Consider the following 56,759-nt stretch of genomic DNA (forward strand, 5'->3'; position numbering starts at 1 on the left):
TTTCATCTCATAACCCCAGTGCGCGACTCAACGAACCGTCTGCCAATGTCGAGCCGGCGACGGCCTGGCGTAGCGAGTCGACGACATCATCGGGCAGGGGAATTCCCTCACGTAGATACCGCTGGCGCTTGGCGAGGCCGGATTGACCGGGCAAGCGCACCGCGACCTCGGGGTCGGCGCGCTCGGCATCGAGGCAGCGCCGGGTGAGGAAGTCGGTTTCCTCGACGAAGGCATCGGTGCCGCCGAAACGTGCCGGATCGATGACCATCACCGTGGCCGAGGCGCCCCATTGGGTCGGGGCGTCCTTGCGACCGAAACCGCCGAGCGCCGAGGTCAGTGCTTCGACCATCAGCCCCAGGGCGAATCCCTTATGACCGAAGGCCTGCCCCCCGAGTGGCAGAATGCTGCCGGGCGGTGTGGTGAAGAAGTCCTCGGGGTCGTCGCTGACCGTTCCCCGGTTGGTGAGGATGGCCGGATGCGCGAGCTTGCCACCTGCGGCGCGTGTCTTGTTGACGGTGCCGTTGGTGATGCTCGACATGCTGACATCGATCAGCATGGGGTTGTCGCGACCCGGGATGCCGATCGCCAGTGGGTTCGGCGTGTACACGGGCGTTACGCCGCCATAGGGCGCGACCGACGCCACTGTGGGGTCCGAGCTGAGCACGATGGGCACCAGGTTGCGCTCGACGAGGGGGCGCAAATAGGCCGCCAGGCAGGCGATGTGATGGGAGCGCTTGAGCGTGACGATGCCGATACCGAATCCTTCGGCCGCTTGTCGTGCATGTTCCAACGCGCGCCTGACCAGGTACGGCCCCAACACATAATGCCCATCGATCGCGGCGGCCACGGGGCTGCTTTCCGTCATCTCGAGCGTGTCGGGGTCGCCGCTCGCCTTGCCGGCCTTGAGGTCCTTGAGATAGCCATGCGCGAGTTTGATGCCATGCGTGTGGTGGCCGAGGAGATCGCCCTCGACCAGCACGTCGGCGGTGGTGTCGGCGACCTCTCGATGTGCGCCGGCCTCCTCGAAGAGGGCCGTCAAGAGCTCATGAAGTTGTGCAGGTGAGTAGGTGGTCATGGCGTCCTCGGGGATTGGGGAGCGCCGCGATAACGGCGATAGAGGCGAATGAACAGCGGCACGAACCAGATCAGGATGACCATGGCACCCAGGCCTGCGCTGATCGGGCGTGAGAAGAAGCTGAGCAGGTCGCCGTTGCTCTTGAGCATCGAGCTCATGAAGTTGTTCTCCAGCGTGCCGCCGAGTACCAGCCCCAGAATGGCCGGGGCCATGGGGAAGTCGTTGCGCGCCAGGATGAACGCGACCGAGCCGGTGATCAGCATGATCCAGACATCGGTAATCGTATTATTGATGGCAAAGGCACCCACGATGCAGAAGCACAGGATGATCGGCATCAATATCTTGCGCGGTGTCAGGATGAAGACCTTGGCCGAGCGAATGGCGATATAGCCGATGGGCAGCATGATCAAGTTGGCGATGAAGAACACGATGAATAGGGCATAGATGAGGCCGCCACCGTCCATGAAGATGGTGGGCCCGGGGTTCATGCCTTTCATGTACAGCACGCCGATGACGATGGCGGTGATCGAGTCGCCGGGAATGCCGAAGACCAGTGCGGGCACCCAGGCGCCGCTGATGCCGGAATTGTTGGCCGAGCTGGCGTCGACGATGCCCTCGATGTGGCCGGTGCCATAGGCGTCCCTGTCTTTCGACCGGCTTTTGCCCATGGCGTAGGAAATCCAGGCCGCGATATCGGCGCCAGCGCCGGGCAGCGCGCCGATCAGAGTACCGGTCGAGCTCCCGCGTAGCAGGTTGCGCCAGTAGCGCTTGAGGTGCTTGGGAACGCTGCTGAAGACCTCGTCCTTGTGCACGGCGGGGACGTTGCGGCCCTCGTTGCGCGAGCCGTAGAACATCATTAGCTCGTTGAGCGCGAACATGCCGATCATCACGGGGATGAAATTGACGCCGGCCATCAAATCCGGAATGCCGAATGTGAAACGCGGGGCGCCGCTCATCATGTCGAGACCGACGGTGGAAAGCAGCAAGCCTACCAGCAAGGAAAGGAAGGCCTTGGTCTTGGACCCGATAGAAATGAAGATCGAGCAGCTCAGGCCCAGCAAGGCCAGCCAGAAATACTCGAATGAGCTGAACTTGAGTGCGACCTCGGCGAGCGAAGGCGAGACGAAGACCAGCACCAGCGTGCCGAACAATCCGCCGAACATCGAGCACACCAGGTTGGTACCCAGCGTTTCGCGCGCGCGCCCTTGTCGTGCCAGTTGATGCGATTCGCCGACATAGGCGGCCGACGCGGGGGTACCGGGAATGTTGAGATAGGTACCGGGAATGTCGCCGGCAAAAATGGCCATCGCCGACGTGGTGACGATCGCCGCGATGGCGGGCGTCGGGTCCATGTAAAAGGTGATGGGCACCAGCAGCGCGACGGCCATGGTGGCGGTCAGCCCGGGCACTGCGCCCACGAATACGCCGAAAATGGCCGCGCCGATGATTACCAGCAACGTCTGGAAATTGAAGACCAGCGCCAGGCCTTGCAGAAATGCATCCATGGCTTACCCCCAGATGCTCATGAGGCCCTCGGGGAGGGGAATGAGCAGGTAACGAGAGAACAGAAGATCGACGATCAGCGCCGCGACGAGGGAAACGCCAAGTGCCAGCAGAGGCGGTGTGCGCCGTGCCAGCATCAATACGAACATGACCAGGGCGAGGCTGAGCAGGGCGCCCAGCCACTCGCTGGTGAGAATATAGAAAACGATGGCGAGACCCGGCAGGATGGAAAGCAGCGTATTGCGCAACTGCTCACGGTCCATATGCCAGGTCATACCGTGCCCGATGCCCTTGAGTGCCCCGACATGACTGATTGCGAGTATCAGACCGCCAATCATGAACCCTCCCCCGATGAGGGAGGGAAACAGTGAAGGCCCATACTGCAGGCTCGGCATGGTGGGGAACTGCTGGGCCACGAGATAGACGATAGCGCCCGCTGCCATGAACGCGAGGCCGAGGAGGAAGTCTTTCATCGTGGCCTCCCGGCTATTTGGCCAAACCGACTTGTTCGACGATCTTGCCGAAGCGTTCGTCCATGTCCGCCATCAGCTGGCCGAACTCCTCGGCGTTGCGCCATTCGGTACCGAAGCCTTGCTTGGCCATGAACCCTTGGTAGGTATCGCTGTTGTAGGCGGCTTCCAGCGCGTCTTCCAGCGTCGAGACGATTTCGGGATCCATGCCTTTGGGGCCTGCGATACCGCGCCATTCACCGATTTGGTAGTCGCTGCCGATAGCTTCCTGAACCGTGGGGACGTCGGGGAAACTATCCAGGCGTTCGGGTGCCATGATCCCCAGGCTGTTGGCACGTCCGGCTTCTATCATCGAACGGCCTTCGGGCACTGAGCTGGGCACGATGTCGATGCCGCCGGCGGCGAGTTCGGTCATGGCGGGCGCCGCGCCTTGGCTGGGAATCCAGGTGACGCGGTCGGGTTCCATGCCTTGGTCCATCAAGAAGCCGGCGAATGCCAGGTGCCAGACGCCCCCTTGGCCGGTACCGGAGGCGGTGTAAGTGCCCTTGGGTTGTTCGCCTACGGTTTTAACCAGGTCTTCGAGGTCATCGAAGGGACCGTCGGCGGCGACCTGAACGCCTGCGTAGTCGTAGTTGATCTGGGCAATCGGTGTGTAATCCCGATAAGTCAGATCGGTGAGGCCTTGCCAATGCATCATGTTGATCTCGCCCGTGACCAGTCCGAGCGTGTAACCGTCGGGATTGGCGCGGGCGATGGCGCTGTGGCCTACCACGCCGCTCCCGCCGGTGCGGTTGACGACGTTGACCGTCGCGCCGAGTTCTTCTTCCAGCGCCTTGCCGATGGTGCGCGCGGTGGCATCGGTACCGCCGCCGGCGGCCCACGGTACGATGATAGTGATGGGTTTTTCGGGGTAGTCGGCGAGAGCCGGTCCGGCGATGGCGGTGAGCAGGACGGCGATGCTGGCGAGTCCGGCTTTATTGTGCAGTTTGAGCATGATCGATCCTTGTTATTGGCGTGTCATGAAGTGTTGTCGTGCACGGGATGCGTCTTTCAAGTTAGTTCTTAATGTACATTGTACGCAATATTCATTTATCTAGACTTTGGTCTATCGAGTAGGTTGAATCTCCTCTTTTTTCAGTTAGTTAAATTTCTTTAAAAGTAATCTTCATAGCGCCTCCAAGAGCATGCGCTGAAAATCGTCGTGCGTCGGGGCACGCGGGTTGGTGGCAGTGGAATGGTCTTCCAGCGCCCATTGGGCAACCGGTGCCAGACGTTCGCGTGTGACGCCCAGATCGCTCAACCGCATGGGCAAGCCCAGGTCGATGTTGAGCTGGGTGAAGGCCTCGACGACATCCGTTCCGGGGGCCAATCCCATCGCATCGCGCAGCCGGGCGAACTTGTCGTCGCAATGGTCCTGGTTGAAGCGCAGCACGATGGGCATCAGCAAGGCATTGAGCGTGCCGTGGTGGAGCTTCAGATCGTGAAAGCCGCCCAGGGCGTGGGAAAGAGAGTGCACCGCGCCGAGACCTTTCTGGAACGCCAAAGCCCCTTGCGTGGCGGCCATCAACATCTCTCGGCGTGCTTCTAGGTTGCTACCATCGTTGACGGCAGTGCGGATATAGCGCGTGGCGCGTTGCAATCCATCCAGGGCGATGGCATCGGCGGGTGGGTTGAAGCGCGGACTGAGGAACGTCTCGACACAATGCGCGATGGCGTCCATGCCGGTGGCGGCGGTCAGGTGCGCCGGTAGCGATAGCGTCAGCAGTGGATCGCAGATCGCTACGTCGGGAATCAGATGCGGCGAGAGGAAGCCGAGCTTACGTTCATCGCGCATGCTGATCAGGGCGGCGCGTCCGACCTCGCTACCCGTTCCCGCCGTGGTGGGAATCGCCACCAATGGCAGCACCTGGCTGCTGATATGGGCGGCACCGCCCTCAATCATCGCATATTGCCGCAATGGCGCGGGATGGCTGGCCAGCAGGGCGACCCCCTTGGCGAGATCGATGCTCGAGCCGCCGCCCAGGGCGACGATGCCGTCGCAAGCATGCTCGCGGAAACGGGCGACGGCGTCTTCGATGGCGACCTCGGTGGGGTTGGCGGGCGTGCCGTCGTAAACCGGAGCGGGACGTGTACCGCCGATGGCCGCTTGCACGCGTGTTACCAAGCCGCTGGCGGTAAGGCCGGCGTCGGTGACGATCAATGGCGTGTCAACGCCGAGCAACGTCAATTCTTCGGCCAGGTCGTCCAGGGCATCGTCGCCGAAGCGTATCTTGGTGAGGTAGTTGATGGTCGCACTCATGCCGCTCTCCCTATGTGCCTTGGCGACCAAGGCGGTGATTGTTGTTCATAGTGGTGCAACGCGTGTTGTTGTCTTATCGCTCAGGCTATGGCCGCATTGAAATCACAATCCAATCGAAGTTTATGGCATTCTGATTCGTTCTGGTTATCAGGAAGGGCAATCATGACGGCGGGCAAGCTTTCACACGCACACCTGTGTGCCTGGTTACGTTTCAAGCATCTGATGTTGCTGACCACCTTGGCCGAAAGCCGCAACATGCATGCCACAGCGCGGGTCATGCATCTGAGTCAGCCGGCGGCGAGCAAGATGTTGCGCGATCTAGAGGCCTATTTCGGGTTCGCACTTTTCGAGCGTTTGCCGCGGGCCATGCAGCCCACCGAACTGGGCGAGCAGGTCATTCGTCATGCGTGGATCCTGCTCAACGACATGGAACGCCTGGTGGATGACATCAATGATCTACGTGAAGGGGGCTATGGCCAGCTACTGATCGGTGCCATCGCCGCTGCTGCGCCGGAAATCCTGCCGGCGGCGATCGCGCGTCTCAAACGTGACCGGCCACGCTTATCGGTGAGCCTGCAGGAGCAAACCAGCGATCGCCTGTTGCTCGAGCTCGAGCACAAGCGCCTGGATGTCGTCATCGGACGTTTGACGCATGTCAGTCAGCACAATGTATTCGACTTCGAGCCGCTACTGGATGAGCCGCTGCGGGTCGTGGTGCGCCGCGATCATCCTTTGACACGACTTGATCACGCCCCGGGCCTGGATGAACTGAGCCAATGGCCGTGGATATTGCATCCGCTGTCGAGTCCCATGCGTGGTGTATTCGAGTCGGCCCTGGCGGAAGAGGGCATCGCCACGCCTGCCAACGTGGTCGAAACCACTTCGATTCAGGCAACTCTACAATTGTTGCAGTCTTCGGACATGCTGGCGGTCTTGCCGCGCTCGGTGATGCGGCGACCGCTGGCGGGCGGGCAATACGTCGTGCTCGAACGTGTGATCGGCAAGCCGCTGGACTACTACGGCATCATCACACGGCGTCAGGAACCACACTCTGCTGCCGCCGACGAGTTGATCGCCCATCTGCGGCAGTTGGCCAGTGAGGCGCTGTTGCCGACGGACGTTACGAACGACACCTAAGTCTAATGCCCGGGGAGGCGACGATCTGAAATCCTAGGATGACAATCTGTGTGATGTATGACAGCGCGTGCATGGCACGTTCTAGCGTTCAAGGAGATCACGATGTTCGATGAATTGCAGGGTAAGCGTGTGCTGGTCACGGGGGCGAGCACAGGGATCGGGGCCGCCGTTGCTCAGCGTTTCGGTGCGCTCGGCGCGCATGTCGTCGTTCACTACAACGCCAGCGAAGCTCCGGCTCGCCAAGTGGCCGAGGCGATCGAACGCGATGGCGGCAAGGCGTTCACACTGCAACAGGATGTCAGCACCGCCGAAGGGGCGGTCGCGGTGGTCGACCGGGCCGTCGAGCAACTGGGTGGTTTGGATATTCTGATCAATAATGCCGGCGACATGCTGGGGCGCGTACCGGCGGGCGACATCGAGGCCGAGCATTACGCGCGGGTCATGGATCTCAACGTCCGCTCGGTGACTCTGGCGACGCGCGCGGCCATCGCGCATTTTCGCCGTCAGGGCGAGGGTGGCAAGATCATCAATACCACCTCGGTGGCGGCACGCAACGGCGGTGGCCCCGGCGCGTCGTTGTATGCGTCGGCCAAGGCGTTCGTGAGTTCGTTCACGCGGGGCATGGCCAAGGAACTCGCGGCGGACAATATTCGCGTCAATGCCGTCGCGCCAGGGGTCATCGTCACGCCGTTCCACGACCGACACAGCAGCGACGCGCAGCTCGAGGCCATGCGTGGCGGTATTCCCATGGGACGGCTCGGCACACCCGAGGAGTGCGTAGGGGCATTCCTGTTCCTGGCCACCGATGCCTTGAGTGGCTATGTCACCGGCCAGATCGTCGAGGTCAACGGTGGGCAACTGATGCCCTAGGCATTGCCTGTAAAGTGCCTGATTCGATGCGTCGATACGTTGGCATCGGCCCACGCCGTGCCTGAACCGCGAGGCCATCGCTGGTATCCTTGTCGTCATTCTTCTTCGAAAGATAACGGGATTCCATGGCCTCGCTTTCCTTGTTCCTTTCCATCCTGATTTCTGCGGTGGCGCTGACAGCCGCCTTTACCATGCTGGTCTATCGCTGGATGGGGCGGCGTGCCTCGTCTTCCAAGCCACGTGGGAAGTCACGTGGCAAGAATGCTGCGTCCAAGCGTTCCACTACCTCTTCTCGCAAAGATTCCTCTCGGGCGAGCGCCAAGACGCAAAAGCAGCCTCCTTCGCGGCCCCGACTATCATTTCCACGCTTGCCGACATGGCTGCGTGCCAGCCTGCCGTTGGGGATGATGCTGACACTGATCGCGGCCGTCGGGCAGTTGGCATTGCAGGGTATGCACAACGCGCATCAGGTAGCCGCGGGCGATCCGCGTTTGCCGTCGCTGGAAAACGTGCTCGACGGTATTTCGTTGCTTGCCCTGGTGCTCTTGTTCGTGGGTATCGTCGCTTGGCTTGCGCCTCGTCAATGAAGCGCGGTGCATGGATCGGCGCGTCCCAAGCGCCATGCTATAGTGCGCGCCATCATAGGAGAGACCGGTAACCCCATGAATATTCTGATTACGGGCATGGCCGGGTTCATCGGTCATGCCGTGGCCAAGCGCCTGGCGGCCGATGGCCACACCATCGTCGGCATCGACAATCTAAACGATTACTACGACGTGGCGCTCAAGCAGGCGCGCCTCGACGATCTGGCTGCGCACTCCAATGTGCGCTTCGAGTGCATAGACCTCGCCGATCAGGCGGCCATGCAGGCGCTCTTCGCCGGTGAACGCTTCGACCGCGTCATTCACCTCGCCGCGCAGGCTGGGGTGCGTTACTCGCTGGACAATCCGCATGTCTACGCGCAGTCCAACCTCGTCGGCCACCTCAACGTGCTGGAAGGCTGTCGCCATCAGCAGGTGCCGCATCTGATCTATGCCTCGTCGAGCTCGGTATACGGGCAGAATGCGCATGTGCCGTTCTCTACCGCCGACGCCGTGGATCATCCCATCAGCCTCTACGCCGCGACCAAGAAGTCCAATGAGCTGATGACGCACAGCTACGCCCACTTGTACGGCATTCCTTCCACGGGGCTTCGCTTCTTCACCGTCTATGGCCCGTGGGGACGCCCCGACATGGCGATGTTCAAGTTCACTCGGGCGATTCTTGCCGGCGAGCCGCTGCCGATCTTCAACCACGGCGAGCTGTCGCGGGATTTCACCTATATCGACGATATCGTCGAGGGCGTGGTACGCATTCAGGACGTGATTCCCCAGGCCGATCCCGAACGGCAAGCGACGGCACCGGATCAAAGTACCGCGCCGTTTGCACTCTATAATATTGGCCACGGGAGCCCCGTGGCATTGATGGATTTCGTGCGCGCGCTGGAGCGCGTGACCGGGCGCACCGCGCAATGCGACTACCAACCCATGCAGCCGGGGGACGTACCGCGTACCTGGGCGGATACCGAGGCGCTTTTCGAAGCGGTCGATTACCGCCCGGCGGTCGGCGTCGAGGAAGGCGTGGCCCGCTTCGTCGACTGGTATCGCGCCTTCTATCAAGTTTGATACCCACTCGGGTTTGACGCCCACGCTTTTTTGATGACATGACACGTAAAGGACGACACACGATGAGAATCAGCATCTTCGGCACGGGGTACGTGGGCCTGGTCACTGGAACCTGCCTGGCGGATGTGGGGCACGATGTCATGTGCATGGACGTCGACGCCGACAAGATCGCGCGCCTCGAGCGCGGCGAGATTCCCATTTACGAGCCAGGGCTCGATGCCATGGTGCGTCGTAATGTCGAGGAAGGGCGCCTACGTTTCACTACCGATGCGGCGTTCGCCGTCGACTTCGCGCCGCTGCAGTTCATCGCCGTGGGTACGCCGCCCGACGAAGATGGCAGCGCGGATCTGCAGTACGTCCTCTCCGTGGCGCGCAGCATCGGCCAATACATGGGCGACGATAAGGTCGTCGTCGACAAGTCGACCGTGCCGGTGGGGACGGCGGACAAGGTGCGCGGTGCCGTACAGAGCGAGCTCGATGCCCGGGGCGCTTCGCTGACCGTCGATGTCTGCTCCAACCCCGAATTCCTCAAGGAAGGCGCTGCCATCGAGGACTTCACCCATGGCGCGCGAATCATCGTCGGCACCGATGCCGAGCGGGTGCGCGCCATCATGCGCGAGTGCTACGGTCCTTATAACCGTCACCATGAAAAGTTGATGTTCATGGATATCCGTAGCGCCGAGCTGACCAAGTACGCCGCCAACGCCATGCTGGCCACCAAGATCAGCTTCATGAACGAGATCGCCAATCTCGCCGAGCGCCTGGGTGCCGATATCGAGCAGATCCGTCGCGGCATCGGCAGCGACCCGCGCATCGGCTATCACTTCATCTATCCCGGTTGCGGTTATGGCGGTTCGTGCTTCCCCAAGGACGTACAGGCGCTGGCGAGGACCGCCGGTGAGATCGGGTATCGCGCCGAACTGCTCGAGGCCGTGGAAGGTGTCAACCAGCGCCAGAAAGCCACGCTCTTCGCCAAGCTTTCCCAGGCCTTCGATGGTGATCTAACGGGCAAGACGGTCGCCGTGTGGGGACTGGCCTTCAAGCCGAATACCGACGATATGCGCGAAGCGCCCAGTCGTGCCTTGATGGAGTCGTTGTGGGCGGCGGGGGCACGCGTTCAAGCTTTCGATCCGGAAGCCATGGACGAGTGCCGCCGGATTTACGGCCAGCGCGACGACCTCGCCCTTGTCGAGAATCGCGAGCAAGCCGTGGAAGGTGCCGACGCCTTGGTGATCTGCACCGAGTGGAAGGCCTTTCGTAGCATCGACTTCGCTTGGCTCAAGGAGACGCTGCGCATGCCGGTGGTGATCGATGGGCGTAATCTATTCGACCCGCAGGCAGTCAAGCGCGCGGGCTTGCTGTACTTCGCGGTAGGTCGCGGGGATTCACTCCAGTCGACGTGAATCGGGCCAGTGGAATAGACGAGTCAGTTGGATATGCAAGCGGCGCCTCGAGGGGCGCCGTTTTGTGTCGGGGCATTTCAACGCATCATCCAAGGTGTGATCAGCCCGCCACCGATCAGCAAGAGCACGAACAGCGTCAAGGCCAGCAAGAAGGGTTTGATGCCCAGGACGCGCAGTTTCTCTAGGCGCGTTTCGAAGCCAAGTGCCGCCATGGCCATCGCCAGTGCGATCTGGCCTACCGTTACCAGTCCATCGTGCAGTGGCGTCGGCAGGGCGATCACGCTATTGAACACGACCATGGCCAGGAAGCCGAACGCGAACCAAGGAATGACCAGTGCGGGACGTGCCGCGCTGTCATCGGCCTCTTGAATGTTGCGGCGTAGCCACCATTGACCGACGATCAGCAAAAAGGGTATCAGCAGCATCACCCGCACCAGCTTGACGATCACGGCGTTGGCCAAGGCGTGGGGCCCTACGGCATCGCCGGCGGCGACCACCTGGGCCACCTCATGCACGGTGGCGCCGATGTAGATGCCGAACAGGCCCTCGTCCATGCCGGTGAGAGGATAGAGCAATGGATACACCAGCATCGCCAGTGAGCCGAACAGCACGACGGTGGCCACCGCCATCGAGGTGGCGGCCGGCTTCGAGCGGATCGTGGTCTCGGTTGCCAGCACTGCGGCGGCACCACAGATAGCGCTGCCGGCACTGGTCAGCAACGCTGTTTCGGCATCCAGCTTGAATATCCGTGTACCCAGCCAATAGCCGGTGACCAGCACCGTGGCGATGACCAGCGTATCCAGCACGATCACCTTGGGACCGAGCCCGAGGATCTGTTGCAGGGTCAGCGAAAGGCCGAACAACACGATGCCGCTGCGCAACAGCCAGCGGGTCGCGAACTGGAGTCCTGGTGCCACGCCAGACAAGCGTCGTGCCAGGGGTAAATTGCCCACCATCAGTCCTAGCAATAAGGTAAACACTAGCGGACTGACGCCGCTCGAGGCGATGCCTGGCAATCTAGCCATGGCGAACCCGCCTAGCGTCAATGCGATGCATAAACTGAGCCCCTGCCACATGATGTTTCCTCTCGAATGCCGATGAAGAGGACAGGGTAGGCGTGCATCGTGTAACCTCATATCGAGTAATAACGATATGCCATTTAAGTAAATCCGATATGACATCCAAGGTAACGTTCCGCCAACTCGATGTATTTGTGAATGTGGCGCGCGCTGGTTCTGTGAGTGCCGCCGCTCAGCGCGTGCATCTTTCACAGTCGGCGAGCAGTCAGGCATTGAGCGATCTTGAGTACCAGCTTGACGTAGCGCTGTTCGAGCGTCTCGGGCGTCGTCTGGCGCTCAACGATGCCGGCCGGCGGTTATTACCACAGGCTGAGCAGTTGTTAGAGGGGTTAACGGTACTGGTGGAAACGGCGCGTGAGCCGCAAGGGGCATTACGCGGGCGCTTGCAAGTGTCGGCTAGTGCCACCGTGGGTACTTATCTGTTGCCGCGGCTGGCGGGTCGCTTTAGCGAGGTTCATCCGGAGACGGACCTCCAACTACGGCTGCGTAATACGCAAGGCGTGATCGACGACTTATTGCAATACGACGCCGATCTCGGCTTGGTGGAAGGGCAGTGTACTGAACCGCGTCTGTCCAGTGAGTTCTGGTGTCGCGACGAGATGGTGATTGTCTGTGCTCCGACACAGCGTTTCGCTGCTCAGTCGCGGTTGTCGCCTGAGGATCTGCAGGCCGCCGAATGGGTCCTGAGAGAGAGCGGTTCGGGGTCTCGCGCGATCTTCGAAGCGGCGATTCGGCCTCATGTAGCGCGCTTGCGGGTGCGCATGGAACTCGACCAACACGAGGCCATCAAGCAGGCCGTGCGGGCTGGCCTCGGTCTTGGTTGTTTATCGAGGCTCAGCGTGGCGGGCGAACTCGAGCGCGGCGAACTGGTCGCGCTGGAGACTCCACTACATTTGGTCCGTGACTTCTCGCTATTGTGGCATCCTGAGCGTTATCGCAGCCCGTTATGGCAGGCGTTCAAGGTGTTTCTTCAGGACGCGAGCTCAATTGTGTAAGGCGTATCGTTACTTCGCCAAGGCTTCGAACTGTGGCAGCACGGTCTCCTTGAGGAAGGGGCGGTAATGCGCCTCGGTCACGCGGACCGGGTCGGCATCCATACGGGCGATGGCGTCGGCCAGCGCCGTTTCGTCCTCGCGCGGAACTAGGAAGTCAGCGAGTTCGCCAGAGAGGATTTCACGCGGACCGGAGGGACAGTCGACGCTGATCACGGGCGTTCCCAGCAGCAGCGATTCGATGAGCGCGCGTGGCAGCCCTTCGGCGTCCGAGGTCAGGATCAAGGCCTTGGCGTTGCGAATGAACGGGTAGGGGTTGGTTTGATAGCCAGGCAGGATAACGCGTTCGGCGAGCCCCATGTCTTCTATCATTGCGCGAAGATTGGCTTCTTCATCGCCCTTACCCTTGCCCAACAGAACCAGCGGGGTCGTCACGCCACTGGCCTTATAGGCGCGCAGCAGGCGGTCATGACGCTTGCGCGCTTCAAACGTACCGACATTGATCAGGTACTCGCCGTCCGGTACTGGCGCCGATTCCTCGGCCATGCGCAGGAAGGGTGCTCGCTCGTAGGGGTTGTAGATGGCGCGAATTTCGGCGGGCTGGAGTCCGATGGCATTGAGCAGGTTGTCCTTGACGCCCTGGGAGACGGCGACGACGTTGCGTCCGCTATAGAAGCGATGCACCTTGGCGAATGCCTTGGTGCGCTGGTCGGGATCGCTGAATTTCGCCGAGATATCGCTCTTGATCCAGAACCACAAGTTGGGGAATGTCAGGTGCCGGGTGATCTTGTCGCAAGAACATGACAGCACGACATCTGGGGCAAATGCGCTCAATGCGCGCGCGATACGCGTGGCTTGCCATTTTTCCACCCACACGGTGGAGAACAGCTTGCTGAAGCGATTGATGACCCCGAGATTCTCGATCTCCAGTCCTTCCGGCAGGCGATGCTCGATCTTGTCGCGCAGGATGAAAACCTTGACGACGTGGCCGCGCTGGCGAAGGCCGTCAGCCGTGTAAAGCAGCGATTTCTCCGCGCCACCGCCATATAGATCGGCAATGACGAAGGCAAAGCGTTTGGGCGTTGGCATGAGTGTCTTCCCTGATGGGGGCTAATCCCTATAGTGCGAGTTGGCGAATCAGATACGCTTCGGCGAATGCTCGGTAACGCTCGCCTTGCAATTTCGTGGGGCTAAGCATGGCCACAATGGTCTGGCGACGTAGGCGGGCGTCTTGCGGCAAGCGTTTGACGTGGGTGTCGATCCAGACGATCTCGCCAGCGTCATCGAGCAGCAAGTTGCCATAATGAAAGTCGCGATGATAGTAGCCGTGACGAATCAAGGCCACGGCGTCGTCACATACGCGTTGCAGGAATGCCAAGCGTGCGTCTTCTTCCTGGCGGCGAAAGTAATCCGCGCCGGACTCGCCTCGGTCGAGATGTTCCATGGCCAGCAGTGATCCCAACGGATTGAAGGGGTTGAGGGCCACGCCGACACCACGACACTCGATGGCGCGCAGTCCAGCCCGGCGGATGCAGGTGTTGGCCCGCCATTCCTTGAGGGCATCGAAACCGCCGAGCAGACGCTTCTCCAGGATATCGCGAATCCACCATTTGAAAGGGTGACGCTGCACGACGTATTTGTCGGCCACCAGTTTGAATAGCGTATTCGACGCCTCATCGAGAAAGAAGCGACTGCTGCCTACCGCTTCCATTTGTCGAGTCGTGCCGGGTTGCGACAACGCGAGGTGGGAAGTGAACGCAAAGCGTGTGCGCATGTAATACCAGCGAGCAACGCCATTGAGCGAGACACGATACAACGGCATGAGTGGCGATCCGCCTCGTTCGGGAAACAAGGCGCTAATCCTCGGGAAGCGGGGGAAGGTTGTCAAGGCGATGTATGACAGGGCTGGCGCCTGCAGTGGCGGCTGGTTACCGTAGGTTCAGAGATATGCTCGGATAAGGAAGATGCCATGCTGACGCCCGTGATTCTCGCTGGCGGTAATGGAACGCGCCTGTGGCCACTGTCGCGACGCGATACGCCCAAGCAATTCCTGGCCCTGCTTGGTGAGCGGAGCCTGCTGCAAGCGACGCTTTTGCGTTTGGAGGGGCTCGATGTGGCGCGTCCCATCGTCGTCTGCGCGGATGCCCATCGTTTTCTGGTCGCCGAGCAGTTGCGTGAAATCGACTGTGAGGCGGATATCGTGCTCGAACCCGAGGGACGCGACACCGCGCCGGCTATCGCCATGGCGGCGCTTTGCCAGCAGGCGCGTGAAGACAGTGCGAACCGAAGCGCGCCCCTATTGGTGTTGCCTTCCGATCACCATCTCGGCGAGGTGGCGGCTTTCCACGAGGCACTGCAGACGGCGCTGCCGGCGGCGGGACGAGGTGACTTGGTGACGTTTGGCATCGTGCCGACGCGTGCGGAAACCGGCTATGGCTATCTGGAAGTCGCCGATGTCACGGCGGGTTTGCAGCCGCTTATACGCTTCGTGGAAAAACCGGATGTCGAGCATGCACGCGAATTTGCCAATGGCGGCCATCACCTTTGGAACAGCGGTATGTTCTTGTTGCGCGGGGACCGTTACCTCGAAGAGCTGAGACATTGGCGCCCGGCCATGCATGCCTCGGTGGAGAAGGCATGGGCCGGACGCGGCGCAGACCTCGATTTTCTACGTCCCGAGGCGGGCGCATTCGCCGAATGCGATGCCGAATCCATCGACTACGCTGTCATGGAAAATACCCGGGCCGGTGTCGTCATCCCCCTGGCGGCGGGATGGTCGGATGTCGGTTCCTACCAAGCACTGTGGGACGTTGCGTCGAAAGACGATGATGGCAACCTGCTGCGCGGCGACGTCATCGCGGAAGACACGCGAGACGCCTGGGTGCAGTCGCAGTCGCGCCTGGTCGCAACGCTCGGGATCTCGGATCTGGTCGTCGTTGAAACCGCTGACGCCGTACTGGTAGCGGATCGACACCGCGTCCAGGACGTCAAAACCCTGGTCGCGCGTCTGCAATCGCTCGGGCGTCAGGAAGGCATCGCGCATCGACGTGCCTATCGCCCCTGGGGCAGCTACGAATGCGTCGAGCAGGGCGCACGCTTTCAGGTCAAGCATATTCGCGTACATCCTGGCGCCCGCCTGTCGCTGCAACGCCATCATCATCGCGCCGAGCACTGGATCGTGGTCTCGGGAACGGCGCGTGTTACCCGGGGTGACGAGGTTTTCCTGTTGGGTGAAAACCAGTCCGCATATATCCCACTAGGTATCGCACATCGTCTGGAAAATCCCGGTCGCATCGAACTGGAACTCATCGAAGTGCAAAGCGGCGCCTATCTCGGTGAGGACGATATCGTGCGCCTCGATGACGATTATCGGCGCGACTGATAGAGAACGTTTTGTATCAGGAGCCATGATCAAGCGGAGAGACTTAATCAGCCCTTAAGGTATCGAGTCTATCCTACTAGCTTCTTTGTAAATTTGGACGTGTTGACAAAATGGCTGATCTAGATAAATGGAATGGAACAGGTCTCGTACGTTTAAATAAAGCTCTTTTTTGTTCTCTAAAAGGCTTGAGTGCTGCCTGGGTGCATGAGTCGGCATTTCGTCAAGAATTAGTGGTCCTTGCATTGTTGATGCCAATTCCTACCTTTGGGGATTACTTGCCTATAGAAAAAGCGATGATGGGGGCATCTCTCATCTTGCTATTGGTAGTGGAGCTTATAAATTCAGCTATTGAAGCTGTTGTGGATCGCGTGGGAACGCAATGGCATACATTAAGCGGCCGAGCCAAGGATCTTGGGTCAGCATCGGTTTTTATGACATTTTTGCTTGTTGTTTGGGTCTGGTTTAATATTTTAATGAAGTGATTTCAGTCATCTAGTGGTCGTTTGAAGTGTACCTTGTTACGTCACTTTGAAAGACTTTAAAGGAGTGAAGCGGCCATACTGTTAAAATGCTTGCAATAAGTATTGCGAAGTAAATGGAAGAGCTTTTATTGGTTTGGTGCTGAGAAAATTGGTGCAAAAATAGATAGAAAAAAAGGCAAGCCCATCCTGTCCCTAAAAACACCCCGCCGACAATATCAGTTAACCAGTGCGCATTCAGATAAACTCTAGAAAAGCATATAAGGAACAGTAATGAAAAGATGGTGAGGCCAGTCAATATTCTGTGTTTAACATTAAAGTGATGAGTAAATAGGAGGAGGATGCACAAGTAGAGCGTTATGTTTAATGTGGTGTGACCACTCGGAAAAGAAAAAGTCTCCCAGTTTTCATACAGCCCCACCATTGGGCGACTTTCATGTATTAAAAACTTCAGTAGAGGAACCGTTAAAGATATGCTGGTCATGGTTAAGGCTAAAAGTATAGCGGGTGCTTTTTCTTTCCTTACGAGCATGGATATTACTATTGCTGAGGATATTATGCCCACTACGATGCCATCACCAAGTTCAGTTATGCTTAGCATGAAGTTGAATAGAAAAGAACTCTGGTGCTGTGCAAAGAGGTTGTGTATGGTTCCATTTATTCCAGTAAACCAATTAGTAGTTTTAACTATCAATGATAGTATCAAGAAGAGTGAAAAGCATGTTGCTGAAAGTATCAAGAAAGATCTTGGTGATCTTGATGAATTGCCAGATACAGCGATTGTCTTTTTCATTTTAAAGCTCAGGTTGGAGGTGTTAAGGGGTTTTGTTTCTATAATGTTAAGAGAGGCTTAAAGCCTCTCTTTGACGGGATTTTAGGGTGGTGATGACTATTTTGTCGTGGGAGCTTCGTATAGCGGCGCAGATTTTTTATTTCCTGGGCACTGAGAAAAAGCGCTTCCGGGAAGAAGCCACCAATGATCACTGTTTTGAATACCCAGATCATGCTTTTCGGATTGATCGATACAAGCTTCCCCTTTTGCCTGATCTGCTCGTGTTAATATCCAACGCTCATCGGGAGACTGTTTAACCCATGCGTAAGCACGTTGTAATTGTTTTTCTAATGGGGTTTTAAAGCCGAATTGCACGACGGGTTGTTGTGCTTGTAGCACAAATTCTTCATCGAAATCCGGGAGCGCCAATGAAGCGTTTTTTCCTGTTATGCGCTGAACATTTTGCATCATATCGTGAGGCGACCTGGCCGTATTCATTAGTACATAGCCCCATGTAGACCATGAAACCCAGAAGGCCAGCATCCATATTACAAATATCAATATTCCACGGTGCGGTTTTAACCAGAGGATGAGGGGGATAGACAGCGCACCAATCGTCATCCACCAATTCCAAGGCACTACTCCATAGTGCTGCGATAATTCGTTTAGGCTACTGACTCCATAACCACCTAAGACTCCTGCAGTTAGTAAAGTGCCTGAAATGGCAATGATAGTAAATGTTGCCAGATAATTGAGACCCTTTTGTTGCAATAGGCCGGGTATGGACGGCGCGACCGCCCATATTAACAATGGGATTGTAGGCAATATATAAACGCCTCGTTTGCCTGGCGACAACGAAAAAAACAGAAGGATCAGCAATATTGCGCTTAAAGGCATCCAAATCTTAGCATCGCGTCTTCTCAATCGACGCTGCCAGTGTTTAATAAGCCATGGGAAGGCCAGTATTAGAGGTAGCCATGCCCAAGGAATGACACTGGCTAGATAGTAATACCAAGGGTTCAAGTGATGCCATGAATTGGCATATCTTTCGCCCGTCTGTTTGAAAAGGATATTATCCCGATAAGCTGTGAGACTTGAATCGTCTCCAAATGTGGCGATCAAGACCATGGGCACGACCCACAAGCTAACCGTCAAGATAAGTAATGAAAAACCCTTTATATACTGTTTCCATGTAGGGTGATGCACTACTCCTTGTTTATAGAATAATATCCAGCCGGGTATTAACGCCAAGGGCAGAAAGCCTACCCCCTTGGTCAATATACCGATGCCCATTGCGATCCAACTGACATACCACCAGATATTCTTGGCGTCAATTAATGAATAGCGTAGAAACCCGTAAGCCCCTAACGTAGTAAAAAAAGTGAGAGACATATCTATTTGTGCCGTCCGAGCTTGAAGAGCAAATTGGAACGTGCTCAACAGGGCAACGCCGGCTAATAGTGCGATGCGTATACCGTAGAGTCTTTTCGTTAAATCTGCTACTAAAAAGAGAGTTCCGAAAGCAGCAAGTAGAGACGGGAGCATGAATCCCCAACGTACCGAGCCAGTTAGAGCAATACCTATTGCCATTGCCCACATGAAAACAGGGGGTTTGTCGGGATAAATTTCGCCGGCGCGATGAGGAAACCAAAACTGACCCGTCTTAAGCATTTCGAGTGCGTTGAGTGCAAAGCGTGGTTCATCTGCTGGCCATGGATCACGTAACCCCAGTCCAATCGCTAAAATCACAAAACCGCCCAGAAAAAAAAGGCACCAAAAAAATCGGGTATGGCGAGCCACCGTTATTGGCAAGAGCGAAAAACGCATAAAGCTATTCACTTTTCGTTGATTTCATGTGTGTTTCATTACGGATTAAAATCATGTTACGCATGTAGATAAAAAGCCCTGCTCCTTGGCCAACGATAAACACGGGGTCTTGTCGATAAATTGCATAAGCAAAAAGCGTAGCGCCTCCGCCTAGACTTAATATCCAAAACGCGTTGGGCACAATACTGCGTCGCGCCTTCTCACTTGCAATCCACTGGACCAAGAAACGGGCCGAAAAAAAGCCTTGTCCAAGAAATCCAATAATCATCCAGATTAAGTCGTTTTTAAACATATTTGCCGGAGTCGTTGTCAGTAGGGTATGAATCCACCAGCGGCATTAAATTTGCCGGTAGTCGTGATCGGCGGCGCAACCACATGACACCTAGAATATCTATAATTCCTACCCAAAGTCTGTCATGTAAACCATAGTGTGAGTGTCCGTTTTGACGTTCTCGGTGGTTTACATTCATAGAAATACAGGTCCCTCCCTGCGCTTGAATAAGCGCAGGTATAAAGCGGTGCATATGGTTAAAGTATGGCAGTTTAAGAAACGCATTTTTGTTTATTAATTTAAGGCCACACCCGGTGTCGGGTGTTGAATCATTCAGTAGTTTGCTCCTGATACGGTTGGCGATTTTTGAAGAAAACCTCTTATGCCAAATATCACGTCTTTTATTGCGGTGCCCAGCAATTACCGTGACTGTGTTAGTGCTCGCATATTGATAAAGGATAGGTATGTCTGCCGGGTCGTTTTGTCCATCGGCATCGATAGTCGCCAACCAATCCCCTTCCGCTAGCCTTGCCGCTTGCCAGATAGACGTGCTTTGTCCGGAGCTTTTGTGGTGGCGGTATGCGCGTAGCCGTGGATTTTTCCTGGCTTCATTTGCAAGCCAATTTTGGGTGTCATCTATAGAGCCATCATCGATAACGATGATTTCGTGTTCAATTGAAACAAGTGCCTGATCAATTTCATCAAGCAACGTTGGTAAGTTTTCAACTTCATCTTTTGCAGGAATGATGACTGATAGTGTTTTTGGTCGCATGATTGCATATATAAAGTAGTGGCTTTGTCTTGATTATAAATATTTTTTCTTAAGGTATTCTTAAGCCTTTTGATGAATTTATTTGTTGCGCGTAAGCATGACTTAAGAAGTGGGGTGACATCATGAAGTATCCTTGTTATATATAAAGTTGATGTGCACATGCTCCCCAGAACTTTTTTAAAATACAGTGAATCACCTTGGGTGCCCTTGTTGAAGATGTGGGTTTTATTCACCCTGTTAATTATTGCAATAGCTTATTTTGAATTAGATTTTAGGACGGCTGATGCCGTTTACACGATGGAGGGAGGTGATTGGACGTTATCGGATTTCTGGCTGACTAAGTATGTTCTGCATGATATAGGGAAACGCTTTAGTATATCTATAGGTGTAGTGGTCTTGGTGGCAATTGTTGCAACCTTCTTTGTAGGGGCAATGAAAAGTCTGCGTCGTCCTTTGGTGTATCTCTTTGTATCAGTTGCACTTTCCGCATTAATAGTTTCTTCTATAAAGAACAGCATTAATGTGGCATGTCCTTGGGATTTAGTACGCTACGGAGGGAATATTCCTTACGTTGGTTTTTTCCAAGAGTGGCCTTCTAAGTTTCCAGATATTGCATGCTTTCCTGCCGGGCATGCTAGTGCGGGTTATGCCTGGATTGCCTTGTACTTCTTTTTCGACTACCTCTTTGTCTCTTCTAAGTGGAGACGTTTAGGTGCAGGGGGTGCTATGTCTATGGGCCTTCTTTTTGGTATTGATCAGCAAGTTCGTGGGGCTCATTTTTTGTCGCATGATTTGTGGACATTGATGATTAGTTTTAGTGTTTCCCGAATATTGGCGTATCTGTTTTTTGGTTTAATTAAAAATCGAAAAGTCGCTGTTGGTGATCTTGTTAATTCTTGAGGTGAGGTCGTTTATGTATAATTTATTTTCAAGGCTGAGCTTCCTGCGTCCGGTTTTGACGACGGACTTCCTGACCTTTTTGGTGAGCCTTGGTGTTACATTGTTTTATAATACGCCTTTTTGGGGTGAGGTTTTTGATTATATCTCTCCAGCAGGAATAATGGACTGGTTGCTTTTGCTCGAGTATGGGGTTGTTCTTACTTTTTTGCAGTTTTTTGTATTTGTCTTTTTAGTGAATCGTTGGCTGGCGAAACCTTTTCTTGTCGCCATAATATGTTTGGCAGCGGCCGTTAACTTTTATACAAGCCGTTATGGCGTATACTTCAATACCGATATGGTGAACAACGTTCTGCAGACGGATACCAAGGAAGCTGGTGAGCTGTTTACTTGGGGGTTCCTTGGATACATGATTGTTTATGCCGCTATTCCTTCACTGTTTGTTATCTGGGTGCGTATAAAAAGAGAGAGCCTTTTGAGGTCTGTTTTGAGACGCGCAGTGGTGGTGCTAGCAAGCACCCTGGTATTGAGCGGCTTCATTTTACTGACATTTCAAAGCGTGTCGGCTTTGATGAGGACGCATCATGAGCTGCGTTTCTTGGTCACTCCGGGTAACGCGATAGTCTCTGCTGTTCAAGCTTTAGCTCCTGCACAAGCTCCTCTGCCTGATAAGAAAATTCCGCTTGAGAGCGATGCGAAACTGGCAGACGCGGCATCGAATGGCAATAGCAAGCCTAAGCTGCTCGTCATTGTGGTCGGGGAGACGATGCGGGCTGCCAATTGGGGTCTCAATGGCTATGAGAGGCAGACAACACCGAAGTTGAATGATCGCAACGTGATCAATTTTCCTCATGTAACATCTTGTGGCACAAGCACGGCAGTTTCTTTACCTTGCATGTTCTCTCCGCTTGGTCACGATGACTATGACGAGCGCTATATTAAAAGTCATGAGTCACTTCTTGATGTGTTAAAGCATGCCGGTATCGATGTGGAATGGATTGATAACCAATCGGGATGCAAAGGAGTCTGCGAAGGCGTTAAAAATGAGACACTGTCCCAGCAGGGTTTTCCTGGTCTTTGTGCATCGGGCCGCTGCTATGATGAGGCTCTTGCCGAGCGTTTAAAAGATGAGTTGAAGAAAACTTCGGGTTCTAACGATGATAAAGTCATTGTGTTGCACCAGTTAGGTAATCATGGTCCTAGTTATTACCAGCGTTATCCTAAGGCTTTTAGCAGGTTTGCCCCGGTATGTGAAACTGCTGATTTAAATAAATGTCAAAAAAATGAGATTGTAAATGCATATGACAATGGCGTTCTTTACACCGATAGTGTCTTAGATAGTATGATTGCCGCCTTAAAATCTCAGTCTCAATATTCGGCTGCCATGTTGTATGTGGCCGATCATGGTGAGTCGTTAGGTGAAAATGGTGTTTATTTACATGGATTGCCTTACTCAATCGCACCGAAAGAACAAACGCATGTACCCATGACGTGGTGGTTGGATAAGGATTTTATTGGCTCCACGGGACTGAATGATGATTGTTTATATAAAAATGCAGACGGCAAATATAGTCATGGCAATTTGTTTTCAAGCATTCTGGGGTTGATGCAAGTAGCAACATCGGTCTATAAGCCCGATCAAGACATAACATCGGCGTGTCGTGCATGACTTTAAAATCTTACCTGCAGTGGCACCGAGCTGGGGAGTGTATGATGGTTTATAGGTTTCAGTATGACGTGTTAGCAAGGCCTTTTCGGATTATAAGAAACTTAGCCAAGGCCGTCCGTAGTATAGCTGGCGAGGCTCTCTTTAGATGTTTCTTTTTCGAGGCCTGTATTTTTACTTTATACATTTTTATTGGGACACTCGTTGTGCCTTTTGCACTGGCGCTTGGTTTTTATAAGATCGTCAGGTATGTTCTTGCGAAGGTCGGCGGAGGGGCGTGAATTGAAAGAGCCGCCTTGAGGCGGCTCTTTCAATTATTCTTGGCGTTTTTTTGTTTTTTTACCAGTAAGCATTGCCTTGGCAAGATTTTGTTTTGTTAACTTGCTTGAAATTGTTACACCAACAACATGTAGTATTGCTGCAATAAGAAGGGCGTTTCCTAATATTGGGTGTACAGTTTCTATCAGTGTGTTTTCTTGAAAGGTGTGCGTTGTTAGAAGCCAGCCCAATATTGCTTGCAGGCCAAGTCCTCCTAATAGTAAAAAGACCATGGCGCTGCCGGCGGGATTGTGGCCGTCATAATGTCGTTCATGCCCATGTCGCATGTTTCGTAAATGTTGAAATATTTCTTTTGGTGAGTAAGTGAAATTGATGAACCGTGCGTGTCGAGTCCCTATTATTCCCCATATGATTCGTAATACTATTGCTACGCCTACTGTATACCCTGCCCATTCATGTAGTGTCTGCCATTGGCCAGAGCTCACCCAGGCTGTCATGAATGCTATAGCCAATGTCCAGTGAAGTATCCTTACTATTGGGTCCCAGATCTTTAACTTTTGTGGATGTTCTTCTCTATGCGCCATCAGGTTTCTCCATTCTTGGTATGAAGCAAAAGCCAATAGGTTTGGTCTATTGATTAAGCAGAAGCTATTGGAGGTTATATGGTAAGAAAATATTCTGATGCCTTACTTAAAGAGCGCGGTGGTTCTATGTTCAGGTTGGATAGCGTGTTATCTCGGTTCGAGCCCCCCTCTTGAACAGGCAGTCATGGCGCTTAAGTGATGTGATGATGGCTATATATTCACATGAAAAGCCTGACCAAGAGCGCGGCACAAGCGACCCAGGTGGCAATGATGACACCAGCCGCCAGGCGACTGACTGGTCTAGCGATTGCTTTGTCGGCTGCTTTCCTGTGCTCTTCCATTACTCTGGAGGGGATGAGTCGGACGACTATCAGGATCCCGAGGGGCACGATCACCAGATCGTCCAGATAGCCAAGCACTGGGATGAAATCCGGGATCAAGTCGATGGGTGACACCGCGTACGCAGTGACAACCAGCGCTAGAATTTTAACGACGCACGGTGTGCGCGGGTCGTGCGCGGCAAGCCAGATCGCATGTACGTCCCGCTTGAGTGCGCGCGCCCATTGCTGGGCGCTCAGCAATAGCTTTGTTGTTATAAAGACCATCACTCATCTAGGCCATTGCGGGTGATGATGATCGATCACGAAGGCATGACGATGTCGAGCTCTTGGGTGATGATGAGAGTGGCGATGCGGTTCAGGTCCCTCCCAGCCCTCATGTTCATGCTGGTGGTGGTCGTCATGGTAATGCAGGTGGGAGTGCTCCACAGGAGCATGGCCATGCTCGAGCGCCACCGGGTCCCGTGATGGCCAGACACGGATCGCGAGTGTCGTAGACACCAGCGCGATCGCCCCTAGCAGGGCGAAGGTCTCGATCAGGCCCGCCTGCGACCCGAACCAGCCGGCCAGCGGATAGGAGACCAGCCAGCAGCCATGCGATAGCGAGAACTGCGCGGCGAACAACGCCGGACGGTCCTCGGGCTGGCACGATTGCTTGAGTAGGTGCCCAGTAGGCGTCATGACCAGCGAGGCGCCGGCACCCAGCAAGAACCACAGCCCTAGTAGCCCCACGAACCCGGGTGCCAGCAGGCCAAGAAAGAGGCTTAGTGTCATCAGAACGCCGCCCGCGAGCATGAGCGGACGTTCTCGCGTGCGCTCCAGCACTTTCGGCAGCAGCAGGGCCACCAGCATCGAGCCGCCTCCGACTGCCGCGAAAGCCATGGCCACTGCCTGCGCGCCCAGGCCCAGGGAAGAACGCACGTAGACCACAGTGTTGACGATCTGCATGGCCCCGGCCGCCGAGACCACCATGTTCAGGGCCAGCAGTCCGCGCAGTCGCGGCGTCTTCAGGTAGATCCGCATGCCGTGGGAGACCTTGCGCCACACGCTTGGTACCTCGTCCTCCGTTGCCTTGGGCGACGGCAACATCACCGAGACCACTAGGCCGGCCGAGACCAGGAAGGCCAGGCCATTGAGCAGGAACAATACATCGAAGCTCATCACCATCAATAGCGCCGCGGCGGCCATGGGACTGAGCAGGTTCTCGAGGTCATAGGCGAGCCGCGACAGCGACAGCGCGCGGGTGTACTGCCCCTCGTCCTGGAGCAGATCCGGAATCGTTGCCTGGAAGACCGGGGTGAAGCCCGCCGAGGCGGCGTTGAGCAGGAAGATCAGCACATAGACCTGCCAGATTTCGGTGACGAAGGGCAGCGCGCAGACCACGGACGCCCGCAGCAGATCCAGGCTGACCAGCAGAGTGCGGCGCGGCAGACGCGAGGCGTAGGCCCCGACCACCGGTGCGATGCCCACATAGGCCAACATCTTGATCGCTAGTGCCGTGCCTAGCACGACTCCTGCCTGCCCGGACGCTAGGTCATGGGCCAGCAATGCCAGGGCGACCGTCGTTAGCCCGGTGCCGGCGAGGGCGGTGACCTGGGCCAGGAACAAATGGCGATAGCGACGGTGACTCAGCACTTCGAGCATGCGACTCTCCTTGCGGCGTGGCGGTCGGTTACAGGCGGCATGTGTAGTAAAAAGTCAGGGGGATGTGCTGTTGCTTGTCTTGGTAAGACCTTGTGGTGTTCAAATCAATGGAAGATGTAGTACATAAGCCTAGCCTTGACGAGCCTGATGCAACTTATTGTGCCTGCCAGGTGATCGTGGCCTCCAACCCATGTTCAGGACGATTGCGCAGTTGGAGTGTCGCCTGCTGACGCTGAGCCAGTTCGACGACGATGGAGAGTCCCAGCCCGCTGCCGGTGGTGCGTTGGTCTGAGGCGCGACGGAAACGCTCGGTCACCTTCTCGAGCAGGTCTTCGGGGATGCCGGGGCCGCTGTCACGGACGCGGATTTGTGCGCCCCCTTGCGTGGTCTCGCCGAGCTCGACCTCTACATGGCCGCCTTCCGGGGTGTAACGCAGGGCGTTGTCGAGCAGGTTGCGGAAAAGAATGCCGACTTCGGTTTCATCGGCATGAACGCGCAGCTGTTTGAGACCTTCGAGCGTCAATTGCTGTTGGCGCTCATGAGCGAGGGGCCACAAGTCGGCCATGAGGTCGATGACGATGGGGTAGAGGTCGATCGGAGCGGTGCGACTATCCGGTGTGCGATCCAGCCGCGCCAGGACCAGCAGCTGTTCGACGACGCGTTGCAGGCGTTCGACGCCGGTATAAGCCTTTTGCAGCGATGCTGTCTCCCCAGCTTGGACATTGTCTAGGTGGATACGCAACGCGGCCAGCGGGGTGCGCAGTTCATGCGCGGCGTCGGCGGTGAAACGGCGTTCGCGTTCCAAGGTTTCGCCCAGCCGGTCGATGAAGTCGTTCAGCGACTGGTGTAATCCCTCCAACTCACGGGGCACGTCGAGCTCGATATGCCGAAGATCGCGGGCATGCCGTCCTTGCACCTGATCCGACAGGCGTCGAATCGGAGTCAGGCCACGGCGAATGATGCGGTTCATCAGCCACAGCATGAGCGGCAACAGAGCCACCATTGGGATGAGGTTGTTCCAGGTGATGCGCTCGACTATTTCGCGCTGAAAATTGCTGCGTTGGCCCATGCTGAGCCACAGGTCGTGGCGTTCGTCGAACATGCTGAAGACGCGCCAGCGATGGCCGGCATAGTCGACCCAGCGAAAGCCTTCTTCATCGGGGGCAGGGAAAGATCCATCTTGTGTCCATTTTCCCTGGAGTAGGCGTGGTGTTTTGTCGGACTTCCATAGGCCCAGCGCAAGTTTGCGTTCTTCCTCGTGATAAAGCTTGGTCGGCGTGGTGTCATCGCCATCGAGTGCGACGGGCTGGCCATCGTGATAGAGGCGCGCCGGGTAATCGGGGATACTGAGCTGGTTGGCCAGTCGTTTGAACGCGTCATCGCTGGCGTTTTCCGGTAGTTGGCCGGCGACAATGCGGCTGTGGAGGCTGAGTTGGGTGTCGAGCACTTCTTCCAGCTCGTGATCGGTGATCAAATACGAGGCAAGCACCGCCACGCCACCGGACACGACGAGTACTAGCGTCAGCGTGCGGAGCAGGTAATAGCGAATGGACGTCATACTGCGCGACGATCCAGGCGATAACCGATACCACGGACGGTCATGATGAGCGACTTGCCGAGTTTCTTGCGCAGATGGTGAACGTGGACCTCCACTGCGTTCGAGGCGACTTCCTCTCCCCAGCCGTAGAGCAGGCTTTCCAGCCGGGGGCGCGAGAGCACCTTGTCGGGGTGGCGTGCCAGTTCGAGCAATAGGGCGTATTCGCGGCGCCCAAGCGCGATGTCCTGTCCTTGCCAACTGACGCTGTGACTGGCTTCGTCGATGCTCAAGGCGCCGAGTGTCAGGGTGCGTGACGCGCGGCCCTCGGCGCGCCGCGTGATGACGCGCAGGCGTGCCAGCAATTCCTGTAGATTGAAGGGCTTGAGTACGTAATCGTCAGCGCCGGCATCGAGTCCACGAATGCGTTCTTCGACGGCATCGCGTGCGGTGAGGATGAGTATTGGCAGTCCGGAAGCTTGGCGTAGATGCTGGAGCACTGCCATGCCATCCATGTCGGGTAGCCCCAGGTCGAGGATCATGGCACTGAATGCCTCGTTTTGGGCAGCTTCGATAGCATGATGGCCTTCGGTGAACCAATCCACTGTATAGGCTTCGCGGGTGAGTGCGGTCTTGATGCCATCGCCCAGAAGCGGATCGTCTTCGACCAAGAGTATACGCATGGGGCCTCCTCGGTATTGGCGCCAGCGTAGCATGATGCGTAAAGCTTAAGTCTTTCTTAAGGCGGGGTGAAACCATCGGCCGCTGCACGCCGACGCTGATAGGAATGAATGTGGCCTCGCCATTGGGCTGCAAGGGAAGGATGATTGTGTCGCTCGATGGCCTGTATCACGCGCCGTGCGGCGTGGTTTAGCGCCGTCAAGTGATGGACATGGGGAATGTCCTCGGGCGCTAGGTGCGAATAGCGGGCGCGCTTCGGGGCGGGGTCGACGCTAAGTACGAGCCTGTCTGGCCGCGACGATTCCCGCACCCGCGAGACACATTGGCGCCGTGACCGACTTTCGTTTGCCGTGACGAGGCCGATATCGACATGCAGTGCACCCTCGACGCTCATAGCGTCATTCGTGTCGGTCGATCGCACATGAATCAGCATCTCGATACCGGCGCGCGCCACGGTCTCACGGCAGCATGCTTGTTGTGTCTGACATGTGGCCGCCATGGGCTGGACGCGCGTCGGCATGCCGCGCACCTGTCGCTCGAGTGCGGCCTGGTTCTCGCCCAACGTCCATAACAAGGCACCCCGCGGTAGCAACCAATCGATGAGGGTTTCCGCGAAAGGTGTATCAGCGCCCGTGATGAGAATGCGACGTTCCGACCAATCCATGAGTTACCTGCCGATGGCGGAGATGAAAGAATCGCAACGCTCGCACGGTAACGCTTAAGAGATGCTTACGTCGCTCACGGAGACGCCAGTCCCAATGTTTAGCCAAGTGGCCCGCCGACGACGGTCTTCTTGAGCCCGGCGAGGATAGCGTCTCCATCTTCGCGGGCGAGTTCGTCGTACCAGGCGCGGGTTTGCTCCGGTTCCAAGCCATGAATCATCGCCGCGCGTTTGCGGGCACGCGAGACGATTTCGCCGACGCGCTCGACACGCGCCGCATCGTAGTGCGTCAGCGCCGCGGCAATCGCCGCCGAGGTGTCGGCGTCCTCATCGAGGGCATGCTGCACGGCCTCGGCCAGCACCCAGGCATCTTCCATGGCTTGGCAGCCGCCCTGGCCAAGGTCCGGGGCCATGCCGTGCGCGGCGTCGCCGAGCAGCGCCACGCGGGGCGCGGTGAGCGTATCGAGCGGTGGAATATCGTGAATTTCGACGCGCGCCATGTGCTCGGGATCGAAGCGTTCGATCAGCGCTTGTACCGGTTCGGCCCAGCCGGCGAAGTGTTCGCGCAGTTCGTCACGGTAACGCTGGGAGTTGTTGGGCGTGCTGGCGGGCAATGGCACGTCGAAGAAACAGTAGAATTCCGGCGCGCCCTGGTCATTGCCACCGCTACCCATAGGCATCAAGGAAACCCGCTTGGCGTCGCCCACGTACTGGTCCCAATTATGCAGCGGGGCTAGATCATCATCGGCGGGTACGCGCACGTTCCAGTTGACGTACCCTACGTACTGACGTTCCACGGGGTGCCCCGTGAGCTTTCCGCGCAGCCGTGAATGCGTGCCGTCGGCGACCACCAGCAAGTCGCCGTGGAGGCTGCCGCCATCTTCGAAATGTGCCGTGACGCCGTCATCCGTCAGCGTGTAGTCGTGGCAACAACGCCCGAGCTGGATATGCGCGTCGCCCACGGCCTCGAAGAGTGTCTTTTGCAAAGCGGCGCGCGCGATGGGGCAGGCGCGTTGCGCGACATCCTCGAAAAGCGGCGCGAGACTGAAATCGGTCAATGTCTGCCCGTGGTGGGTGAGATAGCGCATGCGAGTCATCTCGCCGCTGAGCTGCTCAATGGTCTCGCCGAGCCCCAGGCGGTGCATGACCTTGACGCCGTTGGGCCACAGGGAAATGGCCGCGCCTATCGGGCGTATTTCTTGGACACGCTCGACGACGGTGACCCGGTGGCCCTGGCGTTGAAAGGCAAGCGCGGCACTCAGGCCGCCCATCCCCGCGCCGACGACGAGTACGTGCAAGGGAGAAGCGTGTTGTGCTGAGCGAGACATGGCGAACTCCTTCAATCGATTGTTATGGGTGATGAGATTGTTATGAGTTACGAAGACTGATTGGGTGCCGTGGCACGCGGCGTCGTGTCGGCGGTTTCTTCCGCGTTCCCAGTGCTACCGGGCAGCAACAGGGTGCACAGGATGGCGGTCAATCCGCCGGTGGTGATCGGCGAGGAGAAGATCCGTTCGGCGGTCTCGGGAAGTCCGGCGAGGGCTTCGGGGACGAGCTGAACACCGAGCCCCATACCCAGCGACACGGCGATGGTCATGAGCGTCTTGCGGGTCATCGCCTGGTCGCTGAGGATGCGGATGCCGGAGACGGCGATCAGGCCGAACATCAAGGTCGTCGCGGCGCCGAGTACGGGGCGTGGAATGAACTGCAGCAGAGTGCCGAGTGCAGGGATGAGCCCCAATAGCAGCAGGATGACCGCGACGTAGCGCCCCACATGGCGGCTGGCCACACCAGTCAACTGCACGACACCGGTATTCTGGCTGAAGGTGGTGTTGGGGAATGTATTGAACAGTGCCGCGATCAAGGAGTTGACGCCATCGGCCAGCACGCCGCCGCGTATCCGGCGTTGATAAACCGAGCCGCTCACGGGTTCGCCCGAGGCGCGCGACGTGCCGGTGAGATCGCCCACGGTCTCGATGGCAGTGACCAGGAAGATGAACGCCACGGGGACGAAAGCCGTCCAGTCGAAGCCGATACCGAAGCGCAGCGGTTGCGGCAGAGCGAACCATTCAAGTGCCTCCGGACGACCTTCGAACTGACCGGTGAACGCGGCCACGAGACAGCCGATGACGAGCCCGAAGAAGACCGAGCCGATGCGCAGCCAGGTGTATCGGGACATCTGGCAAGCCAATACGACGACGATCACCAGTGCCGCCAGCCCCAGGTTGGCGAGGCTGCCGAAATCCTCGGCGCCGAACCCGCCGGCCATGTCGGTGACCCCCACCTTGACCAGCGACAGCCCGATCAAGGTCACGACCACGCCAGTCACGGTGGGGGTGATGATGCGTTTGAGGCGGTGCAGCATGCCGCCGAGTGCGATCTCGATGAAACTGCCCACGGCACAGACGCCGAGCAATGTCGCGATGACGGCTCCATCGCTGGCGCCGCCGGCACGCGCGGTCTCGCCGGCGGCAATCAGCGCGGCCACGAACGAGAAACTCGTCCCCTGAACACTCAAGAGCCCCGACCCGAGCGGCCCGAGGCGCTGGGATTGCACCCATGTCGCCACGCCCGAGACGAACAGTGCCATGCTGATCAGATACGACATGTACTGGTCGAGCCCCAAGGCGCTGCCCACGATCAGGCTGGGGGCGATAATGCCTACGAAGCTGGCGAGTACGTGTTGCACGGCGGCGAGCAGCGAGGCCAAAGGCCCGGGGCGATCCTCGAGGCGATAGAGGGGTTGATCGACTGACATGGCTTGGCTCCTTGTGCCCGATCATGCGGCGGACTTTATGTATACAAAATCATGCTGCAATGCATAAGCAATAGGAGTGCCAAGTGTGTGTTATTGCCAGGCTTGCCGCATGCATGGGCACTGGCAAGAGCCGACGCCTCATGGCAATGCGGTCGCGCGCTCCCTTGGTGCACCACTGTGATTGTGTGCATCACGTTGGTGCGCTAACTGACCATCGGCCCAGGTGGCGTACACACACCGGTCATCACCCAGCATCATCAGTGCGAAGAGCCGCTCGCCGAGTGTGTCGGCGACTTGCGTACGGCGCGCCAGCAAGGGCGTTGCGGCAAAATCCAGCACCACCAGGTCGGCTTCGTATCCGGCGTGTATGCGGCCGATACAGTGATCGAGGTGCAGTGCCCGTGCATTGCCTAGCGTGAGCCGATAGAGCCCTTGCCAGGCGGTCAGGGGCTGGCCAAGCAAGGCGCCGACCTGATAGGCGCCTTGCAGCGTCGTCAGGCCGCATAGCCCGGTACCGGCGCCCACGTCACTGGCCAGCGAGGTGACGACGCCGGCATCACGGGTGGCGAGGCGATCGAAAAGCCCGCTGCCCAGAAACAGGTTAGATGTTGGCGAGAAGGCGATATTGGCGCCGGCATCGGCAAGCCGAGTGCGCTCGTCTTCGGAGAGATGGATGCCGTGTGCGTAGGTGCTGCGTGGACCGACCAGCCCATAACGTTCGTAGACGTCAAGATAGTCACGGCATTCGGGGAACAGCTCGGCGACCCAGGCGAGTTCGCCCCGATTCTCCGAGAGATGGCTTTGTAGATACAGGCTTTGGTCGTTGCGCAGCACGCCACCCACGGCATCGAGTTGTTCGCGACTCGATGTCGGTGCGAAACGCGGCGTCAGCGAATACGCTAGACGGTCCTTACCGTGCCAGTCGGCGATGAGCCGTTCACTATCGCGGATGCCGCCGGTCGCGGTATCGGTGAGCGCCTCCGGGGCATGGCGATCCATCAGTACCTTGCCTGCCAGCAAGCGCAGTCGGCGGGCCTGGGCGGCGGAGAAGATACTGTCTACCGAGGCGGGATGCGAGGTGCAGAATACTTGAGCGGTGGTGGTGCCGCTGCGCAGCATCTCGTCGAGGAAGCGCTCGGCGACGTCTTCGGCATGGGCACGCTCTGCGAAGCGACATTCGGCAGGGAAGGTATAGTCGTTGAGCCAATCGAGCAGCTCGCGGCCGAACGAGGCGATGATATCGAGCTGTGAGTAGTGCACATGGCTATCGATGAACCCAGGCATGATCAATTTGCCACGGTAGTCGACGATCTCGAGCCCCGCCGGCACGTGCGGTGCCAGCGTGGTGTAGTCATCGACGGCGCGAATGTGACCACCTTCTACCCACACGGCACCGTCTTCCCAATAGCGTAGGCTATTGGCTTCCGGGGTGGGCGCTTCGCCGGGATCGGCATCGAAAGTCAGCACGGCGCCACGTAGCAGTCGGGAATGGGTCATGGAAATGCTCTTGTAAACGGGGAATGACGTAAACGGCGCTCCGGCGCCCGACCTCAGAGGCACGCACCCTGGCCGGTGACGTGGTGCCAAGTGGTGGGCAGTACCCCACGCTGTGGCGCGTGGACCTCAGCCGGGGCCAAGGTCAGTAATTCGGCGGCGATGGCCAATGCGATCTCGTAGGGACGTTTGCCGCCCGCGCCGGGAATACCGATGGGGCAGCGTACCCGCGCCAGGGCGGTCGCGTCGTGCCCGGCATCGCGTAGGGGACGCTGGAAACTCGCCCACTTGCTTTGCGAGCCGATCAAGCCGATGGAGGCTACACCGCCATGGCCGAGCAGGGCGTCGATGAGGCGGCGGTCCTGAGTGTGATCATGGGTCATGACGAGTGCATGGACACCGTGCGGCAGGCTTTCCAGGGCCGTCTCGATGGCGTTCTCGTCGAGGCGATGACAATCGACGCGTGGCGAGGGCGCAAGTGCCGTGAAGACGTCGGCACGACTGTCGAACCAGTGTATCCGCCAGGGAAGTGGTGCCAGCAAGGGCACGAGAGCCTGCGCGACGTGGCCGGCACCGAATATGGCAATGTGATTCTCGGCACCCGCGAAACACTCGAACAGCAAGCTGACATGCCCGCCGCAACACTGCCCGCTGCGTCCGCCCAGGGGGAAGGCTTCGAGATGTGGCGTGGTCGTTTGCTCTCCACGTGCGCTGGCGGCGAGCATGTCGCGTGCGCAGGCGATGGCCTGATACTCGAAGCGGCCGCCGCCGAGCGTGTCGTGGCTGGTCTCGACGGTCACCACCATCTTGGCACCGGGCTCGCGCGGCGTGGAGCCTTCGGCGCCGACCACGCTAATCAGTACATGGGGCGTGGCATCGGCTTGCAGACGGTGCAGGGCGCTGTGCCAAGTTTCGGCGCTCATTGCGGCGTCTCCGCTGGCGTCTTCGTTGGCGTCTTCGCTTCGGAGGCTTGGCGCAGGGCCTGCGCGGCGAAGAGCACGCGCTCCGGCGTGGCCGGCGTATCCAGGGCGGGACTCACGCGATAATCGGCGAGGCTCGACAGTGCGTCGCGGAGCGCCGACCACACCGAGATCGCCAGCATGAAGGGCGGCTCGCCTACCGCCTTGGAGCGGTACAAACTGGCCTGCGAATTGGGGAGTCCCTCGAGCAGTGAAACACGAAAGTCGGGCGGGGTATCGCCGATGGTGGGGATCTTGTAGGTCGCCGGCCCGTCGCTCAGCAAGCGACCGGTGGCGTCCCACTTGAGTTCCTCGCTGGTCAGCCAGCCCATGCCCTGAATGAAACCGCCTTCGACTTGGCCCGTGTCGATCGCCGGGTTCAGCGAGTCGCCGACGTCGTGCAGGATATCCACGCGGGCGACGCGATATTCGCCGCTCAGCGTGTCGACGATGACCTCCGAGACGGCCGCACCATGCGCATAGTAGTAGAAGGGGCGCCCTTGGCCGGTGGCGCGGTCGTAATGAATCAACGGCGTGGCATAGAACCCCGTCGCCGAGAGTGATACGCGCCCCAGGTAAGCGGCTTGGACGAGCTCGCCCCAGGCGATGCGGGTTTCGTTCTCGCCGCTCTCGCTACTACCGGCGACCAGCTCGCCGCCTTCCAAGCGCATGTTGTCTCGGATGAGCGGCTGTCCCGGAAGCGGGTCGGGAAAGAAATGCTCGGCGGCGAAATCGAAAAGCCGCTCGCGCACCTGGATGGCTGCGTTGCGGGCCGCCATGCCGTTGAGGTCGGCGCCGCTGGAGGCGGCGGTCGGCGAGGTGTTGGGGACCTTGTCGGTGCGCGTGGCGGAGATGCGCACGGCACTGTTGTCGAGGCCCAGCTCACGGGCCACGACTTGCCCGACCTTGGTGTGCAACCCCTGGCCCATCTCGGTGCCGCCGTGATTGATCATCACGCTGCCGTCGGTATAGATGTGCAACAGCGCCCCGGCCTGGTTGAGGTGCTTGGCGGTGAACGAGATGCCGAATTTGACCGGGGTCAGTGCTAGGCCCTTCTTGAGGATCGTGCTTTTGGCGTTGTAAGCGCGGATGGCATCGCGTCGTGCCCAGTAGTCGCTGTCGGCTTCGAGCCGCGAGACGACCTCGTGCAGCAGGGCGGTCTGCTCGACGTGTTGTCCGTAATGGGTGACGTCTCGGCCGGGACGGTAGAGGTTGCGCTTGCGGATGGTCAGTGGATCTTCGCCTAGATGCCGCGCGATATCGTCCATGGCGCGCTCGACGATCATCATGCCCTGGGGGCCGCCGAAGCCGCGAAAAGCGGTATTGGACGGGTTGTGCGTCCGCGCGGGAATCCCGGTGACCCGGGCGTCACCCAGCGAGTAGGCGTTGTCGGCATGGAACATGGCACGGTCGACGATGGCTTCGGACAAGTCCGGCGAGTGGCCGCAGTCGCCGATGGTCGTGATCTCGCCTCCCAGCAATATGCCCTGAGCGTCGCATCCCAGTCGATAGCGGTTATGAAAGGGATGGCGCTTGCCGGTGGCGCGCATGTCATCGCCGCGCGGCAGGCGTAGGCGAATGGCGCGCCCGGTGCGGCGGGCCAGCAGCGCGGCAAGGCACGCCCACGGCGCGGCCTGGGTTTCCTTGCCGCCGAAGCCGCCGCCCATGCGCCGCACTTCGACGGTCACGGCATGAAATGCCACGCCCAGCACCTCGGCAATGAGTTTCTGCACTTCACTGGGATGCTGGCTGGAGGTATGCACGATGACCCCATCGTCCTCATTGGGCAGTGCCAGACAGGCTTGTCCCTCGAGGTAGAAGTGCTCCTGCCCACCGACGAATTGTTCGGCCTCGAGCACATGCGCGGCTTCGGAAAGCGCCTGTTGCCAGTCACCGCTTTGCTGAACATGCGGGGGGCGGACCCATTCTTCGGCCTCGGCGGCAGCCACGGCGTCGAGTTGCGCGGGCTGAGCGTCGATCTCGACCTCGGCAAGTGCCACGGCACGGCGGGCCGACTTGAAATCGGTGGCGGCCACCGCGAATAGCGGCTGCCCGACATAGCGCACTTCGGCATCGGCGAGTAGTGGGTCACCCGGAAACACGGGACCGACGTCGGTCTTGCCGGGGATATCGGTGACGGTGATGACATCGATGACGCCGGGGGCACGGCGTACCGCGTCGAGGTTCAATCGTGTAATACGGCCGCGTGCGGTCGGGCTCAGTCCCTCTGCGACATGAAGTGCATCCGCCGGCGCGGGCTGATCGTCGAGATATCGCGCGCGACCGGTGACATGCAACGTGGCGCTGTCATGCGCAGGGGCATGTCTGGCATCCCTCTGTGTGGCGGGGCGGTCGGGTGTTTCAGGGCCGGTCGGCGGGCGTGAGAGATCAGTGAGCGTACGCATCGAGGCAGACCTCCTGGGCAGCGTCGTGGTCGATCGTCAGGCGCAGGCGTTCGAGCAAATTGGCAGCCGCGAGCCGGCGGTAGGCGGCGGAGCCACGCACGTCGTCGAGCGGATTGAAGTCACGCGCGAGGGCTTGGCGAGCAGTATCGAAGGTTGCTACGTCGGGAGGGTGTCCCTCCAGGGCGGCTTCGGTGGCCTGGGCGCGTCTTGGCGTGGCATCCATGCCACCGAAGGCCAGGTGAACATCGCGCATACGACCATTATCCTCGCGCCAGGCAAAGGCGCCGAGCACTGCCGAGATATCGTCCTCGCGGCGTTTGGAGAGCTTCCAGACCTCGAGATGTTGATCGCTTTCGGGGCGTGGCAGAAAGATGGCGCGGATGAATTCGCCGGGCTCGAGGGCGGTGCGCTTGTAATCCAAAAAGAAGGCATCAAGCGGCATGGTATGGGCACCCTCGGGGCCTTCCAGCGCCAAGTGGGCATCGAGTGCGAGCAATATCGGTGGCGTGTCGCCGATAGGCGAGGCATTGGCGATGTTTCCGCCCAGAGTGCCGCGATTGCGTATCTGTGCGGAGCCGAGGCGCCGTAATAGCCGGGCGAACGCAGGGTAAACCTCGTCGAGCAGCGGTTCGAGGCGCGCGTAGGTGACGCTAGCACCGATCCACCAGCCGTCGGGTGTCTCGTCGATTGCCTGCAATTCGGCGACACGGCTCACGTCGATCAGAGTCTCGAAAGCTTCGAGCCGTTGCGTGGCCTCGAGCCACAGGTCGGTGGCGCCGGCCACTAGGCGCGCTGTCGGATATTGGCGACGTAGCGCGTGCAAGGCCTCCAATGTGTTCGGGATGGCATAGCCGGTGGCCTCGAGCGTGTTCCCCAGGGCCGCGACATCGTTGTCGAGCCTTGGGTCATCCGCCCAGGGCGGGCGCACGTCGGGCTGATCGGCCATATGGCGTGCGGCCTTCTGGATGGGGCGGTATCCCGTGCAACGGCATAGATTGCCGCCCAGGGTTGCCTCAAGACATGCATCATTGAGCGCGACCGGTGACTGGCGCTGGCGTTCGTGGAGTGTGAACAGTGACATGACGATGCCGGGAGTGCAGAAACCGCACTGACTGGCATGGCATTCGACCATGGCGGCCTGGACGGGATGCAAGGCGTCACCGCGTGCGAGCCCCTCGACGGTGACGAGATGCCGGCCCTGCAGCTGATGGGCCGGGGTGATGCAGGCATTGGTGCTGTGATAGTGCAAGCGACCGTCTCGGTCCGGCTCGCCGATGGCGACCGTGCACGCGCCGCAGTCGCCCGAGGCGCAGCCTTCCTTGGTGCCGGTTCGCTGCAATTCGTTGCGCAAGAGCTCCAGAATGCTGGTTTCCGGCGCTAGCGGTGCGCAGCGTTGCGCTTCGCCATTGAGATAAAACTCGATCATCGGAGTGTCCATCGGGTTGTCGTTGTGATCCGAGGCGCGCACTGCGCATGTCGATATGACCATGTGGTCAACTCTGTTAAGCCTTAATCAAAATGGCGCGTATGACAAGTCCCTTTTGCGCTTGTTTATCGCGCGCCGAGGTGGGGTGAATCGATCGCTAGATAGCGGCGGCAAGGCGTTGGTGTGCGTTGCACTGTCGACGCTCGCTGGGGCAGACTTCCCTACCGGCAAACAAAGAGAGCGGCCATGACATCGATGAATTCACCCGAGTTGGGAACACGGGCACGCAATGAAAGCGTGATTCTCGAGGCGGCCGAGCGCGTGTTCGCGAGCCATGGTTATCGAGGTGCGAGCGTGCAGGCCATCGCTGAAGCGGCTGGGCTGCCTAAATCCAACGTGCTGTATTATGTGGGCAGCAAGCGCAAACTGTACGTGGCGCTGCTCGAGCGTATGATGGCGCGCTGGAACGCCATGCTTGACGATATTGGCGAGGACGATGATCCGGGTGAGGTGCTGGAAGGCTTCATTCGCAGCAAGATGCGACTGACGCGGCAACATCCCCAAGGCTCTCGGTTGTTCGCCGCCGAAGTGCTTCAGGGCGCGCCTTTTCTGCAGGAATATTTGCACGGCGAGCTGCGCGAGTGGGTGCGCTCGCGGGCGCGTGTCTTCGAGCGCTGGTCGGAAAAAGGCTTGATGGATCCCGTCGATCCGGTGTGGCTGATTTTCTTGATCTGGTCGGCCACCCAGCACTATGCAGATTTCGAGGCGCAGATACTGGGCATTACCGACCAGGGTGCGCTTGGGGAAAGCGATTACCGTGCGATCACCGACTTCTTGTGCCATGTCATTCTCAAGGGATGTGGCGTCCGACCGCCATCCGACGTTGACAGCGAGCGTCATTACCAAGATATCCAAGGTAAGGAGACAACATGAAACTCTGGGGCATTTTGCTCCTGGTCAGCGGCGGCTTGCTCGACGATTCATCGTCGCTGCCGGCGCAGCCCCCCGATAAGCCAGGGGCGATCACGGCGCAGATCGCACGCGATCATTTGCAATGGACGTCGGCGACCGATGAAGAAATGTATCTGGCCCAAGCGAGCGTTAGAAAGCTGCTCAAGTATCCCGCCACTGCGGTTTTTCGCGATATTCGCGCCGTCGGCCCTCGCGTCGGTGGGCCGTCCAATCGCGTGGTGTGCGGGCAGGTCAATGCACGTTGCGAACGTGGCGATTATCTGGGCTATCGCCTTTTCGTGGCACGCCAAGGGGCGCAGGCTGCGATCATGTCGTCGAGTCTGCATCGCAGCGGATGGGATCCCAACGCCGTGGCAGCGGCCTTGATCGAGTGGCAGAAGATGGCTTGACCGGTACTGGGATGCATGGGCCTGTGTGCATCAGGATGCATTCAGCCCTATGTAACTCAGTTCCGTACAGGAATCTAACGGTTTTGGAGATGCCATGAAGGAACTACCCGGAGCACTGCTCGGCATCATGATTGGGTTGGTCACGTGGTTAGTGATGGGCAATGTGCTGGCGGGCGTCATTGCTGGCATCGCCGGCGGAATCGGGTGGGATCTATGGCGCCATCGTTAGAAGCAGAGGCGTCATGGATGACTGCTTGGCGCTGAAGCGTCTTGTGTGCAGTCGAGACGGCTTGGCAGTCATGACCAAGCCGTTTGGGGATGATCATTCCACGCTAGGGTCGTCGTCCGCGTCGCCTGTTTTGACCTCGTTGTCGGACGCCTTCATTCGCTGACGCTCGGCTTCAGCATGTTCCATGCTTTGGTAAAGCCCCAGACTCACGCCCGTGTCGCTATCATAGACTTCATAGCGGACGTCGTTCTCGTCGGGACTGGTGATTTTCCGTATCTCAATGGCGTCATGCAGCATGTTGGACCTCACTGGAATGGCGGTAACTGAACATGGGACTCGTCATGTCGACGAGTGTTCCAGGCAATCATCACCATGATGCTAACACAACGAAAAACCGCCGCTATGGTTGACCCATAAGCGGCGGTTTTTCTTGAATCTTTTGGTCGGAGCGACTGGATTCGAACCAGCGACCTCTGCAACCCCTATTTAACTCTGCTTACGTTGGTAAGTGATTGCCAAGCATAAGGAAAAGCCAAAATTGAAGTTGCATGGTGGATATTATACACCCTGTGGTGGCGGGGTGTGTTCAGGAGACGGCTTCCAGCGCTTGTTGCGCTATGGCCTGTGATTCGCGGTACTCCCAGGCTTCGGCCGCCATGGTCCAATGGACTTCGAGGTGCTGCTTCTCAACTGCTTCGCGCACCTGGGCCAGCGACACATTGAAAAACTCCTTGCGGGGATTGATACGATTGACTTGGTGCTCGACAAACTGGCGATGCAGTGCGCGTTCTAGAGTCGGCGCATCGTCCGAATAGATCATAGCGTGCACATCGAATGAGAAGGGCACACTGGCATCTCCCAATTCCTTGACGCGGTCGAGTGGCTCGAGACGGCGGGTCATCCCGATTTTGAAGACGTGTTCACCGAACGAACCAATGTTGGAGATAATATAGACATGTCCGCTCTTGGTCTGTTGGGCCATAGAAAGGGCGCGTTGCCCGCGCGATTCGGCTTCTTCTAGCTGCTGTTCGAGGGCTGCCAAACGTGCTTGATATTCGACACGTTCTTCCTCGGTAGCGCTTTCTACTTGCTTGCGGGCTTCTTCCATGGCCTTGGCCAGCATGCGTTCTTCCTTCTCGGCTTGCTTGATAGCCTTCTCCATATCGCGCTGGGCTTTTTCCTCTTCACGAATCTGATCGCGAATGGCTCGCTGTTCTTCTTGATCTTGCTTGCGTAGCTCCATAGCCGCCACTGCCCATTTCAGCTCTTCCATGCGGGCTTGGAGATAAAGATCAGTAATGCGTGCGTTTTTGAATGGCTTGCCGTTGTGGTTAACCAGGCTGTGCGCGTCGAGGATGGCCTGATGGAGCTTGCCGTAATTGTCGTGCTTGACCTTGGAGAGGATGGAGTCGACCTTCCCGTTGAAAGCATCGACGGCAAAGTGGATGGCAAAGGAGCGACGGGTTGGTTCCTTGTAGTCGCAGTCGCCGGCGCGGCCATTCTTCGCCATGTCGCGGCTATGTTTGCGAGCTTGCTTGAGCCGCTCGCCGGCATCTTTGTGGGAAAAGTCCTCGGCTAAGTCGTCGAGCAGGCTGGTGTTCGGCACAATGTAGTCGTCATGGTAACCCTCGATGACATTGCGCATGGCCTTGGCGGTCTGCTCGTAGAGCTTGGCATTCTCCACCGCTTTCAGGGCGTCGCCTGCCGTCTCCTCGGCCTGGCGCCGTGCCTCAGCAACGATCTCGGTAGCACGGCTATCGGCATTGGCCATGATGTTCTCGGCCTTTTCGCGTATCTCTTTGCTTTGCGTGCGCGCTTCTTGGAGAAGTTGTTGTTTCTCGTCTTTCGCCTGTTGGCGCACATCGTCGGCGTCTTGCTGTGCTTTTGCTTCCAGGCTGGCGCTGTGGCGCTTCGCATCCTCGCGTACAGCCTCGGCCTGTTGCCTTAATTCCCTTGCCTGTTGATGTGCCTCATGCACGTCCTGATACTGCCAAAGATGCTCGACGGACTGCCTGAATGTCTCGAGTTCTGCCTGCTTACGATTTCGTGAGCGGCGAAATATAAGCGCGGCAGCCCAGCCAGATGCGATTAGTGCGAGGATAACAAGCAGTGTTATGGAGGTTTCGGACATTATTTTCCCCTAAGGTTCCCTGCGATGGGTTCTTACCGCCGGGTATTGTGGCAAAATGTAACCACAGGGTCTTTAGAAAATATTAATTAAAATCCGCCGCGATCAAGCCATGTCAAAATACGGCCTCGGCTGTCGCGAGGGCTTGATAAAGCCCGGGGTGGGATGAGTCCGGTGGTACTGGTGTTTAACCTGAAGCGGCTGATGCGGCATCAACAAAGAATACAATGAGATCGCCCTGCAAAAGCGGGGCGATACAAAAGGCCTGTAATGCGGGATCTTTGCCGAGTGGGCTCAACGCCGTGTGAAGCTATGTGTTGTATCTTTCATCGAACCGCTCATCACTCATTGAAAGTAAAATGATGAACTCGATGAATGCGACAAGAGCTGGGATGAACGTCCAACAAAAAAGAAGATAAATCACTCCGGACCCAATGGATCCCAGGTAAAACCGGTGAGCGCCGAATCCACCTAGGAAAAAGGCCAGCAAGGCTGCAACCACTTTACTTCGGTTATGCTTGATCGTTTTTTTAATAACGGCCCCGCAGCTTGGGCAGTTAACGGCAGAGGCATGAAGCTGCTTGCCGCAGCCGTGGCAGTATTTTACATCACCTGCAACATGAGCTTGTTGTGCCGCTTCGCTTTGAGTGATCTCTTGAGGTTCTGAATTCTGAGGGCTTGCTTCTGTCTTCATCGACGTTCCCTTGCAATATCTTTTATTGGCCAATCAGCACTGGCAGCATGATAGTAACCAGCTTGCTCTATGTCCGCAAACTAAAACAGCAAGTGTCTATATATTATCATCATCGGGGTTAGCCGCCGAGTGGGTGATTCAAGTGAATGCTGCACGTGCCAGCGATCAGAAGAATTTTGCCCGTGTTTTACCGTCAACGAAAAACCGCCGCTATGGTTGACCCATAAGCGGCGGTTTTTCTTAACAATCTTGGTCGGAGCGACTGGATTCGAACCAGCGACCTCTGCAACCCCATTGCAGCGCGCTACCAAGCTGCGCCACGCTCCGTTAACGTCCTTTCGGAAGGCTTTCAAACCGATGCCGCCCGTGGAACGCTGCGTATACTACCTCGGCTTCCGGGAAATGAAAACCCTTGATAGCGCTTTTTTTTCAACTGCTTGCCAGTGCCCGGTCATAATGAATGTCCGGCCATGAAAGGTATAAGGCAGCGTGGTGACGCGCTATGAACTGAAGTGTCCTGCAGCATGAGTTAGACGAAAGATGTAGAATGTGGCCGTTTCATGTGGAGATGACGCAATGCCTCTTATTGCAGGAATGAGCGTGCTGCTGGGGTGTCAGTTTCTTGGCGAAATCCTGGTGCATGGTCTCCAGCTTCCCGTACCGGGCCCCGTCGTGGGCATGGTAGTGCTCTTGGTTGGGTTGATGATCAATGGACGCGTACCTAAGGGCTTGCGCACGAGTGGTGAAGGACTACTGCGCTACTTGACGCTGCTCTTCGTACCCGCGGGGGTGGGAGTCATGGTGCATTTCGATCTCATCAAGGCGGACTTCTGGCCCATCATCGTCACGCTCGTGGTGTCGACCGCCTTGACCCTGGCTGTCACGGCAAAAGTAATGTCGTGGTTGACGCGCTCGATACCCAAAGACCCGCGTGACGAATGCCGGGAGGAGCGTCCATGAGCATGCCCGTTCCCGTGCTTGATCAATTATGGGTATATCTCTCCGCCAGCCCGTTATTGCACTTGCTGGTGACGTTGCTGGCCTTCATGGGGGCAAGTTACCTCAATCGTCTTCTGGGCGGCACGCCTTTCTTGCATCCTGTCGTGCTTACCATCGCGCTGATCATTGCCTTTCTGACGCTGACGGATACCGATTATGCGACGTATTTCGAGGGCGCTCAGTTCATTCATTTCCTTTTGGGGCCCGCGACCGTTGCCTTGGCCATTCCCTTGTATGACTACCGGGAACGCGTCAGGCGTCTGCTGGTGCCAATATTGCTTAGCTGCGTCGCGGGGATCGTGACGGCGGTGACTTCAGCCGTGGGGGGCGCGATGCTCATGGGGGCCAGTCGTGAAACCGTGTTGACCCTGTCGCCCAAGTCGGTGACATCCCCCATCGCAATGGGGATCGCAGAGAAGCTGGGCGGCATTCCGTCGCTGGCGGCAGGGCTGGTGCTGATCACAGGGTCCCTCGGATGTGCTTTGGGGCCTGTCATCTTCCGCTTAGTCAGGGTACGCGATCCCAGTGTTCAAGGCTTTACCATGGGTTTGGCGGCGCATGGCTTCGGGACGGCCTATTCCTTTTCTTCGATCGGCGCAGCGGCGGGCGCCTTTGCAGGACTGGCGATGGGCCTTACAGGGCTGCTGACGGCTTTCATTCTGCCGCCTCTGGTGCATCTGTTCGGGCTTTAAATATTTTTATACCGTTATCTTTATCCGCCTGCATAAATTGAACCGAAGGGTTGAGGCATATAAAAGCGCGGCCACGCCGAACAAGGCGTGGCCGCGCTTTTGATCGATTGCACTCTTAGATGCTCACGCCCATAGAAGGCGAAGCAAGGTTACAGTGATCAAAGTGATCAGGAGTGTGCCGACGATGTTGAGTAGTAGCCCGGCGCGGATCATCGATTGGATCTTCATATGACCCGTCGCGAACACGATAGCATTGGGTGGAGTCGCAACCGGCATCATGAAGGCACAACTGGCGGCAATGGCGGCGGGCACCGTGATCAGGAGCGGGTCCATGTCCAGCGAGATGGCAAGCGCGCCGAGAAGCGGCAAGAAAGCCGCTGCCGTGGCCGTGTTCGAGGTGACTTCGGTCAGGAAGATGATGACCAGCACGATGATGCCCACCAGCATCAACACCGGGAACACACTGAAGATCGAAAGCTGTTGAGCGATCCATTCGGCCAGGCCGGAGCTCTTGATCATTCCTGCTAACGCTAGGCCACCGCCGAAGAGAAGCAGTACACCCCAAGGAAGCTCCTTGGCGCTATCCCAATCGAGCAGCGCGCCGCGTGCCTTGTCTCCACTAGGAACGAGAAACAACCCGATACCGGCAGCCAGGGCAATGGTGGTATCCGATAGCCAGTCGAGCCCGACCTGATTCAGGAGAGGGCGAAACATCCAGGCGGCAGCGGCAATGAGAAAGATCAGACCGACCCGGCGCTCGGCGGCGGTCATGGTGCCGAGCGATTCGAGTTCACGGCGAATCATGTCCTCGCCATCGTCGCTTTGCTGCAAATCAAACCCTTTATAAGTCAACCACCACCAGGTCACGGCCATCATCACGATGCTGACTGGCAAGCCGATGGTCATCCACTGGGCGAAGCCGATATCGATGCCTTCGCCGGAGAGGTATCCCGCGAGCAAGGCATTGGGTGGGGTGCCGATGAGCGTGGCGACGCCGCCTATACTGGCGGAATAAGCAATGGCCAGCAGCAGGGCGGTGGCGTAGCGCGAGACTTCACGTGAGTCACCATCGCCCAACAAGCTGACGACGGACATGCCAATGGGCAGCATCATGATGCTGGTGGCCGTATTGGAGACCCACATGCTGATGAAGCCTGTGGCGATCATGAACCCCGCGATCTGCTGGCGTGGTTTCTGGCCGACGATACTGAGGACTTTCAAGGCGATGCGTCTATGCAGGTTCCAGCGCTGCATCGCGATGCCCAGTAAGAAGCCCCCCAGGAAGAGATAGATGATAGGGTCGGCGTAACTGGCGGCCACGGCATCGAGTTCGTCGATGCCCAACACCGGGGCGAGCACCATGGGAAGTAACGAGGTCGCGGGGATGGGAATGGCCTCGGTGGCCCACCATGTGGCCATCAAAAGTGCAAAGCCGACGCATGCCCATGCCGCTGACGACATGCCGGCTGGCGCGGGCACGACCAGGCATAGGATGACCCATAGCGGCCCCAGCCAGAGGCCGATTTGCGCAGCGCTAAGGCCGCGGGCGTCGTGAGTAGTCTCGCTCATGAATTGCCTCCTTGAAGGCGGCGAATGATTAATTGGCTTACGATACTCGTCATACTACTAAGGTATTAAGTCTCGGTGGCTTAGTCATTGGTCTAAGCCTCTTATTCGGCTTTTCCGACATGGCTTGTTGCAACGCGACAAGCTCGGTAATGTCCGCGCTCGTTGCCGATTAACTAAACGTATTCGATTGAGGTGCGACCATGTCCGTAGTGGTGGGCTGGAGCTTGGTGGTGTTAGCGGTGCTGGTCGTCGCTGGTTTGGTGGGATATGCATGGCGTTTATGGCGGGAAGTGCAGCGCCGCGAAGCGGCACGCCGAGAGGAGCTCGCGCGGGCTCATCGCAATTGTCTCGAGAGCCTCGAGGCGATCGCGACGGCTATGCTGGGGGATCAAGTCGACCTGGTAGAGGGGGCGCTTCGCTGCAAGGTGATGCTCGATATCATCGACCCCGCGTTGCTTGAACGCGAAGATTTCAAGATCTTTGCCGAGGTTTATCGGCGTACGGAGCATCTGCACACGCATTCTGCGCGCCAGGACTTGTCGGCAAAACAGCGCTTTGCGGAGGATCGCGAGCGCATCGCGCTACAGGAAGAGCGCTATACGGCGCTCCATGAGGCGGCGCAGCAGGTTCTGGTATTCAAGCGCGAGTGGCCGGCAGGCTTGCAGTGAACCATGACGTAGGAGAAGGGCATGGGAGATCGTTTTATGTCGCTTGACCCCACGGAAATCCGCCGGCGTTTGCACGCTGAGCCGGAGTTGTCCGGGCAAGAAGTCGCTACGGCGCGACGCATCGTCGAATGGCTTGAGGAGGCAGGGGCGACGCGCATCGTGACCGGCTTGGGAGGGCATGGCGTAGCGGGGATCTTTGCCGCTGAATGCCCTGGGCCGCGGGTAATGTTTCGTGCCGAGCTCGATGCGCTTCCCATTGGCGAGACCGCAGAGGTGGCATGGCGGTCGAAATGCGAACACGTGGCGCATAGCTGCGGTCACGATGGTCATATGGCGACATTGCTTGGACTTGCGCAGCGTTTGTCGGAAAAGCCACCGGAACGTGGCGAAACGGTATTGCTGTTTCAGCCCTCCGAGGAGACCGGGCGAGGCGCCCGGGGTGTCGTCGAGTCGTCACGTTTCGAGGAAATCGCCCCCGATCATGTGTTTGCGCTGCATAACTTGCCAGGTGAACCGCTAGGTGAGGTATCAATACGGGCGGGGGCATTCACGTGCGCATCGCGGGGATTGATCATACGTCTCAATGGGTTATGCACGCATGCAGCCCATCCTGAGCAGGGGCGTAATCCGGCTTTGGCAATGTGTCGAATTCTGCAGGGGCTAAAGCGTCTGCCGCAGCAATTGCCAGATGATCAAGGGCTGGTCATGGTGACACTGATTCATGCGCGACTGGGTGAAGTTGCCTTTGGCACGTCGCCGGGTCAGGCCGAGGTGATGGCTACTCTGCGCACCGAAGACGATGCGATGATGCGTGCCCTGGCGGAAGCGGCCGTATCGCTGGCCCGTGTCGAAGCCGAAGAAGACGATCTAGGAATCGAAATCGATTGGTGCGATGTCTTTCAGGTGACCCACAATCATCCGCGTGCCGTCGAAGCGATACGTGAGGAAGCGAATGCCTTGGCATTACCGCTGCGTGAGCTGCCTGCAGCGCATCGCTGGTCGGAAGACTTCGGATGGCTGGCTGCGCAAGGCGAGGGGGCGTTGTTGACCTTGGGCGGTGGCGAGCAATGCCATCCCTTGCATCATCCAAGCTATGATTTTCCAGATGCCATGCTGACTCCCGGCATCGACTTGTTCGAACGCCTGGTCAGGCGCTACCAGGGGAGTGAATGATAGTTGTACAAGAATGAGACATCAGAATCTCATTCGTTCATTTGGGTTTGCATCAATTCCGATAATGCATAATGATGAAGGGGCATTCATTGGTAGAAGCGCTGGTAGAAGGTAAAGCACTGGCTAAACGAAAGGCTTTGTGCTTTCTTTTTTGATGAGAGAAGGTCGAAAAGTCTTTCTCCCACCGGGAACCGCTTCTATACTCGGACCCCGCTGGGTAACGTCCCGTTACGACTAGCGCTGTGTTAAGAAGGAGTCTTACATATGAAAAAATCTACGACTGGCTTGCTGCTCGGTTCCGCGATGATGGTCGGCCTTTCAGGCTGTGCCACTTCGGGTTCTCAGTCCATGTCCCATTCCGATGACCAAGCATGGTACAAGTCACCTTTCGTCTGTGGCCTGGCCGGCGGCTTGATCGGCGGTGGCATTGGCTATGCATCGAGCAGTGACTCGGACGAAGATACCGGTGCTGCACTTGGTGGCGTCGGCGGTGCGACGGCAGGGGCTTTGCTTTGCGCTGATTATTCCGACAAGGTAGTGGACAGCGATGGCGATGGCGTTCCCAATGACCGCGATCAGTGCCCCAATACGCCTGCTGGCGTTGCGGTAGACGCCCAGGGTTGCCCGCTTGATAGCGACGGCGATGGCGTTCCGGACTATAAAGACGAATGCCCGGGAACACCGGCAGGTGTCGACGTCAACGCTCAGGGCTGCCCGCTAGATAGCGACGGCGATGGCGTTCCGGATTATCAGGACCAGTGCCCCAACACACCGGCAGGCGAAGAAGTCAATGCGCTAGGCTGCCCGGCAGACTTGGTGCTGCATGACGTGAACTTCGAGTTCGACTCCGCCAAGCTCACTAGCGATGCGGAAGGCATTCTCGATGGCATTGCCGATAAGCTGGCTGCCAACGAGAGCGTCAATGTGCGCCTGGAAGGCTATACCGATTCTGTCGGTAGCGCTTCCTATAACAAGGATCTTTCTCAGCGTCGTGCCGACTCTGTGAAGGATTACTTGGTTTCCAGAGGTGTGGATGGCGATAACATCACCACCATGGGTTATGGCGAGCAGGATCCGATCGCCACCAACGAGACGGCTGAAGGCCGCGCTGAAAACCGTCGCGTTGAAATGGGCGAGCAAGAGTAACGATTGCTCGGTTCATGATCGAAGAAAGGGGGCGCCTTCGGGCGCCCCTTTTTAGTTGGGCCACAGGCATGACTGGACGGCATTTCGCCGGCTTGCTAGTGTGCACGGTTAATCGTTTCATGCGTTTGTGTTGCCTTCCATCTCAGTCACGGGGCCGCAGGCGTATGACACGCAAGAGGAAGTAGGCCAATACTTCTCTCATTGTTTTTCATCTTCATCGTTTCATGTGGTCCCTGGTATGGGCCACCACTGAATATAAGGGACCTTGCATGCCCATCGTGACCCTGCCTGATGGCAGTCAGAAAACTTTCGATTCCCCCTTGTCCGTCATGCAGCTCGCCGAATCCATCGGCACGGGGCTTGCCAAGGCCTGTGTGGCGGGAAAGATAGATGGCGTTGCCGTCGATGCGGCCGACCTGATAGAGCGTGACGCCGAGGTCAGCATCTTGACCGCGCGCGATCATGAAGGGGTGGAAATTATCCGCCATTCCTGCGCTCATCTTCTGGGACATGCCGTCAAGCAGCTTTATCCCGACGCTAAAATGGCGATCGGGCCGGTCGTGGACGATGGGTTTTATTACGATATCGATTTCGGACAGTCGATCTCGCCGGACGACCTCGAAGCGCTCGATAAGCGTATGAAGGCGCTTATCGAGCGTGAATACGATGTCGTTCGTGAGTATGTGACGAAAGAACAGGCCCTGGCGACTTTCGTTGAGCGTGATGAGCCCTACAAGCAGGAAATCGTCGAAGGTATTGCCGATGGTGAGAGCGTTCGTCTCTATCACCATGAAGAATACATCGATATGTGCCGTGGGCCGCATGTCCCGAATACGCGGCATCTGAAAGCATTCAAGCTGACCAAGCTGGCGGGTGCCTATTGGCGAGGTGATGCCACCAAGCCGATGCTGACGCGCATTTACGGTACAGCCTGGCCAGACAAGAAAGCTCTGAAGACCTACCTCCAGCGTTTGGAGGAAGCCGAGAAGCGAGATCATCGTAAGTTGGCCCGCAAGCTCGACTTCTTTCACATGCAGGAAGAGGCGCCGGGCATGGTATTCTGGCATCCGCGAGGCTGGACGCTCTGGCAGACCGTCGAGCAGTACATGCGTAAGGTCTACAAGGACAGTGGGTATCAGGAGATTCGTTGTCCTCAGATCATGGATGTTTCGCTGTGGCAGAAGTCCGGTCACTGGGATAATTACGCCGATAACATGTTCTTCACCGAATCGGAAAAGCGCGAGTATGCGCTCAAGCCGATGAACTGCCCTGGGCATGTGCAAGTCTTCAATTCCGGCCTGCGCAGCTATCGCGAGCTACCGGTGCGTTATGGCGAGTTCGGTGGTTGCCATCGCAACGAGCCTTCTGGCGCCTTGCATGGCATCATGCGTGTCCGCGCCTTTACCCAGGACGACGGCCATGTGTTCTGCACCGAGGCTCAGGTCGAGTCTGAAGTGACGGCCTTCCATCGCCAGGCTTTGGAGGTCTATCGTGATTTCGGTTTCGATGAGATTGCCGTCAAGATTGCGTTACGTCCCGAGAAGCGTCTGGGGAGCGACGAGAACTGGGATCGAGCCGAAGAGGCGTTGCGTACCGCTTTGGGGCGCTGTGACGTGCAGTGGGAAGAACTTCCGGGTGAAGGGGCTTTCTACGGGCCTAAAATCGAATATCATATGCGTGATTGCCTGGGCCGCGAGTGGCAGGTTGGCACGATGCAGGTCGATTTCATGATGCCGACTCGTCTGGGGGCGCAATATGTGGCCGAAGACGGGTCTCGTCAGGCGCCGGTCATGCTGCATCGCGCTATCGTGGGATCAATGGAACGTTTCATTGGCATCCTCATCGAACACTATGCCGGGGCCATGCCGTTGTGGCTTTCGCCGCTGCAAACAGTGGTCCTGAATATCACGGATGCTCAGCGCGATCACGCCGAATCGGTATCGCTGCGTTTGCAGAAACTCGGTCTGCGTGTCAAGACAGACTTGAGGAATGAGAAGATCGGCTTTAAAATTCGCGAACATACGTTGCAGAAGGTCCCCTATCTCCTTGTGGTTGGGGATAAGGAAGTCGAGGCCGACTCGGTAGCTGTGCGTACGCGCGGCGGCGAAGACCTAGGCAGTATGACGGTGGACGCTTTCATCGACAAGGTGCAGGCCGAGCGGTAATAGCGACATCTTCCAAGGCAAAAGTGGAGACGGAACCATCAAGAGAAGCAACCCAAGAGGGCGCCCACAGGAAAAGCGCCCACCAATGAACGAGCGGATTACCGAAGATCAAGTTCGCTTGATCGCCAGCGACGGTGAACAGCTTGGTATCGTGCCGACCAGCGATGCCTTGGAGCGTGCCGAAGCGGAGGGTATGGACCTCGTACAGATTTCCAATGCCGACCCGATCGTTTGCAAGATCATGGATTACGGCAAATTCATCTTCGAGCAGAAGAAGCAAAAAGCTGCTCAGAAGAAGAAAACCAAGCAGATCCAGGTCAAGGAAGTAAAATTCCGGCCCGGTACTGACGAGGGCGATTATCAGGTGAAGTTGAAAAACCTGATTCGTTTCCTCGAAGCGGGCGACAAAGGTAAGGTCACGCTACGTTTTCGAGGTCGTGAAATGGCGCACCAGGACATCGGCCGCAAGCTGATGGAACGGATTGCCGCTGACCTCGAAGACATGGCGTCTGTCGAGTCCTTCCCCAAGATGGAAGGCCGTCAGATGATCATGATCCTGGCGCCCAAAAAGAAGTGATCCGTTGGCAGTTGAACGGGCAATCGGTACCGCCGATTGCCGGCCCCGGGTTTTCTGAAGAAACCGAGTGGAGTTTTCCCTCATGCCGAAAATCAAGAGTAACAGTGGCGCTGCGAAGCGCTTCAAGAAGACTGCCCATGGCTTCAAGCACAAGCAGTCCTTCCGCAGTCACATCCTGACCAAGAAGTCGACCAAGCGTAAGCGTCAGCTGCGCGGCATGAAGCAGATTCATGATGCCGACAAGCAACTGGTTCAACGCATGCTGCCGAACCTCTAAGTACTTGTATTCAAAAGTACAGGTTGTCGATTTTAAAAGTCAGGAGTAAGCCATGACTCGTGTTAAGCGTGGTGTCGTCGCTCGTCGTCGGCACAAGAAGATTCTGAAGCAGGCCAAAGGCTATTACGGCGCTCGTTCGCGCGTCTTTCGCGTTGCCAAACAGGCGGTCATCAAGGCGGGTCAGTATGCCTATCGTGACCGTCGTCAGCGTAAGCGTCAGTTCCGTGCGCTGTGGATCGCGCGTATCAATGCGGCATCTCGTGCCAACGGTCTGTCCTATAGCCGCTTCATCGCCGGTCTGAAGAAGTCCGGCATCGAGATCGACCGCAAAGTGCTGGCCGATCTCGCCGTCCATGAAAAGTCTGCCTTTGCCGCGATCGTCGACAAGGCCAAGGCTGCTCAGTAATGGCCGGGTGAGACGTTCTTTATGAGTGTCTCATCATGCGCATGAAGCCGCAGGGGGAGAGCAGCCGCTCTTCCCCTGTTTTTTTGTCTGGGCCATCACTTCATATGCGATGGTCTATCATGGGCACTTAGGGAAATGCTGAATAAATAGACGAGCGGGATGAAGCGCGAGGCGCATGGAACACAGAACACGAGACATAACATGGGGTTAGGCGAGTGTTCGAGTACCACGCAACGACGCGATTCGCTCGTGTAGGCATTTATGCAGCGTTTCCTTAGCATCGGAGCTAGACGGATGGACCACCTCCCACAACTGGTCGCCGAGGCTCGCGCCGCTATCGAGCGCGCGCAGGATGTCCAGGCGCTCGACGAGGTTCGAGTGCATTTTCTGGGCAAGAAGGGCGAGATTACCGCGCTTCTCAAAGGTCTTGGTCAACTGCCGCCGGAGGAGCGCCCCAAGGCGGGAGAGCGCATCAACGAGGCCAAGCAGACTTTATCGGGTGAGCTCGAGGCGCGTAAGCAAACGCTTAAAGATGCCGAGCTCGATGCACGCCTGGCACGAGAGCGCATCGACGTGACCCTGCCTGGCCGAGGCGAGCCGACGGGTGGTTTGCACCCGGTGACGCGTACGCTTGAACGTATCGAATCGCTATTCGCACATATTGGGTTCGATGTGGCCGTAGGCCCCGAAATCGAAGACGACTATCATAATTTCGAAGCGCTCAATATTCCCGCGCATCATCCGGCACGGGGCATGGCCGACACCTTCTATTTCGATGCTTCGCGGTTGTTGCGTACGCACACGTCACCGGTTCAGGTGCGTACCATGAAGGAGCAAGCGCCGCCGATCCGCATCGTCTGCCCGGGGCGTGTGTACCGCAGCGACTCCGATCTGACGCATACACCGATGTTCCATCAGGTGGAAGGCTTGCTGGTCGATGAAGGCGTCAGCTTCGCTGATCTCAAGGGCACCATCGAAGACTTTCTCAAGGCTTTCTTCGAACGTGAGACGCTTTCCGTACGTTTTCGGCCGTCCTATTTTCCGTTCACCGAACCCTCCGCCGAGGTCGATATTCAGTGCGTGATGTGCGGTGGCGGGGGCTGTCGCGTCTGTTCTCATAGTGGCTGGCTGGAAGTCATGGGTTGCGGCATGGTCCACCCCGAAGTCTTTCGGCATTCAGGGATCGATGCCGAGCGCTATACGGGATTCGCCTTCGGCATGGGGGCCGAGCGCTTGACCATGTTGCGCTATGGGGTCAATGACCTGCGGCTGTTTTTCGAGAACGACTTGCGCTTCTTGCGCCAGTTCGGCTGATCTGCGACTAGGACACAGGAAGAAACATGAGATTTTCCGAAACATGGTTGCGCGATTGGGTGTCGCCCGAACTCACGACGCAGGCGCTTGCTGACCGGATCACGATGGCCGGGCTGGAAGTCGACGCTATCGAGGCGGTGGCCGGCGATTTCGAGGGTGTCGTCGTCGCCGAGGTGGTCGCTAAAGAGCCTCATCCCAGTGCCGACAAGCTGAATGTCTGCCAGGTCAATGATGGTGGCGATGAGCCGGTGCAAGTGGTGTGTGGCGCTCCCAACGTAGCGGTCGGTCAGAAAGTACCTTTCGCCCGGGTGAATGCAACGCTTCCCGGCGATTTCAAGATCAAGAAGGCCAAGCTACGCGGTGTGGAATCGCGTGGCATGATTTGCTCGGCCTCTGAACTCGAGCTGGAAGAAGGTACCTCGGCGGGCATCTTGGTGTTGTCCGGCGAGGCGCCCATCGGCGCGTCATTGCGCGATTGGCTGGCGCTTGACGATCATGCCATCGAGGTGGATCTGACGCCCAATCGTGGCGATTGCTTGAGCCTCAAGGGGTTGGCGCGTGAAGTGGGTGTGTTGAGCCGTCTACCGGTAACGGCGCCGAATACCGACATGGTAACGGCGTCGCATCAAGCGTCGTTTCCGGTACGTGTCGAGTCGCCAGCGAAATGTCCGCGTTATGCGGGGCGCATCATTCGTGGTGTCGATGTCTCGGCGAGCACTCCGCTATGGATGTCCGAGCGCTTGCGTCGTAGCGGCGTTCGCACCATCGACCCGATCGTCGATGTCACCAATTACGTGATGCTCGAACTCGGGCAGCCGATGCATGCCTTCGACTTGGCCAACTTGAATGACGCCATCGTGGTCCGCGAAGCGCAAGACGGGGAGCGCTTGACGTTGCTCGATGGCCAGGAAGTTGCCCTGCGCGAGGGCACTCTGGTGATCGCCGACGCAAAGCAACCGTTGGCGATTGCCGGGGTCATGGGCGGCGAGTCCTCAGGCGTGAATGCCTCGACGCAGGATATTTTCCTGGAGTCGGCGTTCTTCTCGCCACTGGCAGTGGCGGGGCAGGCGCGTTCTTATGGCTTGCATACCGATGCGTCGCACCGTTTCGAGCGCGGCGTCGATCCGCAATTGGCACAGGTCGCCATCGAGCGGGCCACTCAGCTACTGTTGAGCATCGTCGGGGGGGAGCCGGGCCCCGTGACCGATATCATGAGCCCCGACCATTTGCCGCTGGGCCGTGAAGTGGTCTTGCGTCGCGAGCGTCTCGACCAGTGCTTGGCGCTGGTCATGGCCGGTGACGATGTCGTGGATATCCTGTCGCGCCTTGGCATGCGTGTCGGCGCCATCGACTCGGGATGGCGGGTGACGGTGCCTAGCTGGCGCTTCGATATCGCGCTGGAGGAAGATCTCATCGAAGAGCTGGCGCGTATTCATGGCTATGACCAAGTGCCCGTACGACGTCCTTCCGCGCGCTTGAAGTTGAGTGCCTCCAACGAGGCACGCCAGCCACTGGCGCGTCTGCGTCGACACTTGGTGGCTCGGGGTTATCAAGAAGCGATTACCTATAGCTTCGTCGCCCCCGAGCTGCAAGAGGCGTTGACCCCGGGGGCGGTGGCACCGTATCTGGCCAATCCCATCTCGTCCGATATGTCGGTCATGCGGGCGAGCTTGCTACCTGGGCTGGTCAAGGCGCTGAGTCACAACCTCAATCGCCAGCAAGCACGTATCCGTCTGTTCGAAACGGGACTCGTGTTCCGTGGCGAGTTGGATGATCTCGAGCAGGTGGCGATGCTCGGAGGCATTGTGTGTGGGCCGAGACGGCCAGAGGGGTGGTCTTCTTCTCGCGAGGGCGTCGACTTCTTCGATCTCAAGGGGGATCTGGAAAGCCTGATGGCGTTGACTCAGCAGCCTGATGCATGGCGTTTCGATGCCGGCGAGCATCCGGGGATGCATCCCGGTCAGACGGCGCGGATTTTGTGTAACGACCGTCATGTGGGCTGGGTCGGTGCCTTGCATCCGGGAGTGCGTGCCAGTTTGGGCATCAAGACCAATGCCTTTGTCTTCGAGCTGGAGTTGGAAGCGCTGACTCAGGGTAAGCTGCCGGCCTTTACGCCTCTGTCGCGGCATCCGGACGTGCGTCGCGATCTAGCCTTGGTCGTGAGTGACGATGTGCCGGTCATGGCCTTGATGGACGTCATGCGCGAGCAGGCCGGGGAATGGCTGGTCGACATGCGGCTTTTCGACGTCTACCAAGGCGAGGGGATTGAAAAAGGCCACAAGAGTCTTGCCTTGGGCTTGACCTGGCAGCATCCTTCGCGCACGCTGAATGACGATGAAATCAATCAGTTAGTCGATGCCATCGTCGGCGAGGCGAAAACGCGCTTCGCGGCGGTCCTGAGGAGTTAATCCTATCAGCCGTTACGAGGATGAGAGCATGGGGGCGCTGACCAAAGCGGATTTGGCCGAACATCTGCATGCTGAGCTGGGTTTTTCCAAGCGCGAAGCAAAGTCGATGGTCGAAGCCTTCTTCGAAGAAATTCGCAGCTGCCTACGCGAAAACGAGCAGGTCAAACTGTCCGGGTTCGGAAACTTCGATTTGCGTGACAAGCGTGAACGTCCGGGGCGTAACCCCAAGACCGGCGAAGAAATTCCGATTTCGGCGCGTCGTGTGGTGACGTTCCGTCCTGGGCAGAAGCTCAAGGCGCGGGTCGAGGATTTCGACGACGCGGACGTCATTCACTGACGCTGCAGCGTTTTGCCCATGCAATGACACAATCCCGGGTATCTCGGGCACTTGCGAGTGTTCGGGATTGTGTCGTTCATCTTCATTTCCAGGCGCTAACGACGTGTCATGCATGTGCTAACATGGCGCACACATTTTACCGTTAAATCGACGACTGAACTGCATGCCAAGCATCAAGATTTTCGTAGGCACCATGTACGGTGGCGCCTTGGACGTTGCCGAACAAGTGGCGCCGCTTTTCGAGCAAGTAGGGTATGAGGTGGCGATCATTGAGCAACCCACCCTAAGCGATCTCGAGCCCTTGCCCGATCTCGCCTTATTCTGCGTTTCCACGACCGGTAGCGGTGATTTCCCCGGCAATTTTGTGCCCTTCGCGCGTGATCTCCGTGAATCGCCACCTGCGCTGAACCAGTGTCGCTATGGGCTGATAGCCCTGGGCGATAGCTCCTATGGCGAGACGTACTGCGGTGCGGGTCGGGCGCTGGATGCCTTGCTGGAAGATCTTGGCGCCCAGCGCCTGGGCGAGCGTTTGGAAATCGACGCCATGGAGACTTTCATGGCCGATGATGCCGCTATCCCCTGGGTCGAATCATGGATCGACGAGCAAGGGTTGCAAGCCACGTGACGAGTGATACGACGACGTCACCCTCCGCTGCACGCTTGAGCGTCATGATCGGGCTTCTGCTCGTGACACTGTGCTCCTGGCCGCGCTATCAGCTGGGGGGCTATGACACCCACAGTGGTTTGTTGGTCATGGTCGGCGCCGGGTTGGCTGTCGTCATCATCGCCTATTGGCGGCGCATGACGGAAAAGCAGCGGCACCTGCTCCCAACACGTCTCAAGTGGTTGGCGATGTCATTCGTGGTCGGAGGGGTAGTGATGGCCACTTGGCATTACGCTCTGGCAAGTGCCCCGGCTGAGTGGGCGACCGTGCTGTCGCATGGTGCTACGGCGGGCTTGCTGCTTCACGCTATCTCGACAGGCTGGCGCGCTCGGCGGTAAGTCTTCCCTGCGCGCCGTGTCGAATCTTGAATCGCACTCGGTTCAAACGCGAAACCCCCGGTCCACAGGACCGGGGGTTTTTCGTCTCGATAGTACGCTCTATCCCCTGTCAGGATTTTTCGCGAATCATCTCTTCGCGCGCCAGGCGTGCTTGTTCCTCGGGATAGGTAGGGAAATCCACGTAGCCGCGCGCATCGCCGCCATAGAACGTATTGGCATCGAAGTCCGCCAAAGGCCAGCCGTTTTGCATCCGCTCGACCAGGTCGGGGTTCGATGTGAAGTAACGACCGAAC

The 56,759-nt window shown here is 57.9% G+C and carries 55 protein-coding genes, 1 tRNA gene and 1 pseudogene (1 of these 57 only partly in view); 28 read left to right on the top strand and 29 right to left on the bottom strand.

What is annotated here, in order from left to right:
* Positions 1–7: 7 nt before the first annotated feature.
* The 5 genes from OP494_RS13975 to OP494_RS13995 all read right to left on the bottom strand — a co-directional run bounded on the left by OP494_RS13975 (position 8) and on the right by OP494_RS13995 (position 5,347).
* On the bottom strand, positions 8–1,075 hold the full coding sequence (locus OP494_RS13975; RefSeq protein WP_280541647.1) for an Ldh family oxidoreductase: 1,068 nt from the start codon (positions 1,073–1,075) through the stop codon (positions 8–10).
* Positions 1,072–2,580, bottom strand: coding sequence for a tripartite tricarboxylate transporter permease (locus OP494_RS13980; RefSeq protein ID WP_280541649.1), 1,509 nt, complete (start codon positions 2,578–2,580; stop codon positions 1,072–1,074). The genes OP494_RS13975 and OP494_RS13980 overlap by 4 nt, the downstream gene beginning before the upstream one ends.
* Before the next feature lie 3 nt (positions 2,581–2,583).
* The gene (locus OP494_RS13985) at positions 2,584–3,051 is read right to left on the bottom strand and encodes a tripartite tricarboxylate transporter TctB family protein (protein ID WP_280541651.1); all 468 of its coding nucleotides are present in this window, start codon (positions 3,049–3,051) and stop codon (positions 2,584–2,586) included.
* A 13-nt stretch (positions 3,052–3,064) separates the two neighbouring features.
* On the bottom strand, positions 3,065–4,042 hold the full coding sequence (locus OP494_RS13990; protein WP_247620120.1) for a tripartite tricarboxylate transporter substrate binding protein: 978 nt from the start codon (positions 4,040–4,042) through the stop codon (positions 3,065–3,067).
* Positions 4,043–4,213: 171 nt separating this feature from the next.
* The gene (locus OP494_RS13995; protein WP_280541656.1) at positions 4,214–5,347 is read right to left on the bottom strand and encodes an iron-containing alcohol dehydrogenase; all 1,134 of its coding nucleotides are present in this window, start codon (positions 5,345–5,347) and stop codon (positions 4,214–4,216) included.
* A gap of 162 nt (positions 5,348–5,509) precedes the next feature.
* Between OP494_RS13995 and OP494_RS14000 the strand changes: the two genes are divergently transcribed.
* The 5 genes from OP494_RS14000 (at position 5,510) to OP494_RS14020 (ending at position 10,421) form a co-directional block, all read left to right on the top strand.
* Entirely contained in the window at positions 5,510–6,484 is a 975-nt protein-coding gene (locus OP494_RS14000) for a LysR family transcriptional regulator (RefSeq protein ID WP_280541659.1), read from the top strand.
* Between the two features lie 102 nt (positions 6,485–6,586).
* Positions 6,587–7,354, top strand: coding sequence for an SDR family NAD(P)-dependent oxidoreductase (locus tag OP494_RS14005; RefSeq protein ID WP_280541662.1), 768 nt, complete (start codon positions 6,587–6,589; stop codon positions 7,352–7,354).
* Positions 7,355–7,479: 125 nt separating this feature from the next.
* Complete coding sequence (locus OP494_RS14010) at positions 7,480–7,941, top strand: hypothetical protein (RefSeq protein ID WP_280541664.1); 462 nt, start codon at positions 7,480–7,482, stop codon at positions 7,939–7,941.
* A gap of 75 nt (positions 7,942–8,016) precedes the next feature.
* Entirely contained in the window at positions 8,017–9,018 is a 1,002-nt protein-coding gene (locus OP494_RS14015) for an NAD-dependent epimerase (protein WP_280541666.1), read from the top strand.
* Between the two features lie 62 nt (positions 9,019–9,080).
* Positions 9,081–10,421 (top strand): UDP-glucose/GDP-mannose dehydrogenase family protein, encoded by a 1,341-nt coding sequence (locus OP494_RS14020; RefSeq protein ID WP_280541667.1) that lies wholly within the window; start codon positions 9,081–9,083, stop codon positions 10,419–10,421.
* A gap of 77 nt (positions 10,422–10,498) precedes the next feature.
* On the opposite strand, the gene OP494_RS14025 is transcribed toward OP494_RS14020, so the two are convergent.
* The gene (locus OP494_RS14025; RefSeq protein WP_280541670.1) at positions 10,499–11,446 is read right to left on the bottom strand and encodes a putative sulfate exporter family transporter; all 948 of its coding nucleotides are present in this window, start codon (positions 11,444–11,446) and stop codon (positions 10,499–10,501) included.
* Positions 11,447–11,595: 149 nt separating this feature from the next.
* Here OP494_RS14025 and OP494_RS14030 point away from each other — a divergent pair, with 149 nt between their 5' ends.
* Positions 11,596–12,495 carry a LysR substrate-binding domain-containing protein gene (locus tag OP494_RS14030; RefSeq protein WP_280541673.1) on the top strand — a complete coding sequence of 300 codons (900 nt, stop codon included), beginning with the start codon at positions 11,596–11,598 and terminating at the stop codon, positions 12,493–12,495.
* A 9-nt stretch (positions 12,496–12,504) separates the two neighbouring features.
* On the opposite strand, the gene OP494_RS14035 is transcribed toward OP494_RS14030, so the two are convergent.
* Both OP494_RS14035 and OP494_RS14040 read right to left on the bottom strand, forming a co-directional pair.
* Positions 12,505–13,581 (bottom strand): glycosyltransferase, encoded by a 1,077-nt coding sequence (locus OP494_RS14035; RefSeq protein WP_280541675.1) that lies wholly within the window; start codon positions 13,579–13,581, stop codon positions 12,505–12,507.
* 28 nt (positions 13,582–13,609) lie between these two features.
* Complete coding sequence (locus OP494_RS14040; protein ID WP_280541677.1) at positions 13,610–14,314, bottom strand: hypothetical protein; 705 nt, start codon at positions 14,312–14,314, stop codon at positions 13,610–13,612.
* Between the two features lie 147 nt (positions 14,315–14,461).
* On the opposite strand from OP494_RS14040, the gene OP494_RS14045 reads away from it, so the two are divergent.
* The 3 genes from OP494_RS14045 to OP494_RS14055 all read left to right on the top strand — a co-directional run bounded on the left by OP494_RS14045 (position 14,462) and on the right by OP494_RS14055 (position 17,207).
* Positions 14,462–15,874, top strand: a complete 1,413-nt coding sequence (locus tag OP494_RS14045; protein WP_280541678.1) for a mannose-1-phosphate guanylyltransferase/mannose-6-phosphate isomerase — start codon at positions 14,462–14,464, stop codon at positions 15,872–15,874.
* A 110-nt stretch (positions 15,875–15,984) separates the two neighbouring features.
* On the top strand, positions 15,985–16,356 hold the full coding sequence (locus OP494_RS14050; RefSeq protein ID WP_178999936.1) for a diacylglycerol kinase: 372 nt from the start codon (positions 15,985–15,987) through the stop codon (positions 16,354–16,356).
* Between the two features lie 470 nt (positions 16,357–16,826).
* A complete protein-coding gene (locus tag OP494_RS14055; protein WP_246923546.1) occupies positions 16,827–17,207 on the top strand; it encodes a hypothetical protein in 381 nt (126 codons plus the stop codon).
* A 35-nt stretch (positions 17,208–17,242) separates the two neighbouring features.
* On the opposite strand, the gene OP494_RS14060 is transcribed toward OP494_RS14055, so the two are convergent.
* From OP494_RS14060 to OP494_RS14070, 3 genes are read right to left on the bottom strand one after another with little or no spacing between them, the layout of a single operon-like run.
* Positions 17,243–18,952, bottom strand: coding sequence for a glycosyltransferase family 39 protein (locus tag OP494_RS14060; protein ID WP_261506421.1), 1,710 nt, complete (start codon positions 18,950–18,952; stop codon positions 17,243–17,245).
* A gap of 4 nt (positions 18,953–18,956) precedes the next feature.
* The gene (locus OP494_RS14065) at positions 18,957–19,244 is read right to left on the bottom strand and encodes a lipid-A-disaccharide synthase N-terminal domain-containing protein (RefSeq protein ID WP_246923552.1); all 288 of its coding nucleotides are present in this window, start codon (positions 19,242–19,244) and stop codon (positions 18,957–18,959) included.
* The gene (locus OP494_RS14070) at positions 19,237–19,995 is read right to left on the bottom strand and encodes a glycosyltransferase family 2 protein (RefSeq protein WP_178999940.1); all 759 of its coding nucleotides are present in this window, start codon (positions 19,993–19,995) and stop codon (positions 19,237–19,239) included. The genes OP494_RS14065 and OP494_RS14070 overlap by 8 nt, the downstream gene beginning before the upstream one ends.
* Positions 19,996–20,154: 159 nt before the next feature.
* Between OP494_RS14070 and OP494_RS14075 the strand changes: the two genes are divergently transcribed.
* Both OP494_RS14075 and OP494_RS14080 read left to right on the top strand, forming a co-directional pair.
* Positions 20,155–20,895 carry a phosphatase PAP2 family protein gene (locus tag OP494_RS14075; protein ID WP_247620132.1) on the top strand — a complete coding sequence of 247 codons (741 nt, stop codon included), beginning with the start codon at positions 20,155–20,157 and terminating at the stop codon, positions 20,893–20,895.
* Positions 20,896–20,908: 13 nt separating this feature from the next.
* Positions 20,909–22,561, top strand: coding sequence for a phosphoethanolamine--lipid A transferase (locus OP494_RS14080; RefSeq protein ID WP_075368758.1), 1,653 nt, complete (start codon positions 20,909–20,911; stop codon positions 22,559–22,561).
* Between the two features lie 311 nt (positions 22,562–22,872).
* Here OP494_RS14080 and OP494_RS14085 read toward each other — a convergent pair whose 3' ends face one another.
* The 12 genes and pseudogenes from OP494_RS14085 to xdhA form a co-directional block, all read right to left on the bottom strand.
* Entirely contained in the window at positions 22,873–23,421 is a 549-nt protein-coding gene (locus tag OP494_RS14085; RefSeq protein WP_179000153.1) for a cytochrome b/b6 domain-containing protein, read from the bottom strand.
* Between the two features lie 266 nt (positions 23,422–23,687).
* A pseudogene (locus OP494_RS14090) lies at positions 23,688–24,011 on the bottom strand (YkvA family protein); the annotation flags it as partial.
* An 18-nt stretch (positions 24,012–24,029) separates the two neighbouring features.
* On the bottom strand, positions 24,030–25,403 hold the full coding sequence (locus OP494_RS14095; protein WP_246923567.1) for an MFS transporter: 1,374 nt from the start codon (positions 25,401–25,403) through the stop codon (positions 24,030–24,032).
* Between the two features lie 154 nt (positions 25,404–25,557).
* Positions 25,558–26,961 (bottom strand): ATP-binding protein, encoded by a 1,404-nt coding sequence (locus tag OP494_RS14100; RefSeq protein ID WP_246923570.1) that lies wholly within the window; start codon positions 26,959–26,961, stop codon positions 25,558–25,560.
* Complete coding sequence (locus OP494_RS14105; RefSeq protein ID WP_246923572.1) at positions 26,958–27,620, bottom strand: response regulator transcription factor; 663 nt, start codon at positions 27,618–27,620, stop codon at positions 26,958–26,960. Before OP494_RS14105 ends, OP494_RS14100 begins: the two co-directional genes overlap by 4 nt.
* Before the next feature lie 56 nt (positions 27,621–27,676).
* Positions 27,677–28,282, bottom strand: coding sequence for a hypothetical protein (locus OP494_RS14110; protein WP_261506423.1), 606 nt, complete (start codon positions 28,280–28,282; stop codon positions 27,677–27,679).
* Positions 28,283–28,380: 98 nt separating this feature from the next.
* Complete coding sequence (gene hpxO / locus OP494_RS14115; protein ID WP_280541685.1) at positions 28,381–29,607, bottom strand: FAD-dependent urate hydroxylase HpxO; 1,227 nt, start codon at positions 29,605–29,607, stop codon at positions 28,381–28,383.
* Between the two features lie 47 nt (positions 29,608–29,654).
* On the bottom strand, positions 29,655–31,037 hold the full coding sequence (locus OP494_RS14120; protein WP_280541687.1) for a nucleobase:cation symporter-2 family protein: 1,383 nt from the start codon (positions 31,035–31,037) through the stop codon (positions 29,655–29,657).
* A 138-nt stretch (positions 31,038–31,175) separates the two neighbouring features.
* Positions 31,176–32,534, bottom strand: coding sequence for a guanine deaminase (gene guaD / locus OP494_RS14125; RefSeq protein WP_280541689.1), 1,359 nt, complete (start codon positions 32,532–32,534; stop codon positions 31,176–31,178).
* A gap of 53 nt (positions 32,535–32,587) precedes the next feature.
* On the bottom strand, positions 32,588–33,454 hold the full coding sequence (gene xdhC, locus OP494_RS14130) for a xanthine dehydrogenase accessory protein XdhC (RefSeq protein WP_247640670.1): 867 nt from the start codon (positions 33,452–33,454) through the stop codon (positions 32,588–32,590).
* Positions 33,451–35,895: a xanthine dehydrogenase molybdopterin binding subunit gene (gene xdhB, locus OP494_RS14135; protein WP_280541692.1), complete on the bottom strand. Its 2,445-nt coding sequence runs from the start codon at positions 35,893–35,895 to the stop codon at positions 33,451–33,453. Before xdhB ends, xdhC begins: the two co-directional genes overlap by 4 nt.
* Positions 35,879–37,321: a xanthine dehydrogenase small subunit gene (gene xdhA / locus OP494_RS14140; protein ID WP_280541776.1), complete on the bottom strand. Its 1,443-nt coding sequence runs from the start codon at positions 37,319–37,321 to the stop codon at positions 35,879–35,881. The genes xdhB and xdhA overlap by 17 nt, the downstream gene beginning before the upstream one ends.
* Before the next feature lie 246 nt (positions 37,322–37,567).
* On the opposite strand from xdhA, the gene OP494_RS14145 reads away from it, so the two are divergent.
* The 3 genes from OP494_RS14145 to OP494_RS14155 all read left to right on the top strand — a co-directional run bounded on the left by OP494_RS14145 (position 37,568) and on the right by OP494_RS14155 (position 38,911).
* Complete coding sequence (locus tag OP494_RS14145) at positions 37,568–38,254, top strand: TetR/AcrR family transcriptional regulator (protein WP_280541694.1); 687 nt, start codon at positions 37,568–37,570, stop codon at positions 38,252–38,254.
* The gene (locus OP494_RS14150) at positions 38,251–38,682 is read left to right on the top strand and encodes a hypothetical protein (RefSeq protein ID WP_040243480.1); all 432 of its coding nucleotides are present in this window, start codon (positions 38,251–38,253) and stop codon (positions 38,680–38,682) included. Before OP494_RS14145 ends, OP494_RS14150 begins: the two co-directional genes overlap by 4 nt.
* Positions 38,683–38,776: 94 nt before the next feature.
* Positions 38,777–38,911 carry a hypothetical protein gene (locus OP494_RS14155; RefSeq protein ID WP_280541699.1) on the top strand — a complete coding sequence of 45 codons (135 nt, stop codon included), beginning with the start codon at positions 38,777–38,779 and terminating at the stop codon, positions 38,909–38,911.
* A 93-nt stretch (positions 38,912–39,004) separates the two neighbouring features.
* Here OP494_RS14155 and OP494_RS14160 read toward each other — a convergent pair whose 3' ends face one another.
* The 4 genes from OP494_RS14160 to OP494_RS14175 form a co-directional block, all read right to left on the bottom strand.
* A complete protein-coding gene (locus OP494_RS14160; RefSeq protein ID WP_280541701.1) occupies positions 39,005–39,208 on the bottom strand; it encodes a hypothetical protein in 204 nt (67 codons plus the stop codon).
* Positions 39,209–39,497: 289 nt separating this feature from the next.
* A complete protein-coding gene (locus tag OP494_RS14165) occupies positions 39,498–41,042 on the bottom strand; it encodes a DUF4041 domain-containing protein (RefSeq protein ID WP_280541704.1) in 1,545 nt (514 codons plus the stop codon).
* Positions 41,043–41,349: 307 nt separating this feature from the next.
* On the bottom strand, positions 41,350–41,733 hold the full coding sequence (locus OP494_RS14170) for a TM2 domain-containing protein (RefSeq protein WP_280541707.1): 384 nt from the start codon (positions 41,731–41,733) through the stop codon (positions 41,350–41,352).
* Positions 41,734–41,983: 250 nt separating this feature from the next.
* A tRNA-Pro gene (locus OP494_RS14175) sits at positions 41,984–42,060 on the bottom strand.
* 249 nt (positions 42,061–42,309) lie between these two features.
* On the opposite strand from OP494_RS14175, the gene OP494_RS14180 reads away from it, so the two are divergent.
* Both OP494_RS14180 and OP494_RS14185 read left to right on the top strand, forming a co-directional pair.
* Positions 42,310–42,693, top strand: coding sequence for a CidA/LrgA family protein (locus OP494_RS14180; RefSeq protein ID WP_280541710.1), 384 nt, complete (start codon positions 42,310–42,312; stop codon positions 42,691–42,693).
* 2 nt (positions 42,694–42,695) lie between these two features.
* Entirely contained in the window at positions 42,696–43,424 is a 729-nt protein-coding gene (locus OP494_RS14185) for an LrgB family protein (protein WP_280541779.1), read from the top strand.
* A 123-nt stretch (positions 43,425–43,547) separates the two neighbouring features.
* Here OP494_RS14185 and OP494_RS14190 read toward each other — a convergent pair whose 3' ends face one another.
* Positions 43,548–44,993, bottom strand: a complete 1,446-nt coding sequence (locus OP494_RS14190; RefSeq protein WP_280541712.1) for a DASS family sodium-coupled anion symporter — start codon at positions 44,991–44,993, stop codon at positions 43,548–43,550.
* A gap of 200 nt (positions 44,994–45,193) precedes the next feature.
* Here OP494_RS14190 and OP494_RS14195 point away from each other — a divergent pair, with 200 nt between their 5' ends.
* The 12 genes from OP494_RS14195 (at position 45,194) to OP494_RS14250 (ending at position 56,466) form a co-directional block, all read left to right on the top strand.
* Positions 45,194–45,661, top strand: coding sequence for a DUF2489 domain-containing protein (locus tag OP494_RS14195; RefSeq protein ID WP_280541715.1), 468 nt, complete (start codon positions 45,194–45,196; stop codon positions 45,659–45,661).
* 21 nt (positions 45,662–45,682) lie between these two features.
* Positions 45,683–46,834, top strand: coding sequence for an amidohydrolase (locus OP494_RS14200; RefSeq protein ID WP_280541718.1), 1,152 nt, complete (start codon positions 45,683–45,685; stop codon positions 46,832–46,834).
* Positions 46,835–47,098: 264 nt separating this feature from the next.
* The gene (locus OP494_RS14205) at positions 47,099–47,980 is read left to right on the top strand and encodes an OmpA family protein (protein WP_280541721.1); all 882 of its coding nucleotides are present in this window, start codon (positions 47,099–47,101) and stop codon (positions 47,978–47,980) included.
* A gap of 269 nt (positions 47,981–48,249) precedes the next feature.
* The gene (thrS, locus tag OP494_RS14210) at positions 48,250–50,145 is read left to right on the top strand and encodes a threonine--tRNA ligase (protein ID WP_280541723.1); all 1,896 of its coding nucleotides are present in this window, start codon (positions 48,250–48,252) and stop codon (positions 50,143–50,145) included.
* A gap of 37 nt (positions 50,146–50,182) precedes the next feature.
* A complete protein-coding gene (gene infC / locus OP494_RS14215) occupies positions 50,183–50,722 on the top strand; it encodes a translation initiation factor IF-3 (protein WP_257125275.1) in 540 nt (179 codons plus the stop codon).
* An 82-nt stretch (positions 50,723–50,804) separates the two neighbouring features.
* Positions 50,805–50,999 (top strand): 50S ribosomal protein L35, encoded by a 195-nt coding sequence (gene rpmI, locus OP494_RS14220; RefSeq protein ID WP_040243463.1) that lies wholly within the window; start codon positions 50,805–50,807, stop codon positions 50,997–50,999.
* Between the two features lie 52 nt (positions 51,000–51,051).
* Positions 51,052–51,405, top strand: coding sequence for a 50S ribosomal protein L20 (gene rplT / locus OP494_RS14225; protein ID WP_040243460.1), 354 nt, complete (start codon positions 51,052–51,054; stop codon positions 51,403–51,405).
* Positions 51,406–51,699: 294 nt separating this feature from the next.
* Positions 51,700–52,719, top strand: coding sequence for a phenylalanine--tRNA ligase subunit alpha (gene pheS / locus OP494_RS14230; protein WP_280541727.1), 1,020 nt, complete (start codon positions 51,700–51,702; stop codon positions 52,717–52,719).
* A gap of 26 nt (positions 52,720–52,745) precedes the next feature.
* Positions 52,746–55,127, top strand: a complete 2,382-nt coding sequence (pheT, locus tag OP494_RS14235; protein WP_280541730.1) for a phenylalanine--tRNA ligase subunit beta — start codon at positions 52,746–52,748, stop codon at positions 55,125–55,127.
* 28 nt (positions 55,128–55,155) lie between these two features.
* Positions 55,156–55,464: an integration host factor subunit alpha gene (ihfA, locus tag OP494_RS14240; protein WP_040243453.1), complete on the top strand. Its 309-nt coding sequence runs from the start codon at positions 55,156–55,158 to the stop codon at positions 55,462–55,464.
* Positions 55,465–55,627: 163 nt separating this feature from the next.
* Positions 55,628–56,089, top strand: a complete 462-nt coding sequence (locus OP494_RS14245; protein WP_280541733.1) for a flavodoxin domain-containing protein — start codon at positions 55,628–55,630, stop codon at positions 56,087–56,089.
* On the top strand, positions 56,086–56,466 hold the full coding sequence (locus tag OP494_RS14250; protein ID WP_280541735.1) for a hypothetical protein: 381 nt from the start codon (positions 56,086–56,088) through the stop codon (positions 56,464–56,466). The genes OP494_RS14245 and OP494_RS14250 overlap by 4 nt, the downstream gene beginning before the upstream one ends.
* A 109-nt stretch (positions 56,467–56,575) precedes the next feature.
* On the opposite strand, the gene OP494_RS14255 is transcribed toward OP494_RS14250, so the two are convergent.
* Positions 56,576–56,759 carry the 3' portion of an alkene reductase gene (locus OP494_RS14255; protein WP_280541737.1) on the bottom strand. It continues 950 nt past the right edge of the window, so 184 of the gene's 1,134 nt are visible here — the last part of the coding sequence; the start codon falls outside the window, past its right edge; the stop codon is at positions 56,576–56,578.

The sequence above is a fragment of the Chromohalobacter sp. 11-W genome, from assembly GCF_029889905.1.
GTDB lineage: Bacteria > Pseudomonadota > Gammaproteobacteria > Pseudomonadales > Halomonadaceae > Chromohalobacter.

Coding starts and splice junctions, on each gene's coding strand:
- OP494_RS14205 (WP_280541721.1), top strand. CDS start 47,099: ATGAAAAAATCTACGACTGGCTTGCTGCTCGGTTCCGCGATGATGGTC.
- OP494_RS14200 (WP_280541718.1), top strand. CDS start 45,683: ATGGGAGATCGTTTTATGTCGCTTGACCCCACGGAAATCCGCCGGCGT.
- OP494_RS14245 (WP_280541733.1), top strand. CDS start 55,628: ATGCCAAGCATCAAGATTTTCGTAGGCACCATGTACGGTGGCGCCTTG.
- OP494_RS14120 (WP_280541687.1), bottom strand. CDS start 31,037: ATGTCAGTCGATCAACCCCTCTATCGCCTCGAGGATCGCCCCGGGCCT.
- OP494_RS14075 (WP_247620132.1), top strand. CDS start 20,155: ATGCTCCCCAGAACTTTTTTAAAATACAGTGAATCACCTTGGGTGCCC.
- hpxO (WP_280541685.1), bottom strand. CDS start 29,607: ATGTCTCGCTCAGCACAACACGCTTCTCCCTTGCACGTACTCGTCGTC.
- OP494_RS14040 (WP_280541677.1), bottom strand. CDS start 14,314: ATGCCGTTGTATCGTGTCTCGCTCAATGGCGTTGCTCGCTGGTATTAC.
- OP494_RS14155 (WP_280541699.1), top strand. CDS start 38,777: ATGAAGGAACTACCCGGAGCACTGCTCGGCATCATGATTGGGTTGGTC.
- OP494_RS14145 (WP_280541694.1), top strand. CDS start 37,568: ATGACATCGATGAATTCACCCGAGTTGGGAACACGGGCACGCAATGAA.
- xdhB (WP_280541692.1), bottom strand. CDS start 35,895: ATGCGTACGCTCACTGATCTCTCACGCCCGCCGACCGGCCCTGAAACA.
- OP494_RS14085 (WP_179000153.1), bottom strand. CDS start 23,421: ATGGCGCATAGAGAAGAACATCCACAAAAGTTAAAGATCTGGGACCCA.
- OP494_RS13975 (WP_280541647.1), bottom strand. CDS start 1,075: ATGACCACCTACTCACCTGCACAACTTCATGAGCTCTTGACGGCCCTC.
- OP494_RS14060 (WP_261506421.1), bottom strand. CDS start 18,952: ATGCGTTTTTCGCTCTTGCCAATAACGGTGGCTCGCCATACCCGATTT.
- OP494_RS14165 (WP_280541704.1), bottom strand. CDS start 41,042: ATGTCCGAAACCTCCATAACACTGCTTGTTATCCTCGCACTAATCGCA.
- xdhA (WP_280541776.1), bottom strand. CDS start 37,321: ATGATCGAGTTTTATCTCAATGGCGAAGCGCAACGCTGCGCACCGCTA.
- OP494_RS14100 (WP_246923570.1), bottom strand. CDS start 26,961: ATGACGTCCATTCGCTATTACCTGCTCCGCACGCTGACGCTAGTACTC.
- xdhC (WP_247640670.1), bottom strand. CDS start 33,454: ATGAGCGCCGAAACTTGGCACAGCGCCCTGCACCGTCTGCAAGCCGAT.
- OP494_RS14070 (WP_178999940.1), bottom strand. CDS start 19,995: ATGCGACCAAAAACACTATCAGTCATCATTCCTGCAAAAGATGAAGTT.
- OP494_RS14025 (WP_280541670.1), bottom strand. CDS start 11,446: ATGGCTAGATTGCCAGGCATCGCCTCGAGCGGCGTCAGTCCGCTAGTG.
- OP494_RS14020 (WP_280541667.1), top strand. CDS start 9,081: ATGAGAATCAGCATCTTCGGCACGGGGTACGTGGGCCTGGTCACTGGA.
- pheS (WP_280541727.1), top strand. CDS start 51,700: ATGGACCACCTCCCACAACTGGTCGCCGAGGCTCGCGCCGCTATCGAG.
- OP494_RS14000 (WP_280541659.1), top strand. CDS start 5,510: ATGACGGCGGGCAAGCTTTCACACGCACACCTGTGTGCCTGGTTACGT.
- OP494_RS13985 (WP_280541651.1), bottom strand. CDS start 3,051: ATGAAAGACTTCCTCCTCGGCCTCGCGTTCATGGCAGCGGGCGCTATC.
- ihfA (WP_040243453.1), top strand. CDS start 55,156: ATGGGGGCGCTGACCAAAGCGGATTTGGCCGAACATCTGCATGCTGAG.
- OP494_RS14150 (WP_040243480.1), top strand. CDS start 38,251: ATGAAACTCTGGGGCATTTTGCTCCTGGTCAGCGGCGGCTTGCTCGAC.
- guaD (WP_280541689.1), bottom strand. CDS start 32,534: ATGACCCATTCCCGACTGCTACGTGGCGCCGTGCTGACTTTCGATGCC.
- OP494_RS14035 (WP_280541675.1), bottom strand. CDS start 13,581: ATGCCAACGCCCAAACGCTTTGCCTTCGTCATTGCCGATCTATATGGC.
- OP494_RS13990 (WP_247620120.1), bottom strand. CDS start 4,042: ATGCTCAAACTGCACAATAAAGCCGGACTCGCCAGCATCGCCGTCCTG.
- thrS (WP_280541723.1), top strand. CDS start 48,250: ATGCCCATCGTGACCCTGCCTGATGGCAGTCAGAAAACTTTCGATTCC.
- OP494_RS14160 (WP_280541701.1), bottom strand. CDS start 39,208: ATGCTGCATGACGCCATTGAGATACGGAAAATCACCAGTCCCGACGAG.
- rpmI (WP_040243463.1), top strand. CDS start 50,805: ATGCCGAAAATCAAGAGTAACAGTGGCGCTGCGAAGCGCTTCAAGAAG.
- OP494_RS14015 (WP_280541666.1), top strand. CDS start 8,017: ATGAATATTCTGATTACGGGCATGGCCGGGTTCATCGGTCATGCCGTG.
- OP494_RS14005 (WP_280541662.1), top strand. CDS start 6,587: ATGTTCGATGAATTGCAGGGTAAGCGTGTGCTGGTCACGGGGGCGAGC.
- OP494_RS14055 (WP_246923546.1), top strand. CDS start 16,827: ATGCTGGTCATGGTTAAGGCTAAAAGTATAGCGGGTGCTTTTTCTTTC.
- OP494_RS14045 (WP_280541678.1), top strand. CDS start 14,462: ATGCTGACGCCCGTGATTCTCGCTGGCGGTAATGGAACGCGCCTGTGG.
- OP494_RS14170 (WP_280541707.1), bottom strand. CDS start 41,733: ATGAAGACAGAAGCAAGCCCTCAGAATTCAGAACCTCAAGAGATCACT.
- OP494_RS14010 (WP_280541664.1), top strand. CDS start 7,480: ATGGCCTCGCTTTCCTTGTTCCTTTCCATCCTGATTTCTGCGGTGGCG.
- OP494_RS13995 (WP_280541656.1), bottom strand. CDS start 5,347: ATGAGTGCGACCATCAACTACCTCACCAAGATACGCTTCGGCGACGAT.
- pheT (WP_280541730.1), top strand. CDS start 52,746: ATGAGATTTTCCGAAACATGGTTGCGCGATTGGGTGTCGCCCGAACTC.
- OP494_RS14110 (WP_261506423.1), bottom strand. CDS start 28,282: ATGGATTGGTCGGAACGTCGCATTCTCATCACGGGCGCTGATACACCT.
- OP494_RS14195 (WP_280541715.1), top strand. CDS start 45,194: ATGTCCGTAGTGGTGGGCTGGAGCTTGGTGGTGTTAGCGGTGCTGGTC.
- OP494_RS14080 (WP_075368758.1), top strand. CDS start 20,909: ATGTATAATTTATTTTCAAGGCTGAGCTTCCTGCGTCCGGTTTTGACG.
- OP494_RS14190 (WP_280541712.1), bottom strand. CDS start 44,993: ATGAGCGAGACTACTCACGACGCCCGCGGCCTTAGCGCTGCGCAAATC.
- rplT (WP_040243460.1), top strand. CDS start 51,052: ATGACTCGTGTTAAGCGTGGTGTCGTCGCTCGTCGTCGGCACAAGAAG.
- OP494_RS14105 (WP_246923572.1), bottom strand. CDS start 27,620: ATGCGTATACTCTTGGTCGAAGACGATCCGCTTCTGGGCGATGGCATC.
- OP494_RS14095 (WP_246923567.1), bottom strand. CDS start 25,403: ATGCTCGAAGTGCTGAGTCACCGTCGCTATCGCCATTTGTTCCTGGCC.
- OP494_RS14065 (WP_246923552.1), bottom strand. CDS start 19,244: ATGTTTAAAAACGACTTAATCTGGATGATTATTGGATTTCTTGGACAA.
- OP494_RS14030 (WP_280541673.1), top strand. CDS start 11,596: ATGACATCCAAGGTAACGTTCCGCCAACTCGATGTATTTGTGAATGTG.
- OP494_RS14180 (WP_280541710.1), top strand. CDS start 42,310: ATGCCTCTTATTGCAGGAATGAGCGTGCTGCTGGGGTGTCAGTTTCTT.
- OP494_RS14050 (WP_178999936.1), top strand. CDS start 15,985: ATGGCTGATCTAGATAAATGGAATGGAACAGGTCTCGTACGTTTAAAT.
- OP494_RS13980 (WP_280541649.1), bottom strand. CDS start 2,580: ATGGATGCATTTCTGCAAGGCCTGGCGCTGGTCTTCAATTTCCAGACG.
- OP494_RS14185 (WP_280541779.1), top strand. CDS start 42,696: ATGCCCGTTCCCGTGCTTGATCAATTATGGGTATATCTCTCCGCCAGC.